Genomic DNA, 56,565 nt, shown 5'->3' on the forward strand with positions numbered 1-56,565 from the left:
CGCCGACGACCGACCCGTCGATATTTATCTTGTCGGCGGAAACAGCGACGAGGCCATCCGCGCCTGGGCCATCCGTCACAACATTCCGGTGGAAAAAGTCCGCAGCCGCCAGATAACGCTAAACCACGACGGTGGCCTGTGGTTGCGTTACGGGCAGGGCCAGATGCCGGTCATTCTGCAGCAGGGGGAAAAAGGATGGCAACTCGCCGCATTCTGATGCTGAGTGCCGGAATTCTGTTTGCAACAGCGGCGTCCGGCGCCACAGACCTGCAGATTATTCCTGATGCTTACCGGCAGATTGCCGCTGCTGAGCGGGTGCCAGCTGAGTCGCTGTATTCGCTGGCAATGGCCGAAAGCACGCGCAAAACCGCCTGGGGGGCAAAACCATGGCCCTGGACCATTAACGTGGCAGGCAAGGGTTACCATTACGGCACGCGTGAAGAGGCCTTCTCGGCGCTGCTCGGGTTTATGCAGCGCTGGCCGCTGAAGAATATTGATGTCGGTGTGGCCCAGGTTAACCTGGGCTGGAACGGGCATTTTTTCGCAACCTATCGTGATGCATTTGACCCCTACATCAATCTACGTGCAGCTGCCCGTATTCTGCGGGCATGCTATGACGCCCGCCCCGGCAGCTGGCTGCAGGCGGCTGGCTGCTATCACCACCCGGCAGGCGGACAGCATGCAGCGACCTACATGGCCATCGTTCGCCGCAAGCTGAGTCAGATAGCCGTGGCAGATATGCCGGCCCGCAGTGAACAGCCTATGGCACTTGCCCGTTCTCCCCTTAACTGGATTGAACCACAATGAAAACATCTCTCCGTCAGACCATTATTTTCACTTTCTTTTCCGGCCTGCTGGTCACTGCATTTAGTGCGAGGGCAGTACTGACCGTGGTGGGTGACCTGGGGGGCGAGTCCACGGCCCCGTTCTTTGATGCCATCAATGCCGGTCCGGGTCAGTCTGTAACGGGGTCGCCCGTTCTCCCACCGCCGCCGGCATCGCTTTCCCTGTCCGACATGCTACCGGTCAGCACGCCTGAAATGTCACCAGGCCCTGTCGTCGCCCGACCGCTGAATCTGCCCGGTATGCCGCCGGTATTTGTGCTGGGTGATGATGCGTCCTCCCGTCAGTGGCTCACGCACCACGCCACTACGTTCAGCCGCATGCAGGCAACCGGTATGGTTATAAGTGTCAGGGATGAGCAGGGATTAAACGCACTGCGTCAGCTGGCACCGGGGGTGGCAATGGCGCCTGTCAGCGGCGGTGACCTGGCCCGGCGGCTGGTACTGACGCATTATCCCGCTCTCATCACCGCAACGGGGATATCCCAGTGATGTCGGTATCCCTCATCGCTGAGTTACTGAACCAGCACAGGGGGCTGTTTGTCCTGGCAATGGCGGCGGCGGTGGTGCTGGCGATCATCGTATTAAGACCGCGCACAGTCAGCCAGCGCCGCCATCGTCGCTATCAGAAACAGGCCGCACGGGCACTGCTTCGCCTGCCGCAGCTGCGCGACGAGGCGGCCAGGATCGCCTGGCTGCGTAAGATGAATCCGTATGTTTTTGAGGAGATGCTGCTGACGGCGCTTTCCCGGCAGGGCCTGCGCATACAGCGTAACGACCGTTACAGCGGTGATAACGGAACAGACGGTCAGGTATGGATTAACGGCCGTCGCTGGCTGATTCAGGCCAAACGGTACAGTGCCACCATCAGTGCTGCGCACGTTTCTGCATTTGGGTTGCTGACAGAGCGCGAGGGGTGCCCGGGACTGTTCGTCCACACCGGCCGGACCGGCGAGGTCAGCCGGGAAGCCTTTCGCCGTTATAACGGCATCATGCTCATCAGCGGGCAGCGCCTGCTCTGGCTGCTGGCCGGTGACCGGCGCTGGATGGACAACCTGTGCAGCCAGCCACACTGTCCGATTTCCCGATTCAATAACCGGAAAGAACTCCCTTCATCCACCATCGTCCGTAATTAAAAAGGAACACTGCCATGCGCAAAATATCTGAGTTAATTTCCGGGGAGACCCTTAAGGCGGCTTTTTTCGCCTTCGTACAGAGTATGCTCAGAATATTTATTCTGCATCCCCTCATTATCTTCTGTTGCATGGTGCTCGCGGTACTGACCGCCATTCCGGTTGCTGTCTTTGTCAGCCCGTCATTTACCCCTGATGTGCTGGAGCAGGGCCTCTTACGGGTGATTCACCTGCTCCCTCGGGCGTATGCCCCGCTGTACGTTGCCGGTGCGCTATCTGAACTGGTTTACCTGATTCGCCGGTATACGGTTCTGCCTGATTTCTGGCCGGATGATGCGGCTCAGGGAAATGGGAGGTAAGCGATGAGTGAGGGATGGCAGCTGCCTGTGTCTCTGATTGCATGGCGGGATAAGCGTACCGCAACAAAACGTCCCGGATTTTTCAGCCGGTTTATCAGCAGGGGGCGTAGATGAGCGATCGCTATGTTATGGAGTCCCTGCTGCGCCCGGCCGTGGAACTGTATTCTGCCACCGTAGCCGCCAGTGCGACCTGTATCTGCCTGACCGCCCCTTGGGCAGTTGCGCTTGCGCCTTCCGTCAGCTGGGTGACTGCTGCCGGTTTTGGCGTTCTGGCCCTGAAGCGCACCCGACAGGGCATGAAAATCCTGCGCTACCGACAGAATATACGCCGTCTTCCCCGTTATGTGCTGACCAGCGAACAGATCCCGGTCAGCCAGCGCCATCTGTTTCTGGGGAGAGGTTTTCAGTGGTCTGCGCGTCATACCCAGCGGCTGATGGAGGCGCGGCGCCCGGAATGCGAAATCTATGTGCAGCCCTCGGTGCTGTACCGCATGGCGCGCGAGATGGAAAAAAAGATGGAGTACAGCCTCCCCTGGCTGTGCCGGCTGACCCGCACGGATTCGGCGCTCAACCCCTTCCGTCCGCTGCCACCGGTAGGCGGCAGCCCGGTTTATCACGGGGTTGAACCCGATGAAACAACCGTCACGTTTGATCTTGGCGAACGCGTCGGGCATATGCTGGTTATCGGTACTACCCGTGTAGGCAAGACCCGACTGGCGGAGTTGCTTATCACCCAGGATATCCGCCGCACAAATGCTGCCGGTGAGCATGAGGTGGTCATCGTGTTTGATCCCAAAGGGGACGCGGACCTGCTCCGGAGAATGTACGCAGAGTCGCATCGCGCGGGGCGTCAGGATAACTTCTGGGTGTTTCACCTCGGCTGGCCCGATATCAGTGCACGCTACAACGCCGTCGGACGGTTCAGCCGTATTTCTGAGGTGGCATCCCGCGTGGCTGGTCAGCTCTCGGGTGAAGGCAACTCCGCGGTCTTCCGTGAATTTGCCTGGCGGTTCGTCAACATCATCACGCGCGCGCTGGTCGCCCTCGGACAGCGCCCGGACTACGGCCTCATCCTGCGCTATGTCACCAACATCGGTGAACTGTATGAGACCTACGTGGATAACCTGCTGAGCGAAAAAGCCCCGCAGTTGCTGGAGATGGCTGAGGCCATGATGCAGAGCGGGATCGGGGCCAGCGATAAGGACCTGCCGCGTCACCTGCAGGGACGGCCCAATGGCGCGAAAATATGGGTGTCAGAGCAGGTGCTCGGCAGCCCGGAGGGGAAAAAACTCTGGGACCCGGTGCTGGACGGCCTGCGCAGCGCGGTGCAGTACGACCGCACCTACTTCGATAAAATCGTCGCATCCCTTCTGCCGCTGCTGGAGAAGCTCACCACCGGCAAAACTGCTGCGCTCCTTGCCCCCGATTACACCGACCTGGACGATCCGCGTCCGATACTGGACTGGCACAACATTATCAAGTCCCGCGGTGTGGTGTATGTGGGGCTCGATGCGCTTTCTGACCCGGTGGTGGCGGCCGCCGTTGGTAACAGCATGTTCGCAGACCTCGTGTCTGAGGGTGGCCACATTTATAAGTTCGGTCTCGGTGATGAGGAAGAAGGGAAATCCGCAAAGGTGGTCATCAACCTTCACTGCGATGAGTTTAACGAGCTGATGGGGGATGAATTCATCCCGCTCATCAACAAAGGCGGTGGTGCTGGTTTTCAGGTGACCGCCTACACTCAGACGCTTTCTGACATCGAGGCCCGCATCGGCAGTACGGCCAAAGCAAATCAGGTGGTGGGTAACTTCAACACCCTGGTGATGCTGCGCGTGCGCGAGAAGAACACTGCCATGCTGCTCACCGATCAGCTCCCGGAAGTGGACGTCTACCAGAAAACGCTGACCTCCGGCGTCACCGATGTCTCCCGACCAGGTGAAGGCACGGACTTTAACAGCAATGTTAACGATCAGGTGAGTCTGGTGAAGGTGCCGATGGTACGGCCCGCCGATATCATCAACCTGCCGAAAGGCCAAGCCTTTGCACTGCTAGAGGGCGGGCGGTTGTGGAAAATCCGGATGCCGCTGCCGGCGGATAATAATGATCCGCATATGCCGGCCAGCCTGAAGCATCTGGCTGACAGCATGGAGAAAAACTACCACACCGGTGAAACCTGGTGGACCGGTGGGGACACGACGTATGCAGGAGGGCCGGATGCCACAGCAGGACAGTGAAAACGGGCAACGTAGCGCGCCGGCTCGACAGCGACAGTCCGGTCCGATTGGCTTGCTACTCTGGGATTTTCCGATGGGCCTTATCGGTGTGTTGCTTGGGTCATTACTGGTCAGCCTGCTGATCGAGTATGTCTGTATCGCGCTGTTGTGGCCGGAAGAAGGAGCCGCCCACAGCTATCAGGTGATGGTTGCAGAAAGCAACTGGCTCTCGGAAGGGTACACCCGCAGCCTGCTGATGGCCGCACCGGTTGAGACAGTCAGCCGGTGGGTGCACGTTGCCTGGCAGTGGCTGTTTGTGGACAGCGGGTTCAGTGGCTGGCTGCAGTCATTTAAATCACTGAGTGAAAAAGGCAGCGGACTGATCCCGGCGCTGAACGGAATCGGTGCCACGCTTGTTAGCTGGCTGGGTGTTTATCTTCAGGCGACGGTGTGGGTCACGCTGATATTCTTCATCCGGGTGATGATCCTCTTTCTCAGCCTGCCGTTGTTTGCGCTGGTTGTCATCATGGGCGTGGTGGACGGGCTGGTAAGGCGTGACCTGCGGCGCTATGGCGCGGGGTATGAATCGAGCTTTGTTTATCACCATGCCAAACGCTTTATCAAACCTGCGCTGTATGGCCCCTGCATGCTCTATCTGGCCTAGCCAACTGCGGTGTGGCCGAATCTGCTATTGCTGCCATCAGCTTTGCTGGTCGGTGGTGTGCTGGCCGTAGTGACCGGCTCATTTAAGAAATATCTTTAGCAAAGTCGCCCGTAGTACCGTTTTCGGGAAGATGCCCGGAAGCCCGCAGCTGGTGCGGGCTTTTTTTTGTTCAATGCGATCCCTTCCGAATCATGATCACGACAGACATTCCCCCTGGCCGCTGCGGGCTGGTTACTGTCGTGTGTCGGATGCTGCAGGAAATCAGTTAACTGTCTGAAACAGTGCAGTTAAAAAATCACTGAATTTTTCATGAGACTCAATCACATATTCTGTCGACGCTTTATCACGGATCTGAAAGCAGTCTTCTTTGAGGCTGTAAACGAATAAGGACATACCATCTTCACCAATCAGCACTTTATCTGTGAGATTCGGGTCAACATAGATTTCATTGTCTCTCGTCTCAAAGTTGCGGACGTAGATATTGGACCACAGAGGTTCACCGTTTTCTGACTGTACTAAGTTGTATAGAGTCAGGCCGTTGAACTCCAGGCCATCCATGACTTTGAACATATCAGAATAGTCTTTCCGGTTTAATATAAGGCTCTGAATATCTTCGTAAACGGAAGTTTTCTGTGCACCCCATTCTCCTGGGGGCGCTTTACGCATCAGGTCGTCCATTACGTTCTGATCTACCGGGCTGGCTACCGGATAGTTACTGGCAACCATCAGAGTATTGAAGTCACCGATCAGCTGTTTTGTATCTTTCATAGGCATATTTTACTTCCTTACCGGGTAAATCACCCCATTCGGCGAAGGCCACAAAACCTCAGTGCTGGCATTGTAAGGGAGGTCTTTGGTTATGATCGCCTGCGTCTTTGAGAGAGCGGAATGATAAGGCGAGTTCTGGATCAATATCAGGTTATCAAAATTATTGGTGCCACCATCATCAAGCGGGATTTTGTGGTGAACCTGCCATCCTGACGGCACATTTCCGTTGGCAAGGCGGAGGATATCGTTCGAATCAAACGTTGACAGTGCGTCAGGGTGATCGGAAAGGGACTTAAGGAAACCGGAACGTACAGTACTGTTGAATTGCCCGCGTAGCGCGTTGTACTCGGCGCGGTCACGGCGAAGGTAATTAAGCTGGGTGACGTTCATATCATCCAGCAGTACGTGGGCTTTCTTATACTTTCCCAGATAACTGGTGAGTTCCTCTGCCGACATCGGGTTCCTGACGACCAGAAGTGATGTCGCAGCAACCATCATGCCTGAGGTTGTTTCGTTAAGTACCTGGTCATATCCCTTTATGGCATCGCCACCGAGCTGTTCAGCCGTTTTTCGGAAACCCTCAACATTTCCGTTGTAGATACCGCCAGCGGCCAGAAGCCGACCGGCGGCTTTACTGTTGATAGTTTTTGCTGTCTGAGCATGCTGCACTGGCGCTGACGGGCGAACGTACCAAACCGGTCGTTTCAGTTGATGTGAGATGAGGTAGCTGAGCCGCGAATGAAGGTACAGGGGCAGGTCACTGCGGAGGTTGCCGGAGGAAGTTAACACGCCATTGATGGCATGGGCGGGCATATTTTTTCTCAGCAGAACGACCTTTCCGGACCTGATGTCGTCCAGTGTGTCACGATATGCCATCCAGGGGCGCTGAAAGTGGAACTGGTGATACCGGCTGACAAACAGGTTGTATCCCTGCGGCAAATTCCACTCCTGAAAGATTCGATTTTCCCGGGCGGTATCTCCGAGGTCTCGTACCGCCGTATCCGGATGGATAATGTGGGGAATATCCTCAAGCCAGAGGTCATCCAGTGATTTTGCCACACAGTGATGAAGCATAAACATCCCTTTAGTGTTGTCATTACACGTCTGATTATTATCCATACGTAATAAAAGGGCAAAACCAGCCTAATGTCCCCGGGGGGATATTCCGGGAAAAGAGAACGTCGCGATAAGCGTCAGGCCGTTCTGTTTTGTTCTGATTATATGTCAGAGGCTTCTGGTATTAATTTTCGCTGACCCATAAAGAATTTCCTGCTGTAAGCCCCGCCGCTTTGCGTCACTCTCCCGACGACAAGTTAACCGGAGAGCCGCAGAATGCCTCACACCAGAATCCTCACAGCACTGCTGATGGCAGCACTGCCCGTGCTGCAGTGCCACGCTTCCGAGAAAGACGAGCTCGCCCTGGTCATGCGCCAGCTCGACCAGGTGCAGGCCGGGCTGGACCGCGCCCGCGTGGTGGCGAACCAGACTCAGGATGCCCGTTTTTACTTCGATTACCAGCAGGCTACGCGCGATATCTCCACCATGAAACAGGGGATCTCGACCTACCTGGAACCCTCACGCGCGCAGCCCGCGTCACCGTCGTCTTCTGTTACCGGGCAGTACCGTGCACAGGAACCGGCATGGCGATGAACGGTGCACAACTTAACGGCTGGAGTGCCGGCACCGGCAGCAGCCTGACGCCTTCTCAACTGAACACCCTGATTCTCGGCACGCTTGCGGTTGTCATTCTCCTGTTCAGCGCCTGGGCACTGGTACAGGCCTACCGCGGTCTTCCCACAAAATCCGTCTCGTTTCGTCAGTTCACCGAGCTTGCCGTTCGCCTGGTGGTGCTTTACCTGGCAATGCTGTTTTTGTTTTTCCACTAAAGGACAATCCCATGAAATCCATGTTACTCCGGCTTTATCGCGCCACATTCGCCCGTGCAAAGCATCTGATGCTGAGCGGGCTGTTTATTACCGGTCATGCGCTGGCCGATCTCCCCAGTGTTGAACAACCCACGACAGGCGGCGGTGGCGGGACGTATAACACCATGATGGGTTACGCCAAAATGGGCGGCCTCGCGCTCGGCCTGATTATCTGCGTGGGCGCATTTCTGGCCGTGGCACATGCTGTTATCACGTCTTTCCATGATATCCGCAAGGGCAAAGGCTCCTGGACGGAATTTCTGCTCTACGGGGTAGTCGGCATCATTCTTATCCTTATTGTTATTTATCTGGCGACCAAAGCCTCTGACATCCTTTAAGGAGAGAACATGGCCGTCATCGACTTCCTGCCTGACCGGCTGAATAACCCCCCAGTGGTATGGAAAGGATTCACCTCCGGTGAATTCCTGCTGGCGGCCATCACCGGCGTTATTGCCGGTATACCACTGGCGGTGCCGCTGGCACTGGTGCCCTTTATCGGCTGGCTGGCTTTTCCCACCTGCATGCTGCTGATGCCGTTGTTCGTCATCTTCTTCGGTGGCGGCTGGATAGCGGGTTACAAGCGCGGTAAGCCGGAGAACTACATCTGGCAACGCCTGGAGGAAATCCGCTGCCGCACCGGCCTCTCCCGAACCATGATCCTCAACAGCCGGGCGTGGGAGATGAAACGTACCACAGCGATAAAACGCGGAGGTCAGTCATGAGTCGCTTTCGCAACGGTATGACCGCGCGTGATAACCACATATTCTCCCTGCGCATTGCCTGTGTGCTGCTGTTTGCCGGCATGCTGATGGCAGGTATCGGCTGGATGCGCGCACCCTCTGAACTTACCATCCATAATCCGCCGGACCTGCGTTCCGGTAGCACGCGTAAATGGTGGGAGGTGCCACCGTCAACCGTTTACAGTTTTGCCTTCTACATTTTTCAGCAGCTTAATTCCTGGCCCAAAAATGGCGAGGTGGACTACCCGGCGAAAATTGCGCAGATGAGTCCTTACCTGACACCGTCCTGCCAGGACTTTCTGAACAAAGACGCGGAGATGCGTAAAAACAGCGACGAACTCCGGGACCGCGTGCGCGTGGTGTATGAGATCCCAAGAAGGGGTTACAGCAGTCGCAGCGTCACCATTATCGATCAGGACCATTGGGTTGCGCAGCTCGATCTGGTGGCAGATGAGTATTACCACACTGAGCCGGTAAAACGTGCGCTGGTCCGTTATCCCCTCAAGGTGATGCGCTGGGAAGGTGACCCCGAGCGCAATCCCTTCGGACTTGCTCTGGATTGTTATGCGGCCACGCCGCAACGGCTGGAGGCCGTTACGATGCCTGAGCCGGAGAAAAAGTGATGAAGATTCAGTTAAAAAAATGCTGTCTGGTCCTGCTCGCCGGACTGGCCCTGTCGGGGGCGGCTGACGCTGTTGAGCTGATGAAGTGGGAGCGTATCCCCTTACAGGTTCCCCTGACAGTGGGCCAGGAGCGTATCGTTTTTGTGAATAAAAATGTCAGGGTAGGGTTTCCCCCGTCGCTCAACTCTAAGCTGCGTATTCAGAGCACCGGCGGCGCGGTGTATCTCGATGCCAGCGAAGCCTTTCCGGTGACGCGGCTTGAGTTGCAGAACAAAGAAAACGGGGAACTTATCCTGTTGGATGTATCAGCCGCACCGGGTAAAACCACGCGTGAACCGGTCAAAATTGTCTATGACGGCGAAGTGGCCACTGCAACCGCCAGCGATAAACAGTCCGTCAGCAGCGACGGAGACAGTACCGGCCGCAATGCTCAACAGGCTGATACGGAAACCACAAAGCCGGACCGTAAGCCCGCGAAACTGAATGCACCGCTGCCGGTGGTCCTGACCCGCTATGCGGCTCAGAATATGTACGGTCCGCTGCGTACGGTTGAACCGGTGCCGGGTATCAGCCCGGTGTCACTGAAGCTGCCTTCCGTCATCACCACGCTGATGCCTGCTGAACCGGTCACCGTCACGCCGATGGCAGCCTGGTGTCAATACCGATCGAATTCTGACCCACCCTGCCAAAGTAAAACTGACCCACCCCCTTTGAATCATTCGAGCGTTGTTGCTTTCGTTTTCTTCTGGAGTTGACCGCTTTTCAGCTTATCTTTCAGTCGATAGCTTTGGCCGCTGATTTGGGCGATATGCGCATGGTGAAGCAGCCGATCCAGCATCGCTGCCGTCAGTGTCTCGTCATCACCAAACGTTCCGGACCACTGCGTAAACGGCAGGTTGCTGGTCAGGATCACGCTGCCTGACTCATACCGTTTAGCGACTACCTGGAAGAACAGGTTCGCCTCCATTTTACCGAACGGCAGATATCCCACTTCGTCGATGATCAACAGCTTAGGTTTACCTACGACGCGGTTCAGGTAGCCCTTCAGGTCACCCTGACGATGTGACGCCATCAGTTGCAGCATCATGTCGGCGGCGGTAATGAACCGAATGCTTAAACCCGCCATCGCGGCCTTATAGCCAATGGCGGTCGCCAGGTGCGTTTTGCCGACGCCAGAAGGCCCGAGCAGGACAACGTTCTCCTGACGTTCGATAAATGTCAGACCCGCCAACTCCTGGATCTGACTTCGTGGAACGCCACTGGCATAGGCGTAATCGAACTGCTCCAGTGTTTTTATCACCGGCAGGCCTGATAACCGCAAAATGGTCTGGCGACGCCGTTCGTTCTGGCCATCATGCTGGAGCTGCAAAACGGCTTCCAGGAAGTCGGCATGCGTGCCGCTGTTGTCGATGGTCGCCTGTGCCACACCCGGCCACTCTGCCGGCAGGCGGTCGAGCTTGAGTTGCTCGCAGAGCGCGGCAATACGATCATGTTGAAGGTTCATGCTGGCACCTCGAGCAAGGCCTGGTACGTTGCCAGAGGATGTTGCAGGCTCTCGGTCGGCACCGGACGCTGGCTGAGCGCTGGGACAGGTGCAGGCAATGCCAACGTGACCTTCGGTAACGGCAATAGCGCAGCACGCTCGCGCGGCATGCGCTGCTCAGGCGGTACGCCTGTGGTGCCATGCACTCGTGTGTTCGCGACGGTGACCAGCCACTCGCCGATGCGTGTGTTGGCAGCAGGTACATCCAGTACCAGCCCGGCCTGCCGGAAGGTCGCGGTAAGAGGCACGATAAAGCTGTTCTTGAGGTAATGGTTAAACCGCTCAACCTTACCCTTGGTCTTGGCGCGATAGGGTCGGCAGACCTTGGGAGTAAAGGCATACTTCTCGGCGACGTGCATCAACTGCGGGTTCCAGCGATGCTTACCGGGGCCGTAGACATCGCGCTCAATGATGATGGCCTTGGCGTTGTCGAACAGCAGCTGATGCGGCGTCCCGCCGAAGAACCTGAGCGCAGACTCAATGCCGTCACACCAGGCAGCGGAGTCCTGGTTGCTGTAAAACTTGACGAAAGTCGCGCGGCTCCAGCCCAGCGTGGCGACAAAGGCCAGCAATGGGTTATGACCGAGTCTGATGATGGTGAAATCAACTTGCATCTGAAAGCCAGGCTCGGTCTCGAAGCGTGTTACCTCTTCAGTGACGGGCTGCTTAATGGGGTGCAGGAAAGCGGTCAGCATGCTGTAACCACCCTCGTAACCACGCTGACGGATCTCGCGCAGCAGCACACTGGCGGGTATCCAGAGGGGCCTGGCAGCGGCCACGCGCTCAAGGATATAGGTCTTGAACGGGTCAAGCTTGCAGGGTCTGGGTGCGCGAGGCTTGTAGCGCATATCCGCTACGGGCAGCGGGCTACGAATATATCTGCGAACGGTCTCACGAGAGCATGAAAGCTGGCGCGCGATGGCGCGTATCGACATGCCCTGACGGTGTAAAACACTAATCTCCACTCTGGTCTCCAATGTCATCATTGGCAGTGCCTTAAAACTGCCATTTTTACCCTAGGTGGGTCAGATTTACATCGGCAGGTGGGCCAGTTTTACATCGGTAGCGACACCTGGAGTCTGCAGGGCAGTAGCGTCGTCGCGCTGCAGGTCCGTAACCGTTCCGGAGATAAGGTCATTCTTGATCCCCGAGTGCTGGAAGGCCAGTTCGTAACGGCAACGTTTCAGCATCGCTGGCTGGGGCGCGCGGGCACACCCGAGGATACAACCGTCCTCTATCTGGTGACGGCCGGTCGCCCGGAGGGGGCCTTTATTGCAGAGCCACCCCCGCTGCAACCCGCTGACGGACGTAAACGAAGAGCGAAAAAATGAAGGTACCCTCCTCAAATCTTCTCGTGAAAGTCGCTGTTCCGGTGGTACTGGCCAGTGCGGTGGTGGTGGGCGTGAAATCCTGCTCAGGGGGCGGAAATCAGTCGGCTGCGCCTCATAATGCCAACAATGTTGCGCTTAAGGACCTGTCACCGGAAGACCTCAAAGCGCTGGGTATTGAAGGAGACACCCCACAGGACACACTGCGCACGGTGGTGGGAAATTTCCGCAAAGTGCAGGACCGTCTCGATGCGCTCGCGGATGATAACAAAAAGCTCAGTGACGAAAATAAAGCCCTGAAAACAACCAACAGCAATATGGACACGCAGATTAATCAGGCGGTGAGCAATGCACGAACCGAGGAGGCGCAGAAGCGTCAGCAGCTCAGCGCCCAGGTCACCGACCTCAGCGCGCAGGTTAAGCGGCTGATGGATCAGCTACAGAACGGCGGTGCCCGAACGGAATCAGGAAAAAGCAGCAGTGCCGGCAGTGATATTCCTGTCGGGCTGGGCTACGACAACGGACTGAACACCGGCACCCCCGGCGCATCGTCCTCCCCGGATGGCCTGCAGTGGGTTGAGCCAAAAGACGGCATTGCCGTGGACGCCAGCGGCCGGCCGGTGACCGACAGTAATAAGAGTAACGCCACCGGCTTCTCCTTTGCCACGTCATTTGGTGATGCCGGAGATGCAGGCAGGCAGGCCGCAGGGAAAGCGACAGCGGCGGTGCAGACTCAGCTTACCGATGCTCAGAAAGCGATTGACCCGGTGTATACGCTTCCCGAGAATTCAACGCTTGTCGGGAGTCGCGCCATGACCGCGCTGCTGGGGCGTATCCCCATTGATGGCAAAGTGACAGACCCCTATCCCTTCAAGGTGATGATTGGCAAAGACAACCTGACGGCAAACGGCATCGAGCTGCCCGACGTGCAGGGAGCCATTGTTTCCGGTACGGCGACGGGGGACTGGACGCTGTCGTGCGTGCGCGGGTCCATCACGAGTATCACCTTTGTCTTTACCGACGGCACGGTGAGGACACTCCCGTCGCCGGATGGCCAGAACAGTGGCGGCAACCAGAACAGCGGTAACGCGAACGGCAATAACAGCAGTATCGGCTGGCTCTCAGATGATAACGGTATTCCCTGCATCTCCGGGACGCGCAAAAGCAATGCCTCGACGTACCTGCCTACTATCGCCGGACTGGCCGCCGCAGGTGCCGCAGGGGATGCCTTTGCCCAGAACCAGAGTACCACCCAGACCAATGGTTATGGAGGCGTGACCTCTACGCTGACCGGTGATGCCGGTCAGGCCGTGCTGGGTAAAGCGCTCTCCGGTGGCATGCGGGAAACGATCGACTGGGTGAAGGCCCGCTACGGCCAGACGTTTGATGCCATCTATGTGCCACCGGGTCAGACCGTGGCACTGCACATCACGCGCCAGCTGGCCATCGATTACGAAGAAAAAGGCCGCAAAGTTAAATACGACTTCAGCCTTGCCGGCAGCGGCACGGGTATGGACTGACGGAGATTCCGATGCAAAACACTAATCTTGAATACCGGGTGGGGTATGCCCCTCTCGGTGGGCGGCTGTATGCCGGCTTTGTCAGAAAAGACAACGGGAAATGGGAGGGCCAGCCTCACGATGTGACGGACTGGGCCATGTACTCCGTCGGGCAGAAACTTGCCCGAGAAAACAACGATATGCTTTTTCCGTTACCTGACGGGCGCATTCTGCGTCTGTCAGCATATATTACTGATCCTGAAGGGGTGGAGGTGTCTGATGCGCAGCGGTAACAGCCTTTCTGTCCTGTTTTCAGTCACCGCTTTGGTTCTGCTGCTGACCGGCTGCAGCACGTCAAAAGATGAGATGCTGCCGCCCGGCGACAGCACCATGCTGGAGCTGTGGAACGATGGAGCCTCCGCAACCCATGCAACCGGCGAGAGCCGGACCACCCTGCGCCGCCCGGTCACTGACAGCGAACGGGTTATTTCACAGCAGACGCGGGACAGCTACAGCCGCACCCAGGAGAACGAAATCCAGCAGACGTTTCCGCGCCTGCCCAATCCCGACATGGTGATGTACGTGTTCCCGCATCTGGCCGATGGCAATACGCCGGTGCCGGGCTACAGTACGGTTTTCCCATTCTACAGCCAGGTGCAGTATGCGCTGCCCGGTGAGCGCACGGAGGATTTGTGATGGCTTTTTCTCTTTTCCGTCGCAGGGCCGAATCGAAGGCAACGCACCAGTACGGTGACGGGCCGTTTTCCGTTAACGGCCATGAGCCGCTCACACGCGAGGGGCGACTGACCCGTGGTGATGAAGCGAAGCTGTATGATACGGCCCCGTCCATTATCGATCATATCCCGTGGGGAGAGTATCTTCCGGAACATCAGTGCATGCTGCTCGATGACGGCGTCTCTGTCGGGGCCGTTTACGAAATTATTCCGGTGGGCACCGAGGGGCGTCCGGATTCACGGCTCGATGAAATCCGCGATGTGGTGGAAAACGCCCTGCAGGACAGCCTGCCGGAGCTCGACGCCCATCAGTGGGTGGTGCAGTTCTACTTTCAGGACGAGTCAGACCTGACCGCGTATATGGATAAAATCCGCGGATATGTGAAACCACGGGCGCAGGGAACCACCTTTACGGAAGCCTGGCTTAAGGAGCAGGCTCGTCACCTTGAGAATGTGGCGACTGAAAAAGGGCTGTTTCTGGATGACGCCGTCACCGGTGCGCCCTGGCGCGGCCAGATCAGACGTACCCGCATGGTGATTTACCGCTGGGTTGAATCACCGTATCGTGACCCGATGGCACCTGAAGTGCTGCTTAAACAGGTATGCGATCGCCTTACGGCCGCGATGAGCGGAGCTGGTATACAGAGCCAGCGGCAGAACGGCGAACAGATCCACAGCTGGCTGCTGCGCTGGTTCAATCCGGAACCAGAGTGGGTAGATAAGGCCACTCTCTATCGCTGTGCCAGACATACGGATGATTCCCCGGGCGAACTGCCGTTACTGAATGATTTCAGTGAGAGCCTTTGGTTTACACGGCCCCGGAGCGATGCTGAAAAAGGCGTATGGTGGTTTGATGATGTGGCACATAAGGCCGTGCCGGTGGCCCGCCTGCGTAACGCCCCCTCAACCGGACACCTGACCGGTGAGGTGAAGCGCGGCGATAATATCAATGCCATCATGGACCTGTTACCGGAGGGCACCGTACTCACCCTGACGCTGGTTATCCATCCTCAGGATAAGCTGGAGGAAAACTTTGCCCGTCTGAGCCGCGACTCAATGGGCGAGAACGTGGATCCGCTGCGTGCCCGGGAGGATGCGGCAACGGCGCGAACCTACCTCGGTAACAAGCATAAACTGTACCGTGCCGCCATTACCCTGCTGATTAAAGCGCGTGACCTGCCTTCACTGGACAGACGCTATCTCGATCTCAGCAGCAAGCTGCTCAACTGCGGTCTTGAGCCGGTCAACCCTGAGCATGATATCGGGCCACTCAGTACCTATATGCGCGCCCTGCCGATGTGCTTTAACCCGGCGCAGGACAGACACCAGTGGTACACGCGGCTGATGTTTGTGCAGCATTTTGCCTGCCTGGCACCGGTGTACGGGCGTGATACCGGCACCGGCAATCCGGGCTTTACGTTCTTTAACCGCGGCGGCGGCCCGCTGTCCGTCGATCCCCTGAATAAAAATGACCGTACGCAGAACGCGCACAAACTGCTGTTTGGCCCCACCGGCGCCGGTAAATCAGCCACAGCACTCTGTGAGCTGGCGCAGATGATGTCCATCTACCGGCCACGTATTTTTCTGCTTGAAGCCGGTAACAGCTTCGGGCTGTTCGGCGATTACTGCAGCTCGCTCGGGCTGTCCGTGCATCGCGTCAGCATCAAACCCGGTAAGGCCATCTCGCTGGCGCCGTTCGGCGATTCGCATCTGCTGATGCAGGCAAGACCGGATGAACTCATCATCAGTGAAGATGCGCTTCCCGATATTGATGACGATGAGGATAAAGATGAAGAGCGTGACGTGCTGGGTGAGATGGAGATTGCGGCTCGCCTGATGATAACAGGTGGCGAATCGGCTGAGGAGCAGAGGATGACACGCGCCGATCGCGGGATGATACGCGAGGCCATCATGATCGCCGCCCGTACCGCTTTTGAGGCTGACCGACAGATGCTGCCGGAAGACCTGATGTTTGCGTTGCAGAATATTGCGCGGGATATCAGTCTGGGTGAGGATGGTCGTGAAAAACGCACTCCCGCCCGCCGGGCCCGTGCGGAGGAGATGTCGGAAGCGTTGCGGATGTTCAGTGAAGGGTTTGAGGGGGATCTCTTTAACCGGCCTGGTACGCCGTGGCCGGAGGCTGACGTGACCATTGTTGACCTCGGCACACTGGCCCGTGAAGGCTATGAGGCACAGATGGCGGTTGCCGTGATTTCGTTGCTTAATACCATTAATAATATCGCCGAGCGGGAGCAGTACAGCGATCGGGATATTATCGTTCCGATTGATGAGGCACATATTGTGACAGCGAACCCTCTGCTGGGTCCTTACGCGACTAAAATAGTGAAGATGTGGCGTAAGCTCGGTGCCTGGCTCTGGCTGTTCACTCAGAACCTCGCTGACTTCCCGGATACGGCCAAAAAAATGCTCAATATGGCGGAGTGGTGGATTTGTCTGGTGATGCCTCCTGACGAAGTGGAACAGATTGCGCGCTTCAAAACGCTGACGGATGAGCAGAAGACGATGCTGATGTCTGCCACCAAACTCCCTAAAAAATATACAGAGGGTGTGATTCTGTCGCGTAAGGTCCAGGCCCTGTTTCGCGCCGTTCCTCCGAGCCTGTATCTCGCCCTGGGTATGACAGAAAAAGAGGAAAAAGCTGAACGACGGCTGCTTATGGATGAATTACAGTGCAGTGAGCTTGAGGCTGCGTTTCATGTTGCGCGCCGGCTTGATGAAAATCGCGGTCTGAGTATCTGACAGGAGAATCCATGAAAAAACTGACTATGGCGCCGCCAGTGGTCGTACCGGACAAGGCACTGATTGCCTCTGTCATTTTTACCGTACCACCGCAGGGTACAGCATCCATTGGCCAGTCTGACAGTTTATCGCTGGAGATACTGCAGCGCGAAATTATGAAACGCCTTGAGAAGCCGGTGCTGTTTTCTGTATACCCGCATCGGATTGGCCGTCGTAGCTGCATGGCCGTGCACCTGACTGATGTGAATGAAAAAAAACTGGATATTCTGATCACCGTGACGGGTAACACCCTGTGGCCAGGTGAGGCTGAATTCAGAAATAGCCTGCGCTGGAATATCTGCGTATCCGACGCCACCGACCTGCTGTGGGTGCTGAAAGAGATTGACAGAGTCACCGGCGGGGATATCTGCAGTTAACAGGACCTGCGTGTTTGTCGGACAGCGTTGTTTGCTGTCTGACAAACACGCAGGCTGCGGTGCGGGCGGCATAGAGCCCGCAGAGGCCATTAAAAGCTTGTCGAAAGTCTCATGGCGTGAAGCGGACATGCAGCATTCGAATCGATTAAAGTGGCAGACCTTACGATAGGCTGAAAACAAGAATTTAATGTTCCAGCTTAGGATTGCAGCGTGAGCCATTTGAGCAGGAGAAAAAATTATGAGCAGGCGACTTAACAGAGACAATCGAGCCAAATTCAGAGATATATTCCGATGTTTAAAGGCTCTAACGGTTAGGCTGCTACTTATTATAACCCTTAATACGCCATGTTTTTTATGATAAGCATGACATGAATTTTAAAATCCCAGTACAGATCAATCTTGTTCTGACCCACCAGGGAAGCATGAGAGCCCAAGTTGAAGGGGGCGACCAGATATGTGTTTGCCGGGTCTCATCGGCTTGATAAACTATACTCTGTAGGAATGTGAGGTAAGTAATGGCCAGAGCAGATTTAGTGCTGAATTTAGTGGAAACGGGGATAAAGGGTGACCTGCCGCGTTTCAAAATTACCGCAGAAGCGATAGCTGCGGAGGCCACGGCACGCCACCAGTATCAACTGGCAGACAAGCTAAAAAATATTCTTACCAGTTCAGTCTCAGGTGAGACGCGTCGCTACACCTACGATAATGATCTTCAAAATGCGTTCTATGAAATTCAACCGCGCAAAATTTTGGATGACTTGATTGTTCCTGAATCAGTTATAACCCAGTTTTTGGAGCTTATCGAAGAGCACACACGCCGCGATATTCTGCGGTCCTATAATCTTGAACCCCGGCATAAACTTCTTCTGTCTGGCCCCCCGGGCAACGGTAAAACCTCCATTGCTGAGGCGCTTGCAAATCATCTTTCTCTGCCGTTCTTCACGGTTAAATACGAAGGCATCATTAATCGTTACCTTGGCGAGACAGCGCAGCAGATTGATAAATTATTTGAGTTTGTGAAAACTCAACGCTGCGTTCTCTTCTTTGATGAATTTGACGCCATCGGAAAAGAGCGCGAAGATGCTAATGACAACGGTGAAATGAAGCGTGTAGTGAACTCACTGCTTAAGCAAATCGATCTATTGCCTAGTCATGTTGTGGTCGTAGGGGCCACAAACCATGAATCAATGCTCGATAAAGCCATCTGGCGCAGATTTCAGTTACAGATAACAGTTCCTGCTCCAACACAGCTTATGGCAACAAAATGGTTTGAAGAGTTTGAAAAACGTGTTGGTCACTCTCTGGGACTGGCACCTTCAACTCTCGCCAGAAAACTGTCAGGACTGAGCTTTGCCGAACTCGAAGAATTTGCTCTCGACGTGCAACGTAAATACGTGCTTGGACTTCCTGCAAGTAAAAATAAGCTGAAGGATATTTCCGCTCATTGCCTTAAATACTGGACGGAGAGATACCGACAGGAAAATTAATTCACATAGAAGGAACGTGAAATGGCGAAGAACCCTCTACTAATATTTACCGCACCGAAAGCAGTTAATGAGAGGGACGACCTTAAGCCTTTTGTATCATCGATACAATCACCGCCCTTCAATATTCAAGCCGATTGGGTAATACCCAAAGTTGAGAGGCTTGAACGTAAATTTGCGGAATATATTGAGCTTGCTGATACTGCCGAAGGGTTCCTGCCAGAAAAAGTGCTCGTTCTGGAGGTTGCGGGTGAAATTCAGGGCGTTGCTAATGCGCTCGCCCGCGTTAAAGGTTTTGAATATCTCTCCTCAGCCCTGCTTGAGAAGTCTTTTGACAGCGAAGATTATTATACGCTGAGCAACAACAAACGTACCCCTACCTCCAAAAACGCTTATCTCACCATGAGCAACCAAGCCGGGCTCAGTCGCCTCTTGGCGTTGTGGCGCGAATATCAGAGAACCCGTACCGTTGAGCGCGGCTATGGTCCTCTGAAAGATGTATTCAACAGACTGATTGATATCAGGTTCTGGGATACTCGAGACAGGCTGGAGGCAACGTTGGTAGTGGAGAACTGGCAGGTTCTTGTAGAGGATGCTGCGGCCGGATATGATGCTCTGGTGCCCTTTGAAATCGAACTTTGGTACCGGGCTTTGCCCGCAGAGCAGGTCAGAGCGGAAACGCGGATAAGACGCCTTATTGCCCAAGCCGGTGGAGACATTACCGGCGGATGTCTTCATGTGGGGATCAGCTATCACGCACTTGTTGGTCAGCTGCCTGTCAGCAAGGTTCAGCAGGTACTGGTTGATGGAGCCGACGTTCTGGAACTCATGCGCTGTGACGATGTTATGTATTTCAGACCACTCGGACAGTGCGCGATCCCCGTGTACAGCCAGGATATGGTTGCCAATGAGGGGCTGCCGTTCGGCCATCAATCCATGCCTGATCCTTACGCCAGTCCAGTAATTGCTTTACTAGACGGGCTTCCGCTCGAGAATCATCAGGCGCTAAGTGGGAGACTCGAAATTGATGACCCGGATGACTTTGAGTCACTCTATGATTCACCTTCCCATCAAAGCCACGGGACTTCAATGGCTTCTTTGATTGTGCACGGTGATTTGTCAGATCCCGAAGAGCCCCCGCTTCGACGCCGTGTTCACGTCAGGCCCATCATGGCACCTGGTAGCGCAGGATTTAACGGAAGCGTCAGAGAACAGATACCGACTCACTATCTGCCGGCTGACCTGATCCACCGAGCTGTAGTCAGAATGAAAAGAGGGGAAAACGGTCAGCCCCCTACTGCCCCGGATGTTTCGATCATTAACCTTTCCGTGGGCGATCCCTGCAGAATGTTTGATGCGCATATGAGCCCATGGGCGCGCATGCTTGACTGGCTTTCTGTCGAGTTTAAAGTGCTTTTTGTCGTCAGCGCAGGTAATTTCGGGATGCAGCTGGTTCTGGATAATGTTGCAGGGGACGATTTTGGTGCACTAACGCCCGATGAACTGGAAGAACATGCTCTTAAGGCTATTGCAATGCAGCGTCCGCTGCGACGCCTACTGTCGCCAGCAGAGTCAATCAACGCTCTGACCGTTGGCGCTACGCATCACGATGGCTATACCGGAGTAATCCCGGCTAATCAGGTAGACATTTTTAGAACACAGGGAATGTTTTCCCCCATCAACACCGTTGCGCTGGGCAGACGCAAATCGGTCAAACCCGAAATTCATATGCCTGGCGGCAGACAGACTTACATTAATAAAACCATTACAGCCCGTGATCCGGTTAGGCTGGTTATTTCTCAGACTCCTCGCTTCGGGCCTGGTCTTCAGTCTGCTATGCCTGGAGCTACAGGGGCCGTTAACCAGTATGGGTTTACATCTGGCACAAGTAATGCAGCGGCGCTGGCAACCCGAAGACTTGCCATGCTTCATGAAACGCTTCAGGAAATGAAAGAACTTGGGTATGGGGAGGCGCTCTCTAAAGCCCCTGACGCGCTGATTCTTAAGGCCATGATAATCCATGGCGCTGAACACAATGTACTGTCAAAACAGCTTATCAGCCGCCATCTTGATGTAAATGGCAGCCGGACGTTCAAGTCGGACCTGAATCAGTATCTGGGTTTTGGCAGTGTCAATGAAAGCCGTATTCATTTCTGTCATGACAACCAAGCTACGCTGCTGTACACCAACGTCATCGAGGGTGAAAAGGCACAGGATTTCTTCCTGCCACTTCCCCCCAGCTTGGCCGCGCGGACCATCAATCGTCGCCTCATTGTGACGGTGGCTTGGTTCTCACCGGTAAATCATGGTCATAAAGACTACCGTGGTGCTCAATTGTGGGCCAGCCCTGCTTTTGGCGCTATCGATCTGGATGAGTTCGATAATTACCCCTCCCACCTCAAGAATGGCACCGTTTATCACGAGGTTCGCAGAGGAAATCGTGCATCGGCATTTACTAGAGGCGATCAGCTTGCCATCCGTATTAACTGCTATGGCCGTGCAGGTATCAGAAAACTCAGGATCCCTTATGTCGTGATCGCGACGCTTGATACGCCGGGCGTCTCACTACCCATCTATGAAGAGGTCCGCGCGGCGTTGCAGATTGCGACGCAACAGAACGCGTGATTTTTGTGACACCGCCAGAATGTAACCGTATCACAGAGTGGCCCGGAGGTTGAAGGTAAGCTGCGCGCAAAGTTATAATATCTTCTTTGCGCTCACCTCCAGCATGTACACAGTAGGACTGACCTGTTTCCCTGAATTTCACATACCACGAGGTTAGAAACGTCCGTTCCTGGCACGAAGTAGCCTTACTGGCGGTCCCTTAAGTGTGTCAGAGATCGACTCTCAACTGTCAGTAGCCAACATCGTAACGGCTCTGAATTTTATACAGGCGCCGTGTTTCACTCCGTCGCCTGTCCAGTGGTATGTTCGCGCTCATATCAACGCAGTGTTCCCGACGGCGTGCAATGGCTTCTCTTTCGACCTCGTCGGTCGTCAGATCCATCACAGCAAGCCAGCGGCGTGCGGCACGGCGCCACTGTCCCCGGCTTTCCAGTAATTCAGCGATGCTGTCTTTCAGTTCCATATCTCTCCAACGGCAGTTCGGCTGCCTGAACATTGCCGGTTATTCTTCCACAGACGTAATTACAGCTCCTTTATTTAACCCTTATCGCGCTGACATAAAATCCTTATATCGTCAGCGTTATCCGGGGTAAAAGCGCAGCGGACAGTAAGTTTGGGCAGAAAAAAATTATCTATTCTTCGGTTCGGGCCATGGTGGTGATCGTGGTGCGCAACTGTACGGGTTGATCGGGAGCTGCCGGCTGAACGGCATCGTTCCGGAAGCCTACCTTCGCCATATCATGAGTGTATTGCAGGAATAGCCTTCAAATAAAGTGGCCAAACTGCTGCCATGGAGCGTAGATCTCACCGACAGATAACCGTCAATACGGCGCTCACTTAACGGTTACATTCTAGTCACACTAATGCTTGTAAAAGAAAATAAGAAGGATAATAATTCTCATTTATGTTTGTTTAATTTTAGTTAGAGTATGTTACACCTTATTTTTTGAACGAAAAAAGGGTGATTACTTCACTACACACAAGGAAAGACTGATGAGAATGCCTTTTACTCCGAAGCGTTCAGCCCTGCTTTGTACCATCGCATTTTTTTCACCATCTCTGACGTATGCGGCAGATACGCTGGTTGTGACCGCGCAGTCTGCTGAAACAGCGACGACACCGACGGAAGGTTACGCGACAAAAGTCAGTAAAGGGGCGACCAAAACAGACCGGCCACTGATTACGACAGGTCAGTCGGTTTCTGTCGTTACCCGACAGCAAATGGAAGATCAGGGGGCAATGGATGTTAACCAGGCGCTGAACTATACCGCCGGGGCCTTTACCAATTTTGCTGGCGCAGCTACCCGTTACGATACCGTTTCACTCAGGGGCTTCCACGGCGGAGATGTCGATAACATCTTCCTTGATGGTCTGCGTTTGATGAGTGATGCTGGCAGCTATAACATTCTGCAGGTCGATCCCTGGTTCCTTGAGCGTATTGATGTCATTAAAGGGCCTTCTTCCGCCTTATATGGTCAGACCGTACCGGGCGGCTTAGTAATGGAAACCTCGAAGCGCCCGCAGTTTACGCAGGAGGGGCATTTCCGGCTGTCCGCCGGAACGAACAGCACCACTGGTGCTGCGTTCGATTACACTAATGCTATCAACGATCAGTGGGCATTCCGTCTGACGGGGATTACCCGTAACAGTGATACCCAGTACGACCATACTCGTGAAGAAAAATACGCGATCTCGCCTTCACTGCTGTGGCAACCTGATGAAGACACGTCGTTGCTGCTGCGTGCTTATCTGCAAAAAGACCCTTCTGGAGGATATCATGGTTCGGTGCCCGGGGATGGAAGCATCACCGGGCATAATGGCCGTAAGCTGAGCACCGGCTTCTATGATGGCGAGACCAATCTGGATCAGTTCAAGCGGCGCCAGCAGATTTACAGTGCTGAGTTTTCACACCGTTTCAACGATACCTGGGCGTTCCGTTCAAATGCCAGCTATTCACACTCCAACGTCGATCTCGATCAGGTCTATCAGATTGGCTGGGATACCACGAACACCGATCTGCTGAATCGCTATTATTCCGGTTCACGTTCTTCGCTCGATGCCTTTGCCATTGACAACCAGTTGGAAGCAGATTTTTCAACGGGAGCCGTTGAACATAAAGTGGTACTTGGGGCGGAGTATCATCAGTATAAAAATGACCTGAGCAATGCCAGTGGTTATGCCAGCCAGCTCAATGCCTTGACGGGCAAAGCGGTAGGCGTCAATTCGGATTACACTTTCTATAATTCACAGCGTCGTTATTACCAGACCGGGGTTTATTTACAGGATGAAATGGTCTGGGATAAATGGCATCTGGACCTGTCCGGTCGTTATGATCGCATCGTGTCTCAAACCGACAATTACGATTATGGCACCCGATACCGTCGTCAGGACGATCATGTCAGCGGGCGTGCAGCGCTGCTTTATGCGTTTGATAACGGCATCTCACCTTATGTCAGTTACAGCCAGGCAATCACACCGCAGTCGCTTTCCGGTCAGGATGGTAATCTCCTCAAACCTACCACTTCTGAACAGTACGAAGCCGGGGTGAAATACCAGCCGTTGGGGACATCCGATCTTTACTCTGTTGCGATCTATGATCTGACGCAGAAAGATGTGGGCAACCGTGTCGTTGTCGGCTCTTACTATGAACCGGCAGGGAAGGTGCATTCGCAGGGTATTGAGCTTGAAGCCCATAATCAACTGACGCCTCGTCTGAGTACCATTGCCAGCTACACGCTTAACCATGTGCGTTATAAAGATTCCGTTGACGGAAACGACGGCCATACTCCGTATGTGACACCTAACTCAATGGCTTCGGCCTGGGCGAAGTATCAGTTTGATTATGGCATCAGCATCGGTGCTGGGGTGCGTTACATTGGTAAACAGTGGGCAGATAATGAAAATACCACCCGACTGCCTTCTGCAACCCTGTTTGATGCGTCGGTTCGAGCAGATCTGGGAACCTGGAGCCGCCAGCTTAAAGGTGCATTTGTACAGGTTAATGCCAATAACCTGACAGATCGTGACTACGTCGCGGCCTGTTATGGTACGGGCTACTGCTACTGGGGCGCAGAACGTACTATCGTGGCAACGGTCGGTTATGACTTCTGATCTGCTCTCAGTGATACCGATGTAGGGGCGGACTTCAGGCCGCCCAGGGGCGCATCAAGGTGCGCCCCTACAACTGATTTAAGTCCCCACATTGAATGGCCTTCCGGCGCTGACCTTCACGCAGAAATTTCCGCACCAGCCATAACCAGAGCAGGCCGCATACCAGGTTCACCGCGCTAAACCCGATACTGCCACCAGTAAAGTAAGCGCTTTTCGCGACTTCAATTCCGATAGCAAAAACAGGAATGCTCATCATTCCCAGCATGGCTGCGGTGCTCCCTTTTCCGGCCGTTCCGGCAAACAGAGTCAGACGGTAAAGTCCGGCACCCACCATACCCGAACCAAAACCGTAGAGGCTGAGCCCGGCTGTCAGCCAGAGGTGGCTGTAGGCGTGACTGAGAGAACCCGTTGTCGCCATCACCAGACCGGTAAGGATTGGCCAGGCGCCGAGCTTCAGCGGTTGCTCAATCGGCAGACGGCTGGCAAGGCAGCTCAGTGTCAGGTTACCGGCAATCATGGCGATAAACACCGGCACCTGCAGCAGCGCGTACACCATTCTACTCATTCCGCCATCGTGGATCAGGATCACGGGCGATAAAGCAACCCAGGCAAGACAGGGTACCGTCACCAGACCAATCGCCAGCGATCCTCTGATCACCTGCTTATCTTTCAGCAGGCCGTAGTATTCCTTACCCAGAAATTTTAGTGAGAAGGTCGCGCTGCTGTTTCCAGCGGTTTCAGGCATGGCGTGCCACAATCCCAGCAGGGCGACGGCAGTGATGCTGCTGAACAACAGGAACATCGCTCGCCAGTCACCGAAAGAGAGAAAGGCTGCGCCTGCCAGCGGTCCGGCCAGCGGTGCCAGCAGGGCCACATTGGCCATCAGGGCCATCATCTTCACACTGTGCGTTTCATCAAACGCTTCCTGAATCGCGGCATAACCGACCGCGCCAATAAAGCACAGGCTCATCCCTTGCAGGAAGCGTAATAAAACAAACTGTTCAATACTCTGTGCCCAGTAGGTTGCGAGACAGGACAGCATAAAAAACGCCGTTCCGGCGAGCATGACGGGACGACGTCCGACCCGGTCGGAGAGTGGACCAAGCAGCCACTGCAGGACGATTCAACCGGCTAAATAAGCCGTCAGTGACGTGGATACCCATTCAGGCCCGGCATTAAATTCGCGGGTTACCAGCAACATGCCCGGCTGGACCATGTCATGGGCGAGATAGGTCGCGAATTCAAACAGGACCAGAGAAAACGGAAAAACCAGATAGCGGAAAGTCAGATGTGATACAGGTACGAAAAACGCCATGACGAATATTTCCCCGAAAAGAAACAAATAAAAACGTGGCCCCACAGGAGCCACGCCAGGATGGTCAGCGTTGTTTACCGCCAGCGGTGAACTGGATTATCCAGGGTTCCGGCGAATTTAAGATTTTCCGCAGGATCGGACAGATTAATCATCTGCTGGTTATTCGCCAGTTGCAGGCGGTTCAGACAGGAGCGAGTAAATTCTGGCGCAAACAGGTCATAACGGGCAAACTTACTGGCCAGCTGTGGATGAGCCTGCTGATATGCCTTCACACAGGATGCGACTGACTGCCAGAACACGTCCTGTGATAACGTACCTGATTGATGCAATATCGCGCTGATAAATCGGAAGATACAATCGAAAACATCGGTAAAGATCGATAACAGCTTGAGAGGTTCCGGGACATCAACCGCCAGCCGTTGCACTTTTTCTGGCAGTACGGCGTCCGGGTTCATCACTGCAATCTCTTCACCAATATCTTTCATATACGCGCTGACGGGGACGTTATTTTCCAGCAGAAGGATCAGATTTTCGCCGTGGGGCATAAAGACCAGATCATGCTGATAAAAACAATGTAACAGCGGGCTCAGATAGCAGGTCAGGTAACGTTCGACCCACTGTGCCGCTGGCAGACCGGAATCGGCAATCAACGCCGGAAGCAACGGTTTCTGATGATGGTCAACATGCAGGAATGAGGCCATCGTCATCAATCGCTGTCCGGGTTTCAGGTTGGCAACCGGGTTGTCGCGCCACAGCGCCGCAAACATTTTCTTATAGGCAGAATCGCCTTTAATTGCCTGCTCATAGTAGCGGTTATGATAGCCGATCGCCGCGACCTCACGCAGGATGCGGAAGTGGCAGCGTTGCAGCCAGTCATCGTCTGCAACCAGTTTTTCAAGCCATTCATTAATGGCGGGCGTGGTGGCCATATAATAAGGCGACAGTCCGCGCATAAAGCCCATATTCAGTACCGATAAGGCCGTTTTGACATAGCGTTTTCCGGGCTGACTGCGGTTGAAGAAGGTACGAATAGACTGCTGCGCCTGGTACTGATCATCCCCTGTGCCAAGGTAAACAATATCGTTACGGGCAATATCCGCGGCAAAGACGGTGAGCAGTTTGTTTTGCCACTGCCAGGGATGAACAGGCATGAAAAGATAATCTTCTGGTTTCAGACCGTTCCTGTTCAGATGCGCCCTGAAATCGGCAACAGTGGACTGCCCAAGCTCTTCATTAAGCAGTTGTTCATAGGCAAGATTACTGAGGCTGGAGAAGTGTGCATTACGCACATGAACGGCGACCCAGACCAGATTAATCGGGCTGGCCACTTCGGGGGCGTAGGCTAAATAATCACGGGCATCAAAGCCAATACGGCCATTGTTGGCAACAAAACAGGGGTGGCCTTCGGTCATTGATGACTCAACGGTCTGAAAGTCCGCATGAACCAGTGTCTGACTGTCCGGGTTATTTTTCTGCAGCTTAAATACACTGCTGCACAGCGTACTGCTGATCTCTTCCATATAGGTCGCGAGCAGCGCCTGAGAAATGCCAATTTTTTCTTTAAATTCGACAATAAACTGCAACGCATCCAGCGGCAGGACCTGACCATTCTCCTGTTTGATCAGCGAGTCCGCGTCAATTTCCCAGTGATCCAGTGCCAGACGGCTTGCCCTGAACTGATATTCTGTTTCCGTTCCGGGTACCGCAAGGCGGTAAAGGTCTTTCCCCAGCGGGGTCGGTTCAGTGATCCGTTCATGGGAGAATTCGGAAATCGCTTTACGGATCAGCAGACGGTTGGCCTGCGTCCAGTTTTCACCTGACAAATGCGCGCCGGTAAGCAGGAGGGGTGTATTATTCATATTCAGGGATTCCTTCTGTAAAGCCTGCTGATAATCTTCAGGCTGACAAAACGCCAGCCATGCCGTTTTATGGCCCATATCAATCGTTGTCTGATAGCGGAAACCGGCACGCTTGTTCAGCCGGTGAATGTTGTTATTCCGTACATCGGGCTCAACCACGACCCGGCTCACTTCCGGCAGGCTGAACATATAGTCCATGACCCCCGTGAAAACCTGCCAGCTGAACTGCTTAACCGGATTGTCGGCAAGTGCAATCAGCAGGTGCATGCCGTAATCGCCAGGCTGAGCGGCATAGAATTTGCCCACGTCATCCTCAGCGGCACGATAAAATTCCATCAGGAAGGCCGGTTTATCGTCGCAGGCGCCAATCAGCGCCGCCCGCGGATTGCCATCTGTCAGTGACTGGTAAAATGACGCAACCTGTTCAGGTGTGTCGTTTTGCATGCCCCAGAAATGGGCATAGTCGCGGGTGACCCAACTGTGGATGAGCGACGCATCTTCCGCTCTCATTGGCCGGAGGGTGAACTGCCCCGCCGGGCGCGTGGTTTGAAATACAAATGACTGTGGCATATCAACGTTCCGGTTGTGCGGAGAATGTCTGGAAGGCGATCTGGCGTTCAATGGAATACACCTCTCGTCCTGTCAGCTCACGGAGAAGAATGGAATTGCGGTAGCAGGCCATGCCCAGATCCGGCGTGACAAAGCCGTGGGTATGCAATTCGGCATTCTGGACAAAGACCTGATTGTGGTGGTCAATACTGTAATTACGTTGGACGTCGTAGCGACCTTTCTCATCCCAGCGTAAACGCTGAGAAATGCCTTCAATAAATAAAGGCGGACGATAGTGGTACCCCGTTGCCATCACTAACCCTTGCGTACAATGCGTGAAAGCGCAGTCCTGTTCTTGCTGATGCAACGACAGTTCGAATCCACCTGCCGCTAACCGGCGTATATCTGTTAGCTCTGAATGGGTAAACAGATTGACGTCCAGCACACCATTCAGTTGCTTGACATACATCAGGTCATAAATGTCGTTGATCAGGCTGCTGTTAATCCCTTTATAGAGATTTTTGTGCTGGGCATTGAGGGCATCGCGCTTCGCGGGAGGCAGACGATGGAAATAATCGATCCATTCTGGTGAGGTCATTTCCAGAGTCAGTTTGGTGTACTCAAGCGGATAGAAACGGGGCGCGCGGGTGATCCAGTTCAGCTGATAGCCAAACTGATCAATATCGGTCAGTAAATCATAATAAATTTCCGCCGCGCTTTGTCCACTTCCGAGGATGGTGATGGAGCGTTTCTTCTGCAGTTGTGCTTTATTCTGCAGGTATTCGCCAGAATGGGTGAACAGATTGCGATAAGGCTGGCTGCACGCCGGGATCCAGGGCGCAGGCCCGGTACCCAGTACCAGATGACGTCCCAGCCACGTTTTCTGTTTTCCGCTCACGGTATCAACCGATGTCACGCGGTAACACTGCATGCTGTCATCATAACTGACGTATTCAACCCGGGTATTCCAGTGCAGATTACTCAGTTTTGAGCAGGCCCACTGACAATACTGGTTATACTCCCGGCGCATCAGGAAAAAGTCTTCCCGGATGTAAAAAGAATATAACTTTCCTTTCTGCTTCATATAATTCAGCAGACTGTAAGGACTGGTTGGATCGGCCAGCGTCACCAGATCAGCCATAAACGGTGTCTGCAGATGCGCACTTTCCAGCATCATACCGATATGCCAGTCAAAGCCGGGGTTTTGATCGAGGAATACCCCGTTAAGGTCTGCAACGGGCTCACTCAGACAGGCTAATCCCAGATTAAACGGGCCAATACCAATACCAATAAAGTCATAAATGTTGTTGTTCATCACGAAGCTCTCACTGATTAACCACGTTCAACGCGGGATCATGGAGTTGTTCCCGACCGTAATGCGCAATCAGCGCGATGACATCGTCAATGTCTTCCACTGTTGTTGCCGGGTTCAGAAGGGTAAATTTCAAATACTGACGACCATTGACTTTCGTACCGGCAATCACCGCATTACCTGATCGGAAAAGTGCTTTACGGATAGCGGCATTGATGGAATCGACCTGTTCATCGTCAGCGCCGGAGCGGGGGAGGTAACGGAAAACCTGGGTGGTGAGTTCAGGCGCGTGCAACACCTCAATGGACGGGTGTGCACTTAACCGCGCGTGGGCTGTTTGTGTCAGGGCGATGATGGTGTCAAAGGCTTTACCTAACGCGTCAGGCCCCATAATGCGCAGGGTCAGCCACATCTTCAGGGCATCAAAACGGCGCGTGGTCTGGATACTTTTGTTGACCAGGTTCGGTGTGCCTTCCTGTTGCGCGCTGAGCGGGTTGAGGTAATCTGCATGATGGGTAACGTGGGTCAGATTCTGCTTATTACGGACAAAAAACGCACCGCAACTGACCGTCTGGAAGAAGGACTTATGGTAGTCCACCGTAACCGAGTCGGCGTTTTCAATCCCGGCAAGACGCTGAGCATGCTTTTCCGACACCAGCAGGCCGCAACCATAGGCGGCGTCAACATGCATCCACAAACCGTACTGTTTACACAATGCGGAAATCTTCCCGATGGGATCAATACTTCCAAAGTCGGTAGTGCCGCTGGTCGCCACAACGGCAATAGGGATCAACCCTTCCTGGTGGCAGCGCTGAATTTCCCGATCCAGATGAGTGATATCCATACGGTAGTTTTCATCATGATCGATTGAAATCACCGCATCGTAGCCCAGCCCCAGAATAGCCATTGACTTCTGAATGCTGAAATGGCTGAGCGAAGAGGTGAAGACACGCCATCTGCCGGCTTCCGTTGGTAATCCCTTCTGTTTAATTAAACAACCAGGATGATGAAGCGCACACCAGCTGTCACGGGCAAGTAACATCGCCATCAGGTTGGACTGGGTTCCGCCGCTGGTAAAAATGCCGTCCGCATCCGCGGGTAATCCAATACGATTGAGCGTCCAGTCAATCACCTTCTGTTCAATCAATGTGCCACCGGCGCTCTGATCCCAGGTATCCACCGAACTGTTTACCACCGCCATAACCTGTTCCGCAAGCAGAGAAGGGAGTACCACCGGACAGTTCAGATGTGCCATATATTTAGGGTGGTGAAACCAGACGGCATCGCGCAAATAAAGTTCGCTAAGCTCTGCCAGCGCGGCTTCGTTGCTGCCCAATGGTTTTTCAAGATCAACCCCGCTGAACGCCTGTACCAGTTCATGGGGGAAAATGCCGCTGAAGGGTTTCTCAACCTGTTTAACGGTACGCGTCATCAGCGCCAGCACATCCTTTGTCTGCTTATCCCAGGCTGATAACTGCTGGTCATTGAAAAGAGCGTCCTTAAGCTCAGGCGTGGGGGAATGACTGGATGGATGCAGGGAATGAATCGACTGGTTTTGCGAACGTAAGTCCATAATCTTTACCTTTATTAAATTCCTAAAGGGCCTCGCTATCATATAGAAATGACAGCGCTATGCTTATTAATAATTAATATATGTTGATGTGTTGAGAGACTGAAAAAAATCAGTTTTTTGTGTTTCTATCTTTTTATGGCAATTAACCCCATATTTAATGTCTGATTTTTGTATTTTTTACGAATAGTTTATGATAATGATATTATAAATGGTAATCATTATCATTCAATAGAATTAGTATTACATTATTGTGATAAGAGTGGTTAATGTTTTTGTGGCGGTTAGCACAGTTCAGATGTGAAAATTTAGAAGGCGTTACTTATACCCGTCAGCCGGCGCTGGGGACATGGGATGCTGAGGACGATGACGCCTGGTATCGTCTCCGGGAAGATGGAGCTGTGTCGGTTTACAATCAGGATGTCCTGGTACGTCACGACCCGGGTCGGCCTAGTCAGTAAAAATCCGAGCGCACTGAACGTCTCACGTACCGCAATACTGCGAAAGACCTGCCCTGTCTGGAAATCGATTGCCGCCCAGTCTGGTGAGCTTGCCGCATCCTTTTCTGACAATCAGGGTAAGCACCGTAAAACGCATGCCCGACTGGAGAAAGCGGCTCGGGCGCTGTTGTCCGGTGATGGTGCAGATTCTGAATTCTGTCAACCAGTCCTCTGGCTGATAAATTATTAGAGCCGGGCTAAGAGTTAATTACTGACCAGCTGTGTCATTGAACGCACCCTGAGCGGGTTACTCACTCAGGGAGTGTTCTCCATGAAATTACCCGTCTGCTGCCTCGCAGCATTATTCCTTGCCGCCGGCGTTCATGCCGGCACCGTCATTTACACCGACAGCGCCCATCCGGTCACAGGCAATCCCGGTCTTGACGTGACCGTCATTCTGCTGGATGCGCCTGACCGGCTGCAGGCTGAGCTGTTCGGCCCGCTGCCGGCTGACCCGGCACAGGCTGAGCAACAGGCGCGCGCAGTTATCAGCTCACCCGGTTTTCAGCAGCGTCAGAAGGACCTTGCTGCAACGTATGCCGGCCTTACGCACGCCTGGTCTCTCGGTCTTGAGAAATACCCCGCCGTGGTGTTTGACGATAAATGGGTGGTCTATGGCACCACTGACACCGGTGTGGCCACACAGCGTCTGAGCGCATGGAAGGAGACTGCACAGTGAACATGGCACTCTCCCGTCCGCGCCGGCTGGCGCTGGCCACGTTAATGGTCTGTACGGGCACGATGGCCAGCGTCAATACCGCCAGCCTGCTCTCCAGTGCCGCCAGTCCGGACTGTATCAGCTGGCGCATCAGCGGTATCTGTTACTGGCTGTTCTGCACGCCGTTCGGCTGTTCCGTTAAAACCTCCGTGAAGGTCACGCATTTTATTCCTGAAGCCGTGGTCTCGGCCTACCTCAGCCCGGGTGCCAATCCGTGGACCGAGATGTCGGCTGTCAGTAGCCTGGCCGACAGCACCGAAAGCACGCTGCTCGGTGGCGCTGCAGGTGTGGCCACCGGCGGCGGCCGTCAGGAGATGAAAGCCCCGGGTGAACGCAAGCAGAACCTGCACTTTTACTATGGTGATGCTTATGGCCATCCGGCCACCAGACTCATCGGCGGGATGGTGCCGGGTTATTCGTGCGACAGTGCCGCCACGCCATTTATGCCTTACTTCACAAGCGCTCTCGATGCGCTGGCCTGGCGCACCGGCGTGCCGGAATCACTCTACCCGGAGGCGCTTATCCCCGGTCAGCGTGAAATCGGCAGCACGACCGGCGGCGATATGTGGGGCAACCTTTACCCCCGCAGCGGCTTTGTCACCCAGACCGACAGCTACAAATCGGCAGCCGTCGTGGTACAGCGGGTGGCTGACATCATCACCCGTGAAGGGCAGTTACATGTCTACAACCCGCTCTCCGGCCAGCGTTCGCCGGGTTACTGGCCACCCGAACCCGTTCAGGAAAACACCGGTACAAAAAATCACAAGTGGCAGCGCCTTTCACCTGAGCTGTCGCAGAGCTGCGCGGTATTCCCCGACACCGGCGGACAGACGGCCGAAGACGGCAACTACGCCTGGGCACTCTGGCAGCCCTACAGTTGCTGCAAGCGACGTGGCCAGACCTTCCTTTACAGCACCGATTTCTCCTGAGGATTTTTCTGATGAAACAGCAGCATCTGCGGCGACTGCGTCGCCCCCTGGCGGCGTTCGCGCTTCTCTCTGTTATCTCCCTGCCGGCTCTGGCCGTCGATACGTCGCTCTCGTCAGATGGTGCCTCGGTGAGCGGTGCCATCAATGACGGTCTTTTTTATTCCATTGGTGGCGGTTCGGTGATTTCCCCGCCGCCGAGCCGCAGCAACATGTCGCGCCTCGGGCTGAACGGCGGCTGGAGCAGCGACCTCATGTGCGGCAATTTCGACCTGAAAACCACCGTTGGCAATCAGCTTAACGGTATCACCAGCGGGTTTAAGGACCTGATGGGCAACGTGATTCAGGGCGCGACCGGCGCGGTGATGAGCATGCCGGCGATGGCCATCCAGCGTGCCAACCCGGGGCTGTATGAAATGCTGACCAACGGGGTGCTTCAGGCAGGGCTCAGTTACGATAAGGCGCTGCTGAACTGCCAGAATATGTCAAAAAAACTCGCCGATTACACCCTGGGGAGCAAGTGGCAGCAGGCGGCCGTATCCGAAGAATATAAGGATATCGTGGCTTCCAGCGGCGGCGATGCGGTCTCCAGTGACCAGCAGCTGCAGAAAGCCACCGGTGAAGAAGGTGTGACCTGGATAGGGGGGCAGAAGCGCGGGGGTAAGGGGCAGCAGGCCATCCAGCCCACCCGTGACCTGGCGAAAGCCGGTTATAACATGATGAACAGCCTGCCAGTGACCAGCAATAGCAGCGTGGGTTCCGCCAGTTGCAACGGCACCGTCTGTCAGCGCTGGCCGTCGTCCGATGATGCGGCCGCTGCGGTGGTAAAAGTGCTGGGTGACCGCTCCATACGTACCTGCCGTGAGACCAGTGAATGCACCAGTGGTGGCACGGACAATCAGCCCGGCAGCACCGTTGCCGGCACCGGTTTCTCACCGGTGCTGGAAGATGCAACGAAAACCAACCTGGAACAGCTGGATAAGCTCGTCGGTGGCCAGCTCCAGCCCACCGCGGATAATCTTGGGGCGCTCAAAACCGGCAGTCTGGTGGTGACACGCGGCGTCATTCAGTCGCTGCGCGATGACCCCGATAAAGCCGCTCTGGTGCAGCGTCTGGCCGGTGAGCTGGCGATGGCCGACACCGTCGAGACCGCGCTCACCATGCGCCGCATGCTGACCACCGGTGAGTCTGAACCGAATGCCGCCGAGCAGCCTGAAGCGATTGCCGAGGGTGACCGCCGCATCGATGCCCTGGACCGTGAGATCAGCGCCCTGCGTAACGAGATGGAACTGCGTAAGGCCATCAGCAACAACAGCCTGCTCACCACGCTGGAACGTCAGGGCGCCCGTAACCAGGATAACCAGCTGCAGCAGAAATCCGGCAACCAGGACCAGGGGTTCAGCCAGATGAATCAGACGCAATCCTCCGGAGCACAGTGATATGAAGCGCTCTTTTCTCCGCGGTCGTACGGGCCGCATTGTTCTGATGGTTACCGCCTTACTGCTGATAACCGTGGCCATGTTCGCACTGGCCTCTGTGTTTATGGCATACGACCCGGACGGCCACCTGACCCGACGCTGGCTGCATGACAGCCGATGGGCACTGTTTGCCTGGCGGCTGCTCATGTATGCCGGCATCGCAGTAGCCTGGTGGATAAAGGTCCGCCCGAAGATGCTGGCGCGCTGGCCGGAAGTCTGGAGCCGCCTACCGCGTACGGAGCTGCTCGGTGTGTTGTTTATTGCGGCCACGGAGTGCGTGGCCTGGGCAGGCGTAGTGTGAGGAGAGGACAATGACTGCGAACAGTTTTCTGGAGTATTTTCTCATCCTGTTCGGCTGGGTGATGAACAACGCCATGTGGACCATCCTCGGCAATACGGGGCTTTTTGCCCTGCCTCTGGTCTTTAAGGTGATGGGGGTGTGGCTGAAAGTTCGGGAGGAAGGGGCGGACGAAGGTAATAAAGGACTGCTGGCACTGCCCCGCATCGAGCATGCCATCTACGTCTCGTTTGTCGTGATGTTGTTCTGCTGCATTCCGCTGCTGCCAGTGGATATCAGTACTATCAAATTTGACAGTTCACGGGCAAAACAGTGCGGGGTCAGTGTTCCCACACCGCAGAACTCCGGTTACAGCGGACTGGTGAACGACTTTGACGGCCGCACGGCCGAGGTGCCCATCTGGTGGTATCTGCTGCACATGATGTCGAAGGGCACCACTCAGGCGATGATTGCGTCCATCCCCTGCGGCACGCAGCTGCGCCAGATGCGGTTTGACGTGCAGAACACGAAGTTGCGTGACCCGGTACTGCTACAGGAAGTGCAGGACTTTGCCGATCAGTGTTACTCCCGGGCGTACTTCCGTCTCAAAAACAGCAACAGCCAGCTCAGCGATGCTACCATCAACTCGGTTGGCTGGATAGGCAGCGACTATTTTCTGAATACGTCCGGCTATTACGATTATTACACTGCCACCACACCGAGGAGCCAGTGGCCGTATGACAGTACGCGTGACAGTGGCTACCCGAATACCGGTCAGGGAGGTTACCCCACCTGTAAAACGTGGTGGTCAGATGGCTCTTCAGGGCTGCGCAAACGGGTGCTGGCCAGCTTTGGTGACAACACGCGTAAGGAGATGCAGCGATCATTTCCGGGGACGCAATGGGAGGAGGTAGCCCTGCGCTGGCTGGTCAGCCCCCGAAATGCCGGCCTCTCCGGAGACGGAACGACTAATGCTGTGGGAAGTTCTGATAATGTGACCGGCGTCGTCGGTAATGTGACACGACTGACATCCACCATCGGGCTTGGCCTCAAGCAGGCAGAAGCGCTGCCGGGCTTTGATGCGCTGAAACAGGCCCTGCCGATGATTCAGGCGCTGCTGCAGATGATGATTATCACGGTGATCCCTGTGCTGATGATGTTCAGTGCCTACGAGCCCAAAACGGTGGTGACCATCTCATTTGCGCTGTTTGCGCTGCAGTTCATCACCTTCTGGTGGGAACTGGCCGGCTGGCTCGATGACCGTATGATCACCATTCTTTACGACAATATGGCACAGCAGGGGCTGGCCAGCAGCTCTGTGCCGTTCGCTAACTTCATCAGCTCAACCAATGACGGCTGGATCATGAATCTGGTGCTGGGGATGATGTATGTGGTTTTCCCGGCGTTCTGGATTGGCATGCTTAGCTGGATCGGCGTTAATTTGGGAACTGCAATATCCACAGGGCTGGAGAAAGGTGGTTCTCTGCCACAGAAAGCTGGTACAGAGGCGGGAAAAAAAGCTCAGAAGGTTGTTACTGATAAAGCTGGCGGTGCTTTAAAAGGCGGCTTTAAATAGAAGCAACTTGAGATGAACTGCATATTTCTCTAAAGGTGCAGTTCATCTGTTTTCGTTCCATTCTCTGTCTTGGTTTTCCCAGTCCTGCCTTTGTGCATCCCAACTTTCACTCCATTCTTCCCACTCTTCATTTTGTTTTTTGCGTTCGGGGGAGGTTGTCAGAAGCTCTGATATCCCAGCCAGCACGACCGCTCCACATGCATTGGTTGCACTGGAGAATGCAACAGGCTCTGGCGCTTTACGTTTGAGCTTTGCTTCGTCATAAACGATGTTACGACGTTTGTTGGCGAAACGGGCCAGGGTAAGGCTTAAGTCGTCAGCATCGAATCCACTTTCACTCATGATGATGGTTCCTCTGGCTTTGTTTATATCGGCAGTTGAGTTTAAAGGGACCACTCAACTGCCCTGGACCAGGTTACTAAATTCCAGAGAAACTGGCAAATTATTGAACAACCCAGAACGCATTTTTTCCCAGAACCCCGCTCAGGTAGTTAAAGGCGGCTGCACCCCGCCGTTTACGCAGGCCTCTGATTGTATCGGTTGACATCCTCCCCCCTCCTTTAGGTCGGGAAGGATGTCAACCGTGCGCCTTGTGAGCCTCGACGTAGGCGCGCAGCACGGCGTTAATTCGCGTCTGGTAACGGCTGCCGCTGTGCTTGAAGTACTCCAGAACGTCAGCATCGATCCGCAGTGTGACCTGTTGTTTAGGCTCAGGAAGTTCACCCGCTTTTGCCCATACGGCTTCCGGCACTGGCGGTGCGTCACTGTAATCGATCTGGTCGTCCGGCATGGCGGCCAGCTTCGCCAGTCGTGCTTTTTGCTCGGCTGTAACAACCGGCGGTTTGTTCAGGTCAAGCGTTAGCTTGACGGTATTTTTTGCGCTCTTGCTCATTGGCTTTCCTCGCTGAGATCAGGCGGATGGTGTCTTCGTGCCGGACGGTGTAGACCACGAACAGTAAGGCGGGGTCGGCATAGCCTATCGTTGCCCATCGGTCTTCGCCGTAGTTTTCCCGGTCGTCATAGACCTCAAGCCGCTGTGTGTCGTGGAAAACAAGCGCAGCATCTTCGAACGCCACACCGTGTTTTTTCAGATTCCGTGCCGCTTTGTCGGCATCCCATTCAAGTTCCATTACACTTCCATTGTAGTTACATTTCGTAGTTACATCAATTTTACTATGCAGAGTGTGGTCAGACTGCCAGTTTGATTTGCTTGTCCTCCCTGAACCGCAAGCGAACGCGCTAACTTAGTCGTATCAACAACAGCCATTACAGCCTCAACTTCAGGTTGTGAGTGCCGGTGGAGTGACCCCGAGCCCGTAGACAAATCTGCCCTATAGTTGGAGTGACCCCGAGCCCGTAGACAAATCTGCCCTATAGTTTGAGCACAGGAGGAGTCTATGGGCACAACACGTTTTACCCCTGAGTTTAAAGAAGAAGCCGTCCGCCAGATCACCGAACGGGGCTATTCCGTCGCCGAGGTTTCAGAACGTCTCGGCGTATCGGCACACAGCCTTTATAAATGGGTTCGTTCAGTAAAACCGGATAACAGCGGGCATCAGGCGCAGGATTTGCTCGACGCGAGAACGGAAATCCTGAAGCTGAAAGCGCAGCTTAAACGCACCGAGGAAGAACGGGATATTCTGAAAAAGGCAGCGCGGTACTTTGCAAGGGAGCCCGACTGAAGTACCGCTTCATTAACGATCACCGTGAAATCTGGTCGATCGTAGCAATGTGTCGGGTTCTGAAGGTTGCCCGTGCAGGATTTTACGTCTGGCTTCATCGTCCTGTTACAGCCGGAGAAAAGGATAATCAGCGGCTGCTGGCGTTAATCCGCGACTCTTATGCACTGAGCGGCGGTGTTTACGGTTACCGCAGAGTTCACGGCGATCTTCGTGAAATCGGAGAAGTCTGCAGCAGAAATCGCGTTGCCAGGATCATGAAACAGAACAGGATACAGGCCGTACACGGCTATAAAATCCCCCGGGGCGTCAGGGGAAGACCTTCGCTGATAGCACCTAACCGCGTACAGCGGGAGTTCACGGTCGTGAAACCCAATCAGGTCTGGGTAACGGACATCACCTATATCCGCACCTGGCAGGGCTGGCTCTATCTGGCCGTGGTCATCGACCTCTTTGCCCGCAATGTGGTGGGCTGGTCGATGAAACCGACCCTGTCGCGCGAGCTAGCGCTGGATGCGCTGCTGATGGCCGTGTGGCGGCGCAAGCCTGCGGGCAGCGTTATTGTGCACAGTGACCAGGGCAGTCAGTACGGCAGCGATGACTGGCAGCGGTTCTGCCGGGCCCATAACCTGTCGCCGAGTATGAGTCGTCGCGGCAACTGCTGGGATAATGCGGTGGCAGAATCGTTCTTCAGCTCGCTTAAAAAGGAGCGTATAAGAAAGCGGATATACAAAACCCGGGACATGGCCCGGGCGGATATCTTCGATTACATTGAAATGTTCTACAACCGGACCCGGCGGCACAGCCATCTGGGTGGCGTCAGTCCGGAGGCCTTCGAAAAGGCCTCGTCGTGAGGACAGAAACTGTCTACCGGTGCGGGGTCACTCCATAATGTCGGTTGGTTTTTCTTCATATTTCCTGTTTCGCCAGTCCGTTGCGAATTCAGCTGGTGTCTGGTAATCCAGCGATGAATGGGGACGGCACTCGTTATAATCCTGCCGCCAGTCATTAATCGTTTTCCGGGCATGAAGAATATCGCTGAACCAGTGTTCATTCAGACACTCATCGCGAAAGCGTCCGTTAAAACTCTCAATAAATCCGTTCTGCGTTGGCTTACCTGGCTGGATAAGCCGTAGTTCCACACTATGCTCAAAGGCCCATTGATCGAGCGCGCGGCAGGTAAATTCCGGGCCCTGATCGGTTCTTATTGTCGTCGGATACCCCCGAAACAACGCGATGCTGTCCAGAATACGCGTGACCTGAACGACAGAAATACCGAAAGCAGCGGTGATCGTCAGACACTCCTTCGTGAAATCATCCACACAGGTCAGGCACTTGATTCTGCGACCGATGGCCAGTGCGTCCATAACGAAATCCATCGACCATGTAAGGTTCGGTGCATCCGGGCGCAGAAGCGGAAACCGTTCGGTCGCCAGCCCTTTACGGCGTCGTCTGCGTTTTACGCTCAGTCCATTAAGGTGGTAAATACGGTATACCCGCTTGTGATTGACGTGAAGGCCCTCCCTACGCAGCAACTGCCAGATGCGCCGATAACCAAAACGTCTGCGTTCAAGCGCCAGCTCAGTAACACGCCCTGATAAATGTGCATCAGCAGCCGGACGCTGAGCATCATAACGGCAGGTCGACAGGGACAAACCTGTAAGCCGGCAGGCACGACGTTGCGACAGACCGGTCGCATCACACATCAACACCACGGCTTCCCGCTTCTGGCCTGTCGTCAGTACTTTCGCCCCAGAGCCACCTGAAGCGCCTCCTTATCCAGCATGGCTTCGGCAAGCAGCTTCTTGAGCCTGGCGTTCTCTTCCTCAAGCGACTTCAGGCGTTTAACCTCGGGCACCTCCATACCGCCATACTTCTTACGCCAGGTGTAAAAGGTGGCGTCGGAAATGGCGTGCTTACGGCAGAGCTCACGGGCAGAAACCCCGGCTTCAGCCTCGCGGAGGATACTGATGATCTGTTCGTCGGAAAAACGCTTCTTCACGGGGATGTCCTCATGTGGCTTATGAAGACATTACTAACATCGCGGTGTATTAATCAACGGGGAGCAGGTCACCGGACAATCAGAGGTTCTCCCAGTTGATATCCATTGCATCTTCATCCTCGCGGCTACGGACGATATTAGCCAGCTCAAAATCTTCAATGGCATCCAGCATTGCCACATAAAGTTCCGCAGGCACACAGTAGAACGAAGGCTTACCGTGTTTCAGGATGGCCACAGGCCGATGTCCAGCTGACATCACTGTCGCTGTCGGTTTTGCAAGAATTGCAATTGCCATATTAAGAACCCAATTAAGACCTGTTTTTAGCGCTCATGATAATGAGGAAAAATTGTGAATACAATTAAGAACCTATCCCAAAAGGATTTTATTCCAGACAATGATGCTGCAAGCAAAATGCAGCATCGCCTCGTAGTTTTCGACTTTCTTCTCCCATCGCGTCAGTATGCGGCGAAAGCGATTCATCCAGCTATGCGTTCTTTCCACAACCCAACGATGAGCCCTGAACTCGCTGTTTTTAATTGCCTCAGACTCCTCTTTCCCCGACTGGATATGAGGTTCATAACGACGAGCTTTCAAACAAATTTCCACCCATTCAGCCTCATAGCCTTTGTCCATACACAGATGCAGCCTGCGACCCGGCCTGCCGGTCTGTAGCGCGTCCAGCGTATCTTCAACCAGTTTTATGTCGTGGGTATTTGCCCCTGCGACAGCCAGCGAGAGCGGAAGCCCGTTCCCGTCGGTCATCAGGCTCCGCTTTACTCCCTGCTTCCCCCTGTCAGTCGGGTTGCGACCTGTTTTTTTGAGCCTGCAAGGGGCGATTTTGTCATGCAGCCATCCATCGACAACCATGACCAGTCAATGGCATCCCGCTTCTCGCAGGCAAGCAGCCCGTTTTGCCAGAAGCGTTCAAATACTCCAGCATCCCGCCATTCCTGAAAGCGGCGGTGGGCTGAGCTGGATGAGCAAATATCCGTGGCATTCAGGGCATTCCATTGGCAACCGGTTCTGAGCACAAAGAAAATGGCGTTCATTGCGGCACGATTATCAACACGTCTACGATGCGTGCCCAGCGGATGGTGGGTTTTATGTTCCGGGAGAAGTGGAGCCATTTTCTCCCAGAGTTCATCGCTGATCTGCCACTTGTTGCCCGCCATACTTCGCCCTCAAAAATTGCCATTATTTACGATCTGACAATTCCTTTTGGGATAGGTTCTTAATGTGTTCCATTGCCTAAAACACACCTTATAAACGGGCAGGTTGCCTATTTCGTCTTGCGATTATGAATCCGCAGTGCGGTTCAGACAAAACCAGCAAAATATGATCAAACAACAGCGTCACGTCTCCCAACTTACACACGATTAACTAGCCAGCCGCCAACGCATACTCGACGAGCAATGCTTCACTTTCGGTTAAATTTCCTCCTCATGGCCGTGCGCCGCTTGCTATTCTTCAGGCATCACCTATTACCTGAGAGTGGAAAAAATATGCCTTCCCCGCTACTGATAGCCCAAACGCCCGACGTCCAGCTATACCTTTTGCCGCAAATGGCTAACCGCCACGGTTTGATTACCGGCGCAACCGGCACCGGTAAAACCGTCACGCTGCAAAAGCTGGCGGAGTCTTTTTCAACTATCGGCGTACCGGTGTTTATGGCTGACGTCAAAGGCGACTTAACGGGGATCGCCGCTGAAGGCCAAAGCAGCGAAAAATTACAGGAAAGGCTGGCGAAAATCGGCGTCAGTCACTGGCAACCGCAGCGCAACCCGGTCATGGTGTGGGATATTTTTGGTGAGAAAGGCCATCCGGTACGCGCCACGGTTTCCGATCTCGGCCCACTGATGCTGGCGCGATTATTGAATCTGAACGATGTACAGAGCGGCGTTTTACAGATCATCTTCCGTATTGCCGACGACCAGGGATTGTTACTGCTGGATTTCAAAGATCTGCGCGCCATGACGCAATACATCGGCAACAATGCCAAAGCGTTCCAGACGCAATACGGCAATATAAACAGCGCCTCGGTGGGGGCGATTCAGCGCGGTTTGCTGGCGCTAGAAGAGCAAGGCGCTGAACACTTTTTTGGTGAACCGATGCTGGAAATTGCCGACTGGATGCGCGTGGACAGCGACGGCAAAGGCTTTATTAACATCTTAGCCGCCGAAAAGCTGTATCAGATGCCAAAACTCTACGCCACCAGCCTGCTGTGGCTGCTATCGGAGTTGTATGAGCAACTGCCGGAAGCAGGCGATTTAGATAAGCCCAAACTGGTATTTTTCTTTGACGAAGCGCACCTGCTGTTTAACGATGCTCCGCCCGTGCTGCTGGAGAAAATCCAGCAGGTGATGCGCCTGATTCGTTCCAAAGGCGTTGGCGTATGGTTTGTGACGCAGAACCCAGCCGATATTCCCGACAGCGTGCTCGGTCAGCTGGGCAACCGCGTCCAGCATGCGCTGCGCGCCTTCACCCCGAAAGATCAAAAAGCAGTAAAGATTGCCGCAGAAACCCTGCGCGCTAACCCGGACTTTAATACCGTCGAGGCGATCCAGACGCTCGGTACGGGCGAAGCGCTTATCTCCTTTTTGGATATGAAAGGCAGCCCCTCCATTGTCGAACGCGCCATGGTGATAGCGCCAGGTTCGCGCATGGGTCCGATCAACACCGATGAACGAAATGGCCTAATCAATCACTCCCCGCTGGCGGGCAAATACGACACCGAGATTGATCGTGAGTCGGCGTTTGAACGCCTGCAACAAGGTGTGCAAGCCGCCAGCGAAAAGGTCAACGCACCGGAAGCCAAAGGCAACGCTGTCGCGGTTGATGGCGGAATCCTTGGCGGTCTGAAAGATATTTTATTTGGCAGCACCGGCCCGCGCGGCGGAAAAAAAGATGGCGTAGTGCAAACCATGGCGAAAAGTGCCACACGCCAAATTACCCATCAAATCATTCGCGGTGTACTGGGAAGCCTGCTGGGCGGACGCCGACGCTAACGTTGCACCTTTGCTAAGATCACAACATGGATAAAGAATACGAACTGAAACGGACCAAGCGACTGGCGCTGCTGCTGCTGCTGCTGGCGACCGCCACTTTTATCATCACGCTTTTTCTGCCGCCTGGCTTTTGGGTTAGCGGTGTGAAAGCCATAGCCGAAGCGGCGATGGTGGGCGCGCTGGCAGACTGGTTTGCCGTCGTCGCGCTGTTTCATCGCGTACCGGTGCCGTTTATTTCTCGCCACACCGCGATTATTCCACGTAACAAAGATCGTATCGGCGACAACCTTGGCCGCTTTGTGCAGGAGAAGTTTCTCGATACCGATTCTCTGCTGAGCCTGATCCGTCGCCATGATCCGTCACGCATGCTGGCAGACTGGCTGAACGCACCCGGCAATGCCGATCGCGTTGGCCGTCACCTGTTGCAGGTAATGCGCGGTTTCCTTGATCTTACCGATGATGCGCGTATTCAGGACCTTATGCGTCGCGCCGTGCATCGCGCCATTGATAAAGTTGATCTCAGCCAAACCAGCGCGCTGCTGCTGGAAAGTCTGACTAAAAATAATCGTCATCAGGAATTGCTCGACGCCGCAGTGGAACAGCTGCTTCGCCTGTTGCATAAACCCAGCACCCGCGAGTTTATCGCGCTACAAATTGTGCGTTGGCTGAAGCGGGAGCACCCGATTAAAGCCAAAGTATTGCCGACGGAATGGCTTGGCGAGCACAGCGCAGAACTGGTCGCAAACGCGGTTGATTCGCTGCTTGATGATGTTGCGCGTGATCAGGGCCATGAATTGCGCCTCGGTTTTAATCGCGCAGTAGAGCGGCTGACGGAGAAGCTGAAAAGCGATCCTGATATGGCCGAACGTGCCGAAGTCATAAAAAGCTGGCTGAAGGAAGATGCCTCGCTCAATCGCTATATTGGCGAGTTATGGAACGATCTGCGTAGCTGGCTGAAAGCCGATCTCAACAGCGAAGATTCTCGTGTTCAGGAAAAAGTGCGGCTTGCTGCCTTATGGCTGGGTGAGACGCTGGCCGCCGATGAAGCGCTGCGTCATTCCATGAATCAGCATCTGGAAGACGCCGCACGCAGCGTCGCGCCAGAATTCGCGACTTTTCTTACCCATCACATTAGCGATACGGTGAAAAGCTGGGATGCACGCGATATGTCACGTCAGATTGAGTTGAATATTGGGAAAGATCTGCAGTTTATCCGTATCAACGGCACACTGGTCGGGGGGACTATTGGTCTGGTTCTTTTTTTACTGTCACAACTTCCGCTGCTGTTCTCTGCGTGACCGTAAATTTGATAATGAGAAACGACCTGCTGATTAAAGCCTGGTGTGAACTTTTTCCTGGCCATATAACAAATACCCCTAATCGCTGGGTATCCAGCTTTCGGGGTTCACTTCACCGCTGCGGCTTTTTATCGTTATTTGCGACTTCGTTAGCGCCGCTTAATTAACATAAACATACTAATCGCAAAGAAAGCGAAGCTTGGCAGTATTGCGCCCAGCACTGGCGGCAAGCCATACACCAGGCTGAGCGGCCCAAATATCTGATCCAGCACATAGAACAGAAAGCCGAAGCTGATGCCGGTGACAACGCGTATGCCCATCGAAACGCTACGTAATGGACCAAAGATAAAAGACAGCGCCATCAGCATCATTACCGCGACTGAAATCGGCTGGAAGATTTTTCCCCACATATTGAGCCGATACCGCCCAGACTCCTGGCCGCTCTGCTTTAAATACTTACTGTAATTGTAAAGGCCACGAATCGACAGAGCATCAGGGTCCAGCGCCACCACGCCCAGCTTGTCCGGCGTCAGATTGGTTTTCCATTCACCGCTAAGGCTTTGCGAGCCGGTGATTTGTTTCGGATCTTTCAGGTCCGACTCATCCACCTGCGACAGCATCCAGTCCTTTTTATCTTTGTTCCAGACCGCCGTAGCCGCGTAACGTACACTCAGCAAACGGCGTTGATCGTTAAAGCTGTAGATGCTTACACCATCAATGATGTTGTCGCCTTTGATACGTTCGATATAGATGAAGCTATTACCGTCTTTCGCCCATAAGCCGTTTTGCGTGGAGACCAGCGCGCCGCCATAAAGCTGCTGTGCCCGGTAATTACGCGCCATTTGCTCGCCCTGCGGCGCAACAAACTCACCAATCGCCATTGTCAGCAGCACCAGCGGAATTGCCGTTTTCATCACCGACAGCGCTACCTGCGTGCGGGTAAAACCCGCCGCCTGCATGACCACCAGCTCGCTGCGCTGAGCCAGCGCGCCAAGGCCAAGCAGCGCCCCCAGTAAGGCCGCCATCGGAAAAAAGATCTCAATATCTTTTGGCACACTGAGCAAGGTGTAGTAACCGGCATCCATTGCGCTGTATGCGCCCTGCCCGGTTTTGCGCAGCTGATCGACAAACTTGATGATGCCGGAGAGCGACACCAGCATGAACAACGTCAACATGATGGTGTTGAAGATAGTTTTACCGATATAACGGTCAAGAACGCGAAACATCAGACCGACCCTCCGCGAGTAAAGCGGGCGCGTATTCGACGCATCGGTATCGTGTCCCACAGGTTAAGCAGCACCGCCAACAGCAGGTAACTGATATTGACGACCCACATCCAGATAGCGGGATCGAGACGGCCTTTGGTGCCACTCGATTTCAGCGAACTCTGCAGCAGGAAAAAAATCAGGTAAAGCAGCATCGCAGGCAGCATCGACAAAACGCGGCCCTGGCGTGGATTAACCACGCTGAGCGGCACCACCATCAGCGCCATGATCAATACCGACATCACCAGCGTGATGCGCCAGTGCAGCTCGGCGCGGAAGGCGGGCGTGTCATTATGGAACAGGCCGATAAAATCAGACTGCTCAGCAACGTTCGGATCGAGCGTCGCTTCTTTATAGCCGACAATCGCCTGATAATTATTAAAGTCGGTGATGCGGAAATCACGCAGCAGCGCCGTGCCTTCAAAGCGGGTGCCTTTATCCAGCGTAACCACCTGCGAGCCGTCTTTACGCTGCTCCATATGGCCGCTGTCGGCCAGCACTACCGATGGCCGTGCATTGCCCTTTGGACGTAGCTGCGCCAGGAACACATTGCCAAACTGGTTGCCTTTCACGTCTTCAATAAACAGCACCGCATTACCATCGCTGGAGGTCTGGAATTGCCCCGCAGCCAGTGCAGCGGCACCGGGGTTCGCTTTGGCGTTTTGCGTCACTTCATCCTGATAACGCGATGACCACGGCCCCAGCCAGACAACGTTAATCGCCGCCACAATGGACGTCAGCAACATCAGCACCATCGCCGCTTTGACCAAAACAGCTTTACTCAGGCCGCAGGCGTGCATGACGGCAATTTCACTTTCCGTGTAGAGCCGCCCCAGCGTCATTAAGATCGCCAGAAACAGACTCAAGGGCAGAATAAGTTGCGCCATTTCAGGCACACCAAGTCCTAACAGGGTCAGAACGAGGCTTGTCGGAATGTCGCCATCCACCGCGGCTCCCAGTATCCTGACTAACTTCTGGCAAAAGAAGATTAATAACAGGATGAAGAGGATAGCCAGCTGGCTTTTGAGCGTTTCCCGAACCAAATATCTAATAATGATCACGCTTAATACGCCTGTGAAAACTTGTCTTTTTGCAGGAAAATCGCTAATTTCAACGCTTATCAGCCATTTTTCTTCATCAATGGCCGTTACCGCAGCTAAAATTGTATGACAATTGCGTTTGGGTGGTGAAAAAACAACATCTTGTCACCCTGATTCATTATGACCTCCAGTGGCTAAATGTCATGTTGCCACGATTAATAAACAGGTCAGGAACGGGCTACATTCTAGCGATAGCGGCGGCCGTTGTCTTTAAGATTCAGGAGAGTGCATGGAGTTCAGTGTAAAAAGCGGAAGCCCGGAAAAACAACGCAGTGCTTGCATTGTCGTTGGCGTTTTCGAACCGCGCCGTCTGTCACCAATTGCCGAACAGCTGGATAAAATCAGCGATGGCTATATCAGCGCCCTGTTGCGTCGCGGCGAGCTGGAAGGAAAAGTGGGCCAGACCCTGCTGCTGCATCATGTACCTAATATCCTGTCTGAACGTATCCTGCTGATTGGCTGCGGTAAAGAGCGTGAACTGGACGAGCGCCAGTACAAGCAGATTATCCAAAAAACCATCAACACGCTGAATGATACCGGCTCGATGGAAGCGGTATGTTTCCTGACGGAGCTGCACGTGAAAGGGCGCAATACGTACTGGAAAGTGCGTCAGGCGGTGGAAACATCCAAAGAGGCCCTTTACAACTTCGATCAGCTGAAAAGTAATAAAGCCGAACCACGTCGCCCGCTGCGCAAACTGGTATTTAACGTGCCAACGCGCCGTGAACTGACCAGCGGCGAACGTGCCATCCAGCATGGCTTAGCGGTTTCTGCAGGTGTTAAGGCCGCAAAAGATCTCAGTAATATGCCGCCAAATATTTGTAACGCTGCGTATCTGGCGTCGCAGGCTCGTCAGTTAGCCGATGCGTTCAGCAAAAATGTTACTACGCGCGTCATTGGCGAACAGCAGATGAAAGAGCTTGGCATGCATGCCTATCTGGCAGTCGGTGCCGGTTCGCAAAACGAATCGCTGATGTCGGTAATGGAATACAAAGGCAACCCCGATCCAGAAGCGCGCCCAATTGTGCTGGTCGGCAAAGGGCTGACGTTTGCCTCCGGCGGTATCTCCATCAACCCCGCCGACAGCATGGACGAAATGAAGTACGACATGTGCGGCGCGGCATCGGTCTATGGCGTGATGCGTATGGTGGCGGAACTTAACCTGCCCCTGAACGTGGTTGGCGTGCTGGCTGGCTGTGAAAACATGCCAGATGGCCGCGCTATGCGTCCGGGTGATGTGCTCACCACCATGTCTGGTCAAACCGTTGAAGTATTAAATACCGATGCGGAAGGCCGTTTGGTGCTGTGCGATACGCTGACCTACGTTGAACGTTTCGAACCGGAAGTGGTTATTGACGTCGCGACGCTGACCGGCGCCTGCGTGATTGCGCTGGGCCACCACGTTAGTGGTTTGCTGTCGAATCACAATCCGCTGGCACACGAGCTGATTAGTGCATCTGAGCAATCCGGGGACCGCGCATGGCGTCTGCCGATGGCCGATGAGTATCAGGAGCAACTGGAGTCTAACTTCGCCGATATGGCAAACATTGGTGGACGTCCCGGCGGCGCAATTACGGCGGCTTGCTTCCTGGCGCGCTTTGCGCGCAAATATAACTGGGCGCATCTCGACATTGCCGGCACCGCGTGGCGTTCCGGTAAAGCCAAAGGCGCAACCGGCCGCCCAGTCCCGATGCTGTCTCAGTTCCTGCTGAATCGCGCTGGGTTTAATGGCGACGACTGATCGCCAAATCAATTCTGAAAGCAAGGGCGGACACCATCCGCCCTTTATCTTCTGACAGGCATTCCGATGAAAAACGCAACCTTCTACGTGATGGAAACCGATGCATCAAGCGACGGCCTGAGCGCCATCGAAGCGCTGGCGTGCGATCTGGCGGAAACGCGCTGGCGGGCGGGTAAACGGGTACTTATTGCCTGTGAAGATGAGCAGCAAGCCATTCGTCTCGACGAAGCGTTGTGGCAACGACCGGCAAACGCCTTCGTACCGCATAATCTTGCCGGTGAAGGCCCACGCTACGGCGCACCGGTTGAACTGGCCTGGCCACAGCGTCGCGGCAATTCGCCTCGCGATCTGTTAATTAGCCTGCTGCCACAGTTCGCAGATTTTGCTACTGCTTTCCATGAAGTGGTAGACTTCGTTCCTTACGAAGAATCTCTCAAACAGCTGGCGCGCGACCGCTACAAAGCGTATCGCAGCGTTGGGTTCCAATTGAATACGGCAACGCCGCCTCAGCCGCAAACGACATAGCAGAAATGGAAAAGACATATAACCCGCAAGATATTGAGCAGCCGCTTTACGAGCATTGGGAAAAGCAGGGCTACTTCAAACCAAATGGCGACACCAGCCAGGAAAGCTTTTGCATTATGATCCCGCCGCCGAACGTCACCGGTAGCTTGCATATGGGTCACGCTTTCCAGCAAACCATCATGGATACCATGATTCGCTACCAGCGCATGCAGGGTAAAAATACCCTGTGGCAGGCCGGTACTGACCACGCGGGCATCGCCACGCAAATGGTGGTTGAACGCAAGATTGCGGCTGAAGAAGGCAAATCCCGTCAGGATTATGGTCGTGAAGCCTTCATCGACAAAATCTGGCAGTGGAAAGCCGAATCAGGCGGCACTATCACCCGTCAAATGCGCCGCCTTGGCAATTCTGTTGACTGGGAACGCGAGCGTTTTACGATGGACGACGGTCTGTCTAATGCGGTGAAAGAAGTTTTTGTTCGCCTGTATAAGGAGAACCTGATTTACCGTGGCAAACGCCTGGTAAACTGGGATCCAAAACTGCGCACCGCGATTTCTGACCTCGAAGTGGAAAACCGCGAAAGCAAAGGCTCCATGTGGCATATCCACTATCCGCTGGCGAAGGGTGCCAAAACCGCCGATGGCAAAGATTATCTGGTGGTGGCCACTACCCGTCCAGAAACGCTGCTGGGTGATACCGGCGTTGCGGTTAACCCGGAAGATCCGCGTTATAAAGATCTGATCGGCCACTATGTCATGCTACCGCTGGTCAATCGTCTGATCCCAATCGTTGGCGATGAACACGCCGACATGGAAAAAGGCACCGGTTGTGTGAAGATCACCCCTGCGCATGATTTCAACGACTACGAAGTCGGTCGTCGTCATCAGTTGCCGATGGTTAATATCCTGACTTTCGATGGTGATATTCGCGAACGCGCCCAGGTTTATAACACCAATGGTGAAGACAGCGATGCCTGTTCCGACGAGATCCCGGCACAGTTCCAGAAAATGGAGCGTTTCGCTGCACGTAAAGCGATCGTGGCGGCTGTTGACGAACTTGGCTTACTGGAAGAGATCAAACCACACGATCTGACCGTGCCTTATGGCGATCGTGGCGGCGTAGTGATCGAACCCATGCTGACCGATCAGTGGTACGTGCGCACTGCCCCGCTGGCTAAAGTTGCTGTAGAAGCGGTTGAAAACGGCGACATTCAGTTTGTGCCGAAGCAGTATGAAAACATGTATTTCTCCTGGATGCGTGACATTCAGGACTGGTGTATTTCACGTCAGCTCTGGTGGGGACATCGCATTCCGGCATGGTATGACAACGACGGTAATGTCTACGTTGGCCGCACCGAAGCTGAAGTGCGCAGCGAAAACAACCTGGCCGCCGATGTGGCGCTACGCCAGGATGATGACGTGCTGGATACCTGGTTCTCGTCTGGTTTGTGGACTTTCTCTACGCTGGGCTGGCCAGAAAACACCGAAGCGCTACGCACCTTCCATCCAACCAGCGTGCTGGTCAGCGGCTTCGACATCATCTTCTTCTGGCTTGCCCGCATGATCATGCTGACCATGCATTTCATCAAAGATGAAAACGGCAAGCCGCAGGTGCCATTTAAAACGGTTTATATGACCGGTTTGATCCGCGATGAAGAAGGCCAGAAAATGTCAAAATCCAAGGGCAACGTGATTGACCCGCTGGATATGGTTGACGGCATTTCGCTGGAGTCGCTGCTGGAAAAACGTACCGGCAACATGATGCAGCCGCAGCTGGCTGAAAAAATTCGCAAGCGCACCGAGAAACAATTTCCGAACGGCATCGAGCCTTCTGGCACCGATGCGTTGCGCTTCACGCTGGCTGCGCTGGCTTCTACTGGTCGTGACATCAACTGGGACATGAAGCGCCTTGAAGGCTATCGCAACTTCTGTAACAAGCTGTGGAACGCCAGCCGCTTTGTGCTGATGAACACTGAAGATCAGGATTGTGGTCAGAATGGCGGCGAAATGACGTTATCGCTGGCCGATCGCTGGATCCTCACCGAGTTCAATAGCACGATCAAAGCTTATCGTGATGCGCTGGACAGCTACCGTTTTGATATTGCCGCGAACCTGCTGTATGACTTCACCTGGAACCAGTTCTGTGACTGGTATCTGGAGTTGACCAAGCCGGTAATGAGCAACGGTAACGAAGCTGAGCTGCGTGGCACCCGACATACGCTGGTGCATGTACTGGAAGCACTGCTGCGCCTGGCGCACCCCATTATCCCTTTCATCACCGAAACCATCTGGCAGCGGGTGAAAGTGCTAAAAAACATCAGTGATGACACCATCATGCTGCAACCTTTCCCGCAGTTTGACGCGGCGAAAGAAGATGCTGAAGCCAAAGCGGACATTGAATGGATGAAGCAGGCGATTATCGCGGTGCGTAATATCCGGGCCGAGATGAACATTGCGCCGAGCAAGCTGCTGGATGTGCTGCTGCGTGATTGCTTGGCAGCGGCGCTGCGTCGGGTTGAAGTTAACCGCAACTTCCTGTCGCGCCTGGCGCGTCTGGCAAGTTTAACGGTGCTACCGGCTGGCGAGAAAGGCCCCGTGTCCGTGACCAAAATCATTGAAGGCGCTGAGCTGCTGATCCCTATGGCTGACCTGGTTGATAAAACCGCGGAGCTGGAACGTCTGGCGAAAGAGCTGGTTAAGCTTGAGGTGGAAATTGATAAGATTCAGGTCAAGCTGGCTAACGAGAGCTTTGTTTCTCGCGCCCCGCAAGCAGTGGTAGTGAAAGAACGCGAGCGTATGGCCGAGCTGGAACAATCAAAAGCAAAACTGATTGAACAACAGGCCGTGATCGCGGCATTGTAACAGTCTTAGTCTGACAGCTTAATTAACAAGCCGGGCTAGCCCGGCTTTTTTATGTATTTCGCACTGGATTCAGAAGAGATGATGACCTCCAACGCAACGCGACTTGATCTTCAGGTACGTCCAATTATGGCCGTCGATAATCCGCATATCGCTCAGGTGATCCGTGATGTATCTGCTGAGTTCGGCCTGACTGCCGACAAAGGGTATACCGTTTCCGATCCCGATCTTGATCGGTTATTTGAAGTTTACAGCGCCAAAGACAGCGCCTACTGGATCGTCGAACATCAGGGTAAAGTGATGGGCGGTGGCGGCGTGGCGGCTCTGTCCTGTAGCGCGCCAGATATTTGTGAACTGCAGAAGATGTATTTCCTGCCGGAAGTGCGCGGTTTGGGTTTAGCGCGTAAACTGGCGGTCTGCGCCATGGAACATGCGCGTCAGCGCGGCTTTCGTCGCTGCTATCTCGAAACCACCGCCAGCCTGACACGGGCGATTAAATTATATGAATCACTGGGCTTTGAGCTGATTGATACGGCTATGGGCTGCACCGGTCATGTCGATTGCGAAGTCCGGATGTTAAAAGTGCTGTGATGTTTTTCCTCACCGGTTTTCAGGTGAGGAAAAGGACTCAGAATGCGGGTACGCCGCTATGAAAACGCAGCTCGCTGTCTGGCTCGCTGATTAACCGCCCTTCCGTTGCGCCAATCGCCTGTACTCTTGGCGCAATGTCTGTCGGTGAAATTTGCGCTGCCAGCGTCAGGTAATCCTGATAATGACGCGCTTCCGAGCGCAGTAGTGAGATATAGAACTTCTCCAGCTCACTATCCAGATAAGGCGCTAAGCTAGCGAAACGTTCGCAGGATCGCGCTTCGATATACGCGCCACAGATCAACTTATCCACCAGCGTATCCGGCTCGTGTGTGGTCACTTCACGCAGCAATGATCTGGCATAGCGGCTTGACGTTATTTTCTGATAAACCAGCCCGCGCGTCTGCATAATTTCCCAAACCTGATAAAAGTGATGCAGCTCTTCTTTGATCAGCAGCACCATTTTTTCAACCAGTTCGTCCGTCCATGGCAATGCATTGCGAACAATAATGCTTTTCGACAGATTTTTGTGGGCATTGATAAAGTCGCTGTCGTCCTCCTCCCGGAAGATAAAATCTTCATAAGGCTTCAGCCAGGCGCGAATAGCTTCACCACTCGGCTGGTCAGCCACATATTTACGAATTAGCCAAACCGCAGTCTGCGCCGCTTTAAGTTCGCATACCAGATGGTCGGTCAGTAACAGCGTCAGGTTCTCCGGCTTGCGCGCTTCGTCAATCCAGGCTTGTGGCGTGCGGCAGTGGAGAAACTGGTAAACAGGTTCAAGTAAAAGTGCGTAGTTCATCGAATCAAAACGTGGTAGCAAAGAGGAAGGCGGAGCAGCTCCGCCCTTTAGAAATTAATGGCGAATACCGGTATCTTCATCGTCGTCGATAGCTTCGTCATCGTCCTCATCTTCAGCATCGGGATCTTCGAAATACGTGCCCCAACCGTCATAATCAACGTTGTATTTACCCACCAGATTGACCAGTTGCTCAACCTGCGCGTCGATCAACTCTGGGTTCAACGCGGCTTCGCTGAGAATATCCACGCACATCACCGTGGTGCCATCCTCCAGTTCTAATTCTTCCGGCTCGGTCACTTCGTAGCCCAGCTTGAAAGCGTCAACGGCCGCTTTCTCCAGCGAGTCAAAGTTGTTGCACGAGAGATGGTGCTCAATGGTATAGAGCGCGTCGGGATCGCTGCCATCCTCCAGCAGCTCTTCAATGATCAGGCGCGTCTCTTCACGCTGCTCTTCCAACAATTCTTCATATGCCATGGCGATGTCCTCTCTGAGTTCGGCAATAAACAATTATTTTCCCACACTGCCCGGCGCGCCACTACACAAAACGAAAAGTTTATTCACGCCGGGGTTGAAAATGCATATTCATACGGTTAGATTGAATTTTAATTCATTTAGACTGGTTACATGGAGCGCTGTATGAGTCAGCTTTATCAACGCCATTTCCTCAGGCTGTTGGATTTTTCCCCCGCCGAAATTGATTATTTGCTTACCCTTTCCGCTGAATTAAAAAGCGCTAAAAAAAGTGCGTGCGAAACGCAGTATCTGAAAGGCAAAAACATTGCGCTCATCTTCGAAAAAGACTCAACCCGTACCCGATGCTCTTTCGAAGTTGCCGCTTACGATCAGGGTGCTAACGTGACCTATCTCGGCCCAAGCGGCAGCCAGATTGGGCATAAAGAGTCGATGAAAGCCACCGCGCGCGTGCTGGGCCGGATGTATGACGGCATTCAGTATCGTGGATACGGCCAGCAACTGGTTGAGACACTGGCAGAATACGCCGGCGTGCCGGTGTGGAACGGCTTAACCACCGAGTTTCACCCCACGCAATTACTTGCTGATTTACTGACGATGCAGGAACATCTGCCCGGGAAAAAGCGCAGTGAGATGACGCTGGTGTATGTTGGCGATGCACGCAATAACATGGGCAATACGATGCTGGAAGCGGCAGCGCTGACGGGGTTAGATCTGCGTTTAGTAGCGCCGAAAGGCTGCTGGCCGCAAGACGAGCTGGTGGCGCACTGCCGTCAGCTAGCCCAGCAAACCGGTGGCAAAATCACACTAACCGAAAATATTGCCGAAGGCGTGCAGGGCGCGGACTTTATCTATACCGATGTGTGGGTATCAATGGGGGAAGCCAAAGCGGTGTGGGAAGAGCGTATCGCTCTGCTGCGCGGTTACCAGGTCAACAGCGAGATGCTGGCGCTGACCGGCAATCCACAGGTTAAATTCCTGCATTGCCTGCCCGCTTTCCATGATGATCAAACCACGCTGGGCCGCCAGATGGCGGAGCAATACGGTTTGCATAACGGTATGGAAGTCAGCAATGAGGTGTTTGAATCAGCGCACAGCCTCGTTTTTGATCAGGCGGAAAACCGTATGCATACCATTAAAGCGGTGATGGTGGCGACACTCGGTCAGCGCTGATTAGCGGCAAGCAAACGTTTTCGTTGGGTGTGATTTACCCTTGAAGCAAATCACTGATGGCGTATAATGCGCCACAATTTGCCGGAGGAAACATGCAACAGTGCAGCGGACAATTTAACGCGCCATTTCGCCTGACAGCAGGCGACGCATCTGTTTCTTTCCGTCATCGACCCGATCTTAAAAAAGCCCCTTCAGCAGGGGCTTTTTTTTGTCCGTAATCCGGCAGCGCAGAGGAGAGAGTTATGGCTAACCCGCTATATCGCAAACACATTATTTCAATCAACGATCTCAGTCGCGACGAGCTGGAACGGGTGCTGCATACCGCTGCACAGCTCAAAGCTCATCCGCAGCCGGAACTGTTGAAGCACAACGTCATCGCCAGCTGCTTCTTTGAAGCCTCAACACGTACTCGCCTGTCATTTGAAACCGCTATCCATCGTCTTGGCGCCTCAGTCGTCGGTTTTGCTGACGGCAGTAATACCTCGCTGGGCAAAAAAGGCGAAACGCTGGCAGATACCATTTCCGTAATAAGCACTTATGTTGATGCAATTGTGATGCGTCATCCGCAGGAGGGCGCGGCGCGTCTGGCAACGGAATTCGCCGGTGGTATCCCAATTCTGAATGCGGGCGATGGCGCGAATCAGCATCCGACACAAACCCTGCTCGATCTGTTCACTATCCGCGAAACCCAAAGCCGCCTCGACAATCTCAATATAGCAATGGTCGGCGACCTGAAATATGGCCGCACCGTGCATTCGCTGACGCAAGCGCTGGCTAAGTTTGATGGCAACCGTTTCTTCTTTATCGCCCCCGATGCGCTGGCAATGCCGGGTTACATCACCGACATGCTGGATGAGCAAAATATTGCCTGGTCGCGTCACGACAGTTTTGAAGAGGTGATGCCAGAGCTGGATATTCTTTACATGACGCGCGTGCAGAAAGAGCGTCTCGATCCCTCTGAGTATGCCAACGTCAAAGCGCAATTTATCCTGCGCGCGGCTGATTTAGCCGGTGCGCGCGACAACATGAAAGTGCTGCATCCACTGCCGCGCATCGATGAAATTACCACCGATGTGGATAAAACGCCCTATGCCTGGTATTTCCAACAGGCCGGCAACGGCATTTACGCACGTCAGGCCCTGCTGGCATTGGTACTCAACAGCGAACTCGCCCTGTAAGGAGAAAACCGCATGACTCACGACAATAAATT

At 54.1% G+C, this 56,565-nt stretch carries 52 protein-coding genes and 6 pseudogenes (2 of these 58 running past the window's edge); 39 read left to right on the top strand and 19 right to left on the bottom strand.

Translation table 11 applies throughout. From position 1 onward, the window contains the following. From H2P46_RS11015 to H2P46_RS11045, 7 genes and pseudogenes are all read left to right on the top strand, one after another. Window positions 1–217, top strand: the end of a protein-coding gene (locus tag H2P46_RS11015; RefSeq protein ID WP_193405111.1) for a TIGR03759 family integrating conjugative element protein. It extends 497 nt beyond the left edge of the window; the window shows 217 of its 714 coding nt (coding positions 498–714); its start codon lies off the left edge, out of view; it ends in the stop codon at window positions 215–217. Further along, on the top strand, window positions 196–807 hold the full coding sequence (locus tag H2P46_RS11020) for a lysozyme family protein (protein ID WP_193405112.1): 612 nt from the start codon (window positions 196–198) through the stop codon (window positions 805–807). Before H2P46_RS11015 ends, H2P46_RS11020 begins: the two co-directional genes overlap by 22 nt. Beyond that, the gene (locus H2P46_RS11025) at window positions 804–1,334 is read left to right on the top strand and encodes an integrating conjugative element protein (protein WP_193405113.1); all 531 of its coding nucleotides are present in this window, start codon (window positions 804–806) and stop codon (window positions 1,332–1,334) included. The genes H2P46_RS11020 and H2P46_RS11025 overlap by 4 nt, the downstream gene beginning before the upstream one ends. Beyond that, complete coding sequence (locus H2P46_RS11030; protein ID WP_193405259.1) at window positions 1,334–1,978, top strand: restriction endonuclease; 645 nt, start codon at window positions 1,334–1,336, stop codon at window positions 1,976–1,978. The genes H2P46_RS11025 and H2P46_RS11030 overlap by 1 nt, the downstream gene beginning before the upstream one ends. An 83-nt stretch (window positions 1,979–2,061) precedes the next feature. Next, entirely contained in the window at window positions 2,062–2,334 is a 273-nt protein-coding gene (locus H2P46_RS11035) for a hypothetical protein (RefSeq protein ID WP_238938984.1), read from the top strand. Between the two features lie 110 nt (window positions 2,335–2,444). Continuing rightward, window positions 2,445–4,568 (top strand): type IV conjugative transfer system coupling protein TraD, encoded by a 2,124-nt coding sequence (traD, locus tag H2P46_RS11040; protein WP_193405114.1) that lies wholly within the window; start codon window positions 2,445–2,447, stop codon window positions 4,566–4,568. Continuing rightward, a pseudogene (locus H2P46_RS11045) lies at window positions 4,549–5,310 on the top strand (TIGR03747 family integrating conjugative element membrane protein). Before traD ends, H2P46_RS11045 begins: the two are co-directional and overlap by 20 nt. A gap of 162 nt (window positions 5,311–5,472) precedes the next feature. On the opposite strand, the gene H2P46_RS11050 reads toward H2P46_RS11045, so the two are convergent. After that, a complete protein-coding gene (locus tag H2P46_RS11050; protein ID WP_193405260.1) occupies window positions 5,473–5,979 on the bottom strand; it encodes a YrhA family protein in 507 nt (168 codons plus the stop codon). Between the two features lie 9 nt (window positions 5,980–5,988). Beyond that, entirely contained in the window at window positions 5,989–7,053 is a 1,065-nt protein-coding gene (locus tag H2P46_RS11055) for an HNH endonuclease signature motif containing protein (RefSeq protein ID WP_193405261.1), read from the bottom strand. A gap of 258 nt (window positions 7,054–7,311) precedes the next feature. Between H2P46_RS11055 and H2P46_RS11060 the strand changes: the two genes are divergently transcribed. From H2P46_RS11060 to H2P46_RS11085, 6 genes are read left to right on the top strand one after another with little or no spacing between them, the layout of a single operon-like run. Further along, window positions 7,312–7,629 (top strand): integrative conjugative element protein, RAQPRD family, encoded by a 318-nt coding sequence (locus H2P46_RS11060; RefSeq protein ID WP_193405115.1) that lies wholly within the window; start codon window positions 7,312–7,314, stop codon window positions 7,627–7,629. Further along, a complete protein-coding gene (locus H2P46_RS11065; protein WP_193405116.1) occupies window positions 7,620–7,865 on the top strand; it encodes a TIGR03758 family integrating conjugative element protein in 246 nt (81 codons plus the stop codon). The genes H2P46_RS11060 and H2P46_RS11065 overlap by 10 nt, the downstream gene beginning before the upstream one ends. 11 nt (window positions 7,866–7,876) lie before the next feature. Next, window positions 7,877–8,242, top strand: a complete 366-nt coding sequence (locus H2P46_RS11070; RefSeq protein WP_084879942.1) for a TIGR03745 family integrating conjugative element membrane protein — start codon at window positions 7,877–7,879, stop codon at window positions 8,240–8,242. Between the two features lie 9 nt (window positions 8,243–8,251). Then, complete coding sequence (locus H2P46_RS11075; protein ID WP_193405117.1) at window positions 8,252–8,626, top strand: TIGR03750 family conjugal transfer protein; 375 nt, start codon at window positions 8,252–8,254, stop codon at window positions 8,624–8,626. Continuing rightward, window positions 8,623–9,267: a PFL_4703 family integrating conjugative element protein gene (locus H2P46_RS11080; protein WP_193405118.1), complete on the top strand. Its 645-nt coding sequence runs from the start codon at window positions 8,623–8,625 to the stop codon at window positions 9,265–9,267. The genes H2P46_RS11075 and H2P46_RS11080 overlap by 4 nt, the downstream gene beginning before the upstream one ends. Continuing rightward, entirely contained in the window at window positions 9,267–10,022 is a 756-nt protein-coding gene (locus H2P46_RS11085) for a TIGR03749 family integrating conjugative element protein (RefSeq protein WP_238938985.1), read from the top strand. The genes H2P46_RS11080 and H2P46_RS11085 overlap by 1 nt, the downstream gene beginning before the upstream one ends. Here the strand turns inward: H2P46_RS11085 and istB are convergent. Then, entirely contained in the window at window positions 9,983–10,771 is a 789-nt protein-coding gene (istB, locus tag H2P46_RS11090) for an IS21-like element helper ATPase IstB (protein ID WP_193403211.1), read from the bottom strand. The genes H2P46_RS11085 and istB overlap by 40 nt on opposite strands. Continuing rightward, a complete protein-coding gene (gene istA, locus H2P46_RS11095; RefSeq protein ID WP_193403243.1) occupies window positions 10,768–11,796 on the bottom strand; it encodes an IS21 family transposase in 1,029 nt (342 codons plus the stop codon). The genes istB and istA overlap by 4 nt, the downstream gene beginning before the upstream one ends. Before the next feature lie 87 nt (window positions 11,797–11,883). Between istA and H2P46_RS11100 the strand changes: the two are divergent. From H2P46_RS11100 to H2P46_RS11135, 8 genes and pseudogenes are all read left to right on the top strand, one after another. Beyond that, window positions 11,884–12,141, top strand: a pseudogene (locus tag H2P46_RS11100) (DUF3438 family protein); the annotation flags it as partial. Continuing rightward, window positions 12,138–13,658, top strand: coding sequence for a TIGR03752 family integrating conjugative element protein (locus H2P46_RS11105; RefSeq protein ID WP_193405119.1), 1,521 nt, complete (start codon window positions 12,138–12,140; stop codon window positions 13,656–13,658). The pseudogene H2P46_RS11100 and the gene H2P46_RS11105, both read left to right, overlap by 4 nt. Before the next feature lie 11 nt (window positions 13,659–13,669). Then, window positions 13,670–13,930: a DUF7446 family protein gene (locus tag H2P46_RS11110; RefSeq protein WP_193405120.1), complete on the top strand. Its 261-nt coding sequence runs from the start codon at window positions 13,670–13,672 to the stop codon at window positions 13,928–13,930. Then, the gene (locus H2P46_RS11115; RefSeq protein ID WP_193405121.1) at window positions 13,917–14,333 is read left to right on the top strand and encodes a TIGR03751 family conjugal transfer lipoprotein; all 417 of its coding nucleotides are present in this window, start codon (window positions 13,917–13,919) and stop codon (window positions 14,331–14,333) included. Before H2P46_RS11110 ends, H2P46_RS11115 begins: the two co-directional genes overlap by 14 nt. Next, window positions 14,333–17,131 carry a conjugative transfer ATPase gene (locus H2P46_RS11120; protein ID WP_193405122.1) on the top strand — a complete coding sequence of 933 codons (2,799 nt, stop codon included), beginning with the start codon at window positions 14,333–14,335 and terminating at the stop codon, window positions 17,129–17,131. Before H2P46_RS11115 ends, H2P46_RS11120 begins: the two co-directional genes overlap by 1 nt. Window positions 17,132–17,142: 11 nt before the next feature. Then, entirely contained in the window at window positions 17,143–17,547 is a 405-nt protein-coding gene (locus H2P46_RS11125) for a hypothetical protein (protein WP_193405123.1), read from the top strand. Window positions 17,548–18,062: 515 nt separating this feature from the next. Then, the gene (locus H2P46_RS11130) at window positions 18,063–19,034 is read left to right on the top strand and encodes an AAA family ATPase (RefSeq protein WP_193405124.1); all 972 of its coding nucleotides are present in this window, start codon (window positions 18,063–18,065) and stop codon (window positions 19,032–19,034) included. A 21-nt stretch (window positions 19,035–19,055) separates the two neighbouring features. Beyond that, complete coding sequence (locus H2P46_RS11135; RefSeq protein ID WP_193405125.1) at window positions 19,056–21,656, top strand: S8 family peptidase; 2,601 nt, start codon at window positions 19,056–19,058, stop codon at window positions 21,654–21,656. Window positions 21,657–21,885: 229 nt separating this feature from the next. On the opposite strand, the gene H2P46_RS11140 is transcribed toward H2P46_RS11135, so the two are convergent. Beyond that, window positions 21,886–22,119, bottom strand: coding sequence for a PerC family transcriptional regulator (locus H2P46_RS11140; RefSeq protein WP_193405126.1), 234 nt, complete (start codon window positions 22,117–22,119; stop codon window positions 21,886–21,888). 157 nt (window positions 22,120–22,276) lie between these two features. Between H2P46_RS11140 and H2P46_RS23410 the strand changes: the two are divergent. Next, window positions 22,277–22,417, top strand: a pseudogene (locus tag H2P46_RS23410) (hypothetical protein); the annotation flags it as partial. Window positions 22,418–22,649: 232 nt separating this feature from the next. Beyond that, a complete protein-coding gene (locus tag H2P46_RS11150; RefSeq protein ID WP_193405127.1) occupies window positions 22,650–24,767 on the top strand; it encodes a TonB-dependent siderophore receptor in 2,118 nt (705 codons plus the stop codon). 67 nt (window positions 24,768–24,834) lie between these two features. Here H2P46_RS11150 and H2P46_RS11155 read toward each other — a convergent pair. The 4 genes and pseudogenes from H2P46_RS11155 to H2P46_RS11170 all read right to left on the bottom strand — a co-directional run bounded on the left by H2P46_RS11155 (window position 24,835) and on the right by H2P46_RS11170 (window position 31,375). Next, a pseudogene (locus H2P46_RS11155) lies at window positions 24,835–26,082 on the bottom strand (MdfA family multidrug efflux MFS transporter). A 74-nt stretch (window positions 26,083–26,156) separates the two neighbouring features. Then, entirely contained in the window at window positions 26,157–28,511 is a 2,355-nt protein-coding gene (locus H2P46_RS11160) for a GNAT family N-acetyltransferase (RefSeq protein WP_193405128.1), read from the bottom strand. A 1-nt stretch (window position 28,512) separates the two neighbouring features. After that, window positions 28,513–29,805, bottom strand: coding sequence for a lysine N(6)-hydroxylase/L-ornithine N(5)-oxygenase family protein (locus H2P46_RS11165; RefSeq protein ID WP_193405262.1), 1,293 nt, complete (start codon window positions 29,803–29,805; stop codon window positions 28,513–28,515). A gap of 10 nt (window positions 29,806–29,815) precedes the next feature. Further along, window positions 29,816–31,375 carry a pyridoxal phosphate-dependent decarboxylase family protein gene (locus H2P46_RS11170; protein ID WP_193405129.1) on the bottom strand — a complete coding sequence of 520 codons (1,560 nt, stop codon included), beginning with the start codon at window positions 31,373–31,375 and terminating at the stop codon, window positions 29,816–29,818. Window positions 31,376–31,686: 311 nt separating this feature from the next. Here H2P46_RS11170 and H2P46_RS22970 point away from each other — a divergent pair. The 6 genes and pseudogenes from H2P46_RS22970 to H2P46_RS11195 form a co-directional block, all read left to right on the top strand. Then, window positions 31,687–32,014: pseudogene (locus tag H2P46_RS22970) on the top strand (ATP-binding protein); the annotation flags it as partial. A 129-nt stretch (window positions 32,015–32,143) separates the two neighbouring features. Next, window positions 32,144–32,551, top strand: coding sequence for a TIGR03757 family integrating conjugative element protein (locus H2P46_RS11175; protein ID WP_193405130.1), 408 nt, complete (start codon window positions 32,144–32,146; stop codon window positions 32,549–32,551). Continuing rightward, window positions 32,548–33,519 (top strand): TIGR03756 family integrating conjugative element protein, encoded by a 972-nt coding sequence (locus tag H2P46_RS11180; RefSeq protein ID WP_193405131.1) that lies wholly within the window; start codon window positions 32,548–32,550, stop codon window positions 33,517–33,519. Before H2P46_RS11175 ends, H2P46_RS11180 begins: the two co-directional genes overlap by 4 nt. A gap of 11 nt (window positions 33,520–33,530) precedes the next feature. Continuing rightward, on the top strand, window positions 33,531–34,955 hold the full coding sequence (locus H2P46_RS11185) for an integrating conjugative element protein (RefSeq protein WP_193405132.1): 1,425 nt from the start codon (window positions 33,531–33,533) through the stop codon (window positions 34,953–34,955). A gap of 1 nt (window position 34,956) precedes the next feature. Further along, window positions 34,957–35,295, top strand: coding sequence for a hypothetical protein (locus H2P46_RS11190; protein WP_193405133.1), 339 nt, complete (start codon window positions 34,957–34,959; stop codon window positions 35,293–35,295). A gap of 10 nt (window positions 35,296–35,305) precedes the next feature. After that, the gene (locus H2P46_RS11195) at window positions 35,306–36,847 is read left to right on the top strand and encodes a conjugal transfer protein TraG N-terminal domain-containing protein (protein WP_193405134.1); all 1,542 of its coding nucleotides are present in this window, start codon (window positions 35,306–35,308) and stop codon (window positions 36,845–36,847) included. Window positions 36,848–36,889: 42 nt separating this feature from the next. On the opposite strand, the gene H2P46_RS11200 is transcribed toward H2P46_RS11195, so the two are convergent. The 3 genes from H2P46_RS11200 to H2P46_RS11210 form a co-directional block, all read right to left on the bottom strand. Next, the gene (locus H2P46_RS11200) at window positions 36,890–37,189 is read right to left on the bottom strand and encodes a hypothetical protein (RefSeq protein ID WP_193405135.1); all 300 of its coding nucleotides are present in this window, start codon (window positions 37,187–37,189) and stop codon (window positions 36,890–36,892) included. 235 nt (window positions 37,190–37,424) lie between these two features. Then, window positions 37,425–37,739 (bottom strand): BrnA antitoxin family protein, encoded by a 315-nt coding sequence (locus H2P46_RS11205; protein ID WP_193405136.1) that lies wholly within the window; start codon window positions 37,737–37,739, stop codon window positions 37,425–37,427. Continuing rightward, window positions 37,699–37,977 carry a BrnT family toxin gene (locus H2P46_RS11210; RefSeq protein WP_193405137.1) on the bottom strand — a complete coding sequence of 93 codons (279 nt, stop codon included), beginning with the start codon at window positions 37,975–37,977 and terminating at the stop codon, window positions 37,699–37,701. The genes H2P46_RS11205 and H2P46_RS11210 overlap by 41 nt, the downstream gene beginning before the upstream one ends. Before the next feature lie 267 nt (window positions 37,978–38,244). Here H2P46_RS11210 and H2P46_RS11220 point away from each other — a divergent pair. Continuing rightward, window positions 38,245–39,380, top strand: a protein-coding gene (locus tag H2P46_RS11220) for an IS3 family transposase (RefSeq protein ID WP_202987423.1) whose coding sequence is annotated in 2 segments (ribosomal slippage) — window positions 38,245–38,491 and window positions 38,491–39,380 — 1,137 coding nt in all. Because the reading frame shifts where the segments join, the coding sequence is not laid out codon by codon here. 27 nt (window positions 39,381–39,407) lie between these two features. Here H2P46_RS11220 and H2P46_RS11225 read toward each other — a convergent pair. The 3 genes and pseudogenes from H2P46_RS11225 to H2P46_RS11235 form a co-directional block, all read right to left on the bottom strand. Continuing rightward, a protein-coding gene (locus tag H2P46_RS11225) for an IS3 family transposase (protein WP_193405138.1) occupies window positions 39,408–40,528 on the bottom strand; the annotation gives its coding sequence in 2 pieces (ribosomal slippage) (window positions 39,408–40,270 and window positions 40,270–40,528; 1,122 coding nt in all). Window positions 40,529–40,607: 79 nt separating this feature from the next. After that, window positions 40,608–40,784: a type II toxin-antitoxin system Phd/YefM family antitoxin gene (locus H2P46_RS11230; RefSeq protein WP_193405139.1), complete on the bottom strand. Its 177-nt coding sequence runs from the start codon at window positions 40,782–40,784 to the stop codon at window positions 40,608–40,610. A gap of 111 nt (window positions 40,785–40,895) precedes the next feature. Beyond that, window positions 40,896–41,701, bottom strand: a pseudogene (locus H2P46_RS11235) (IS5 family transposase). A gap of 330 nt (window positions 41,702–42,031) precedes the next feature. Here H2P46_RS11235 and H2P46_RS11240 point away from each other — a divergent pair. Both H2P46_RS11240 and H2P46_RS11245 read left to right on the top strand, forming a co-directional pair. Continuing rightward, complete coding sequence (locus H2P46_RS11240; RefSeq protein WP_193405140.1) at window positions 42,032–43,534, top strand: helicase HerA-like C-terminal domain-containing protein; 1,503 nt, start codon at window positions 42,032–42,034, stop codon at window positions 43,532–43,534. Between the two features lie 26 nt (window positions 43,535–43,560). Continuing rightward, on the top strand, window positions 43,561–44,832 hold the full coding sequence (locus H2P46_RS11245) for a DUF445 domain-containing protein (protein ID WP_193405141.1): 1,272 nt from the start codon (window positions 43,561–43,563) through the stop codon (window positions 44,830–44,832). Between the two features lie 149 nt (window positions 44,833–44,981). Here H2P46_RS11245 and lptG read toward each other — a convergent pair whose 3' ends face one another. Next, on the bottom strand, window positions 44,982–46,058 hold the full coding sequence (lptG, locus tag H2P46_RS11250) for an LPS export ABC transporter permease LptG (protein WP_193405142.1): 1,077 nt from the start codon (window positions 46,056–46,058) through the stop codon (window positions 44,982–44,984). Next, on the bottom strand, window positions 46,058–47,158 hold the full coding sequence (gene lptF, locus H2P46_RS11255) for an LPS export ABC transporter permease LptF (RefSeq protein ID WP_193405143.1): 1,101 nt from the start codon (window positions 47,156–47,158) through the stop codon (window positions 46,058–46,060). The genes lptG and lptF overlap by 1 nt, the downstream gene beginning before the upstream one ends. 268 nt (window positions 47,159–47,426) lie before the next feature. Between lptF and pepA the strand changes: the two genes are divergently transcribed. The 4 genes from pepA to H2P46_RS11275 all read left to right on the top strand — a co-directional run bounded on the left by pepA (window position 47,427) and on the right by H2P46_RS11275 (window position 52,912). Further along, window positions 47,427–48,938: a leucyl aminopeptidase gene (pepA, locus tag H2P46_RS11260; protein ID WP_193405144.1), complete on the top strand. Its 1,512-nt coding sequence runs from the start codon at window positions 47,427–47,429 to the stop codon at window positions 48,936–48,938. A 66-nt stretch (window positions 48,939–49,004) separates the two neighbouring features. After that, the gene (locus H2P46_RS11265; protein ID WP_193405145.1) at window positions 49,005–49,463 is read left to right on the top strand and encodes a DNA polymerase III subunit chi; all 459 of its coding nucleotides are present in this window, start codon (window positions 49,005–49,007) and stop codon (window positions 49,461–49,463) included. Between the two features lie 5 nt (window positions 49,464–49,468). Continuing rightward, complete coding sequence (locus tag H2P46_RS11270; protein ID WP_193405146.1) at window positions 49,469–52,324, top strand: valine--tRNA ligase; 2,856 nt, start codon at window positions 49,469–49,471, stop codon at window positions 52,322–52,324. Between the two features lie 78 nt (window positions 52,325–52,402). After that, window positions 52,403–52,912, top strand: a complete 510-nt coding sequence (locus tag H2P46_RS11275; RefSeq protein WP_419776104.1) for a GNAT family N-acetyltransferase — start codon at window positions 52,403–52,405, stop codon at window positions 52,910–52,912. A gap of 37 nt (window positions 52,913–52,949) precedes the next feature. On the opposite strand, the gene miaE is transcribed toward H2P46_RS11275, so the two are convergent. Further along, complete coding sequence (gene miaE / locus H2P46_RS11280) at window positions 52,950–53,711, bottom strand: tRNA isopentenyl-2-thiomethyl-A-37 hydroxylase MiaE (protein WP_193405147.1); 762 nt, start codon at window positions 53,709–53,711, stop codon at window positions 52,950–52,952. Window positions 53,712–53,765: 54 nt separating this feature from the next. Further along, window positions 53,766–54,185, bottom strand: coding sequence for a ribonuclease E inhibitor RraB (rraB, locus tag H2P46_RS11285; protein WP_193405148.1), 420 nt, complete (start codon window positions 54,183–54,185; stop codon window positions 53,766–53,768). A gap of 162 nt (window positions 54,186–54,347) precedes the next feature. Here rraB and argF point away from each other — a divergent pair, with 162 nt between their 5' ends. The 3 genes from argF to pyrI form a co-directional block, all read left to right on the top strand. Further along, window positions 54,348–55,355 carry an ornithine carbamoyltransferase gene (argF, locus tag H2P46_RS11290; RefSeq protein WP_193405149.1) on the top strand — a complete coding sequence of 336 codons (1,008 nt, stop codon included), beginning with the start codon at window positions 54,348–54,350 and terminating at the stop codon, window positions 55,353–55,355. Window positions 55,356–55,597: 242 nt separating this feature from the next. Next, window positions 55,598–56,533: an aspartate carbamoyltransferase gene (gene pyrB, locus H2P46_RS11295; RefSeq protein ID WP_193405150.1), complete on the top strand. Its 936-nt coding sequence runs from the start codon at window positions 55,598–55,600 to the stop codon at window positions 56,531–56,533. A gap of 12 nt (window positions 56,534–56,545) precedes the next feature. Beyond that, a protein-coding gene (gene pyrI / locus H2P46_RS11300; RefSeq protein WP_193405151.1) for an aspartate carbamoyltransferase regulatory subunit crosses the window boundary here: on the top strand, window positions 56,546–56,565 show its beginning. 445 nt of this gene lie beyond the right edge of the window; 20 of the gene's 465 nt are visible here — the first part of the coding sequence; the start codon lies at window positions 56,546–56,548; its stop codon lies off the right edge, out of view.

Origin of the sequence: Mixta mediterraneensis (genome assembly GCF_014946725.1) — a bacterium.
In the GTDB taxonomy this organism is placed as follows: domain Bacteria; phylum Pseudomonadota; class Gammaproteobacteria; order Enterobacterales; family Enterobacteriaceae; genus Pantoea; species Pantoea mediterraneensis.

What these genes read in the sequence shown, in the direction of transcription:
- lptG (WP_193405142.1), bottom strand. Translation starts at nt 46,058, where the DNA reads ATGTTTCGCGTTCTTGACCGTTATATCGGTAAAACTATCTTCAACACC.
- H2P46_RS11205 (WP_193405136.1), bottom strand. Translation starts at nt 37,739, where the DNA reads ATGAGCAAGAGCGCAAAAAATACCGTCAAGCTAACGCTTGACCTGAAC.
- H2P46_RS11200 (WP_193405135.1), bottom strand. Translation starts at nt 37,189, where the DNA reads ATGAGTGAAAGTGGATTCGATGCTGACGACTTAAGCCTTACCCTGGCC.
- H2P46_RS11165 (WP_193405262.1), bottom strand. Translation starts at nt 29,805, where the DNA reads ATGAACAACAACATTTATGACTTTATTGGTATTGGTATTGGCCCGTTT.
- H2P46_RS11050 (WP_193405260.1), bottom strand. Translation starts at nt 5,979, where the DNA reads ATGAAAGATACAAAACAGCTGATCGGTGACTTCAATACTCTGATGGTT.
- H2P46_RS11170 (WP_193405129.1), bottom strand. Translation starts at nt 31,375, where the DNA reads ATGGACTTACGTTCGCAAAACCAGTCGATTCATTCCCTGCATCCATCC.
- istA (WP_193403243.1), bottom strand. Translation starts at nt 11,796, where the DNA reads ATGATGACATTGGAGACCAGAGTGGAGATTAGTGTTTTACACCGTCAG.
- H2P46_RS11055 (WP_193405261.1), bottom strand. Translation starts at nt 7,053, where the DNA reads ATGCTTCATCACTGTGTGGCAAAATCACTGGATGACCTCTGGCTTGAG.
- miaE (WP_193405147.1), bottom strand. Translation starts at nt 53,711, where the DNA reads ATGAACTACGCACTTTTACTTGAACCTGTTTACCAGTTTCTCCACTGC.
- H2P46_RS11075 (WP_193405117.1), top strand. Translation starts at nt 8,252, where the DNA reads ATGGCCGTCATCGACTTCCTGCCTGACCGGCTGAATAACCCCCCAGTG.
- rraB (WP_193405148.1), bottom strand. Translation starts at nt 54,185, where the DNA reads ATGGCATATGAAGAATTGTTGGAAGAGCAGCGTGAAGAGACGCGCCTG.
- H2P46_RS11195 (WP_193405134.1), top strand. Translation starts at nt 35,306, where the DNA reads ATGACTGCGAACAGTTTTCTGGAGTATTTTCTCATCCTGTTCGGCTGG.
- H2P46_RS11060 (WP_193405115.1), top strand. Translation starts at nt 7,312, where the DNA reads ATGCCTCACACCAGAATCCTCACAGCACTGCTGATGGCAGCACTGCCC.
- istB (WP_193403211.1), bottom strand. Translation starts at nt 10,771, where the DNA reads ATGAACCTTCAACATGATCGTATTGCCGCGCTCTGCGAGCAACTCAAG.
- H2P46_RS11275 (WP_419776104.1), top strand. Translation starts at nt 52,403, where the DNA reads ATGATGACCTCCAACGCAACGCGACTTGATCTTCAGGTACGTCCAATT.
- H2P46_RS11105 (WP_193405119.1), top strand. Translation starts at nt 12,138, where the DNA reads ATGAAGGTACCCTCCTCAAATCTTCTCGTGAAAGTCGCTGTTCCGGTG.
- H2P46_RS11210 (WP_193405137.1), bottom strand. Translation starts at nt 37,977, where the DNA reads ATGGAACTTGAATGGGATGCCGACAAAGCGGCACGGAATCTGAAAAAA.
- H2P46_RS11110 (WP_193405120.1), top strand. Translation starts at nt 13,670, where the DNA reads ATGCAAAACACTAATCTTGAATACCGGGTGGGGTATGCCCCTCTCGGT.
- pyrB (WP_193405150.1), top strand. Translation starts at nt 55,598, where the DNA reads ATGGCTAACCCGCTATATCGCAAACACATTATTTCAATCAACGATCTC.
- H2P46_RS11270 (WP_193405146.1), top strand. Translation starts at nt 49,469, where the DNA reads ATGGAAAAGACATATAACCCGCAAGATATTGAGCAGCCGCTTTACGAG.
- H2P46_RS11085 (WP_238938985.1), top strand. Translation starts at nt 9,267, where the DNA reads ATGAAGATTCAGTTAAAAAAATGCTGTCTGGTCCTGCTCGCCGGACTG.
- H2P46_RS11080 (WP_193405118.1), top strand. Translation starts at nt 8,623, where the DNA reads ATGAGTCGCTTTCGCAACGGTATGACCGCGCGTGATAACCACATATTC.
- H2P46_RS11185 (WP_193405132.1), top strand. Translation starts at nt 33,531, where the DNA reads ATGAAACAGCAGCATCTGCGGCGACTGCGTCGCCCCCTGGCGGCGTTC.
- H2P46_RS11245 (WP_193405141.1), top strand. Translation starts at nt 43,561, where the DNA reads ATGGATAAAGAATACGAACTGAAACGGACCAAGCGACTGGCGCTGCTG.
- H2P46_RS11065 (WP_193405116.1), top strand. Translation starts at nt 7,620, where the DNA reads ATGGCGATGAACGGTGCACAACTTAACGGCTGGAGTGCCGGCACCGGC.
- argF (WP_193405149.1), top strand. Translation starts at nt 54,348, where the DNA reads ATGAGTCAGCTTTATCAACGCCATTTCCTCAGGCTGTTGGATTTTTCC.
- H2P46_RS11030 (WP_193405259.1), top strand. Translation starts at nt 1,334, where the DNA reads ATGTCGGTATCCCTCATCGCTGAGTTACTGAACCAGCACAGGGGGCTG.
- H2P46_RS11025 (WP_193405113.1), top strand. Translation starts at nt 804, where the DNA reads ATGAAAACATCTCTCCGTCAGACCATTATTTTCACTTTCTTTTCCGGC.
- H2P46_RS11070 (WP_084879942.1), top strand. Translation starts at nt 7,877, where the DNA reads ATGAAATCCATGTTACTCCGGCTTTATCGCGCCACATTCGCCCGTGCA.
- H2P46_RS11115 (WP_193405121.1), top strand. Translation starts at nt 13,917, where the DNA reads ATGCGCAGCGGTAACAGCCTTTCTGTCCTGTTTTCAGTCACCGCTTTG.
- H2P46_RS11230 (WP_193405139.1), bottom strand. Translation starts at nt 40,784, where the DNA reads ATGTCAGCTGGACATCGGCCTGTGGCCATCCTGAAACACGGTAAGCCT.
- H2P46_RS11240 (WP_193405140.1), top strand. Translation starts at nt 42,032, where the DNA reads ATGCCTTCCCCGCTACTGATAGCCCAAACGCCCGACGTCCAGCTATAC.
- traD (WP_193405114.1), top strand. Translation starts at nt 2,445, where the DNA reads ATGAGCGATCGCTATGTTATGGAGTCCCTGCTGCGCCCGGCCGTGGAA.
- H2P46_RS11160 (WP_193405128.1), bottom strand. Translation starts at nt 28,511, where the DNA reads ATGCCACAGTCATTTGTATTTCAAACCACGCGCCCGGCGGGGCAGTTC.
- H2P46_RS11150 (WP_193405127.1), top strand. Translation starts at nt 22,650, where the DNA reads ATGAGAATGCCTTTTACTCCGAAGCGTTCAGCCCTGCTTTGTACCATC.
- H2P46_RS11035 (WP_238938984.1), top strand. Translation starts at nt 2,062, where the DNA reads ATGCTCAGAATATTTATTCTGCATCCCCTCATTATCTTCTGTTGCATG.
- H2P46_RS11020 (WP_193405112.1), top strand. Translation starts at nt 196, where the DNA reads ATGGCAACTCGCCGCATTCTGATGCTGAGTGCCGGAATTCTGTTTGCA.
- H2P46_RS11125 (WP_193405123.1), top strand. Translation starts at nt 17,143, where the DNA reads ATGAAAAAACTGACTATGGCGCCGCCAGTGGTCGTACCGGACAAGGCA.
- H2P46_RS11265 (WP_193405145.1), top strand. Translation starts at nt 49,005, where the DNA reads ATGAAAAACGCAACCTTCTACGTGATGGAAACCGATGCATCAAGCGAC.
- H2P46_RS11190 (WP_193405133.1), top strand. Translation starts at nt 34,957, where the DNA reads ATGAAGCGCTCTTTTCTCCGCGGTCGTACGGGCCGCATTGTTCTGATG.
- H2P46_RS11140 (WP_193405126.1), bottom strand. Translation starts at nt 22,119, where the DNA reads ATGGAACTGAAAGACAGCATCGCTGAATTACTGGAAAGCCGGGGACAG.
- H2P46_RS11120 (WP_193405122.1), top strand. Translation starts at nt 14,333, where the DNA reads ATGGCTTTTTCTCTTTTCCGTCGCAGGGCCGAATCGAAGGCAACGCAC.
- H2P46_RS11130 (WP_193405124.1), top strand. Translation starts at nt 18,063, where the DNA reads ATGGCCAGAGCAGATTTAGTGCTGAATTTAGTGGAAACGGGGATAAAG.
- pepA (WP_193405144.1), top strand. Translation starts at nt 47,427, where the DNA reads ATGGAGTTCAGTGTAAAAAGCGGAAGCCCGGAAAAACAACGCAGTGCT.
- H2P46_RS11135 (WP_193405125.1), top strand. Translation starts at nt 19,056, where the DNA reads ATGGCGAAGAACCCTCTACTAATATTTACCGCACCGAAAGCAGTTAAT.
- H2P46_RS11175 (WP_193405130.1), top strand. Translation starts at nt 32,144, where the DNA reads ATGAAATTACCCGTCTGCTGCCTCGCAGCATTATTCCTTGCCGCCGGC.